Here is a 57671-nt window from a genome sequence, read left to right on the forward strand (position 1 = left end):
TCGAGCGCACACGGGAGCGCCCGCTGGCGACCGGTGCGGTCAGCGGTCGTGAGGCGCTGCTGGTGTTCGCGGCGCTGATGCTGGTGGCGTTCGGCCTGGTGCTGACGATGAACCGCCTGACGGTGTGGTTGAGCGTGATTGGGCTGTTGCTGGCGGCCAGCTATCCGTACCTGAAGCGCTACACCTATCTGCCACAGGTGTATCTGGGCCTCGCGTTCGGCTGGGGCATCCCGATGGCGTTCGCAGCGATCCAGGGCGCGGTGCCGCCGGTGGCGTGGGTGCTGTACGGGGCCAACATCCTGTGGGCGACCGCCTACGACACCTGGTACGCGATGGTGGACCGCGAGGACGACATCCGGGCCGGTTCAAAATCGACGGCGATCCTGTTCGGCGACCTGGACCTCGTGATCCAGGGCGTGCTCTACGCGCTGGTGCTGCTGGCGCTGGGCCTCGTCGGTCGCCAGGCCGGCTTGGGTCTCTATTACTGGGGTGCGCTGGGCGTGTCGGCGCTGTTGATCGGCTGGCAATTCAGGCTCGCCTGGCACCGGGAACGTGCAGGCTGCTTCAAGGCCTTCCTGCACAACAACTGGGTGGGATTGGTGGTGTTTGCAGGTCTCTGGCTCGACCTGGCGCGCTGAACGCAATTACGGCACACGGGCGATGACCCAGGCATCGACCCGGGTGACGCCGGCTGCAAGCAAGGTGCGGGCGGCGGCGTGCAGGGTCGCGCCGGTCGTCATCACGTCATCCAGCAGGGCGACATGCGCCGGCAGCGGACCCGCGCCGGCGATGCCGAATGCGCGGGCGACATTGCGCTCGCGTGCGTCCGCCTGCAGTTCCGATTGCGGCGCGGTCGCGCGAAACCGTACCAGGCGGTCGGCTAGCAGCGGAGTCGACAACGACCGGGCGAGCGGAAGTGCGAGCTCCAAGGCTTGGTCGTAACCTCGCTCGCGCAGGCGGCCTGCATGCAGCGGAATGGGGACCAGCGCATCCGGCCGGGGCGCACGGCCCAAGGTGCCGGTGGCTAGGTCGGCGAGCAGGCGACCCGCTGCCAGGTCCTGGTGGAACTTGAACCGGGGCACCAGCCGATCCACTGGGAACCCGTAAACGAAGACAGCGGTGGTCTTCACAAGCGGCGGGGAATCAACCAGGCAGGCCCCGCATTCGCCCGGGAAGGGTAACGGCAGCGCGCAGCGTGCACAGGCAGCACGATTCCAAGGCAACGATTGCGTGCAGTTGCCGCATAGATCGAGACCGTAGGCGCCCGATTCGCGGCAGATCAGGCATCTCGGGGGCAGCAACCAGCGCGCCGCTTTGCGCCATCCGTCAACTGAACCGACATCCATGCGGTTGACAGCCTCTTCCCTGGTTTCCAGACTTCCGCGACTGTAAATCCCCGAGTCCGCGATGTCTGTGCACATTTCCAGCCCCCTTCCCACACTGCGTCACGACTGGCGGCGCGACGAGTTGCTGGCCCTGTTCGACCTGCCGCTGCCGGACCTGCTCCATAAGGCCGCCAGCGTGCACCGGGCCCATTTCGATCCGGCCGAAGTGCAGGTATCCACGCTGCTGTCGGTGAAGACCGGCGGCTGCCCGGAGGACTGCGCCTACTGCCCGCAAGCGCAGCGCTACGACACCGGCGTGGCCGCGCAGAAACTGATGGAGACCGAACAGGTGTTGGCGAAGGCCGCGCAGGCCAAGGCCGCGGGCGCGTCGCGCTTCTGCATGGGCGCGGCCTGGCGCTCGCCGAAGGACCGCGACATCCCGAAGGTCGCCGAGATGATCCGCGGGGTGAAGGCACTGGGCCTTGAGACCTGCGCGACGCTGGGCATGTTGAGCGGCGACCAGGCGCATGCGTTGAAGGACGCCGGCCTGGACTACTACAACCACAACCTGGATACGGCGCCGGAGTTCTACGGCGACATCATCCACACCCGCGAATACCAGGACCGGCTGGACACGCTGGCCCACGTGCGCGACGCCGGCATGAAGACCTGCTGCGGCGGCATCGTCGGCATGGGCGAGTCGCGCGACCAGCGCGCCGGCCTGCTGCAGGCGCTGGCGAACCTGCCCGCGCATCCGGATTCCGTGCCGATCAACCAGCTGGTGCAGGTGGCGGGCACGCCGCTGCACGGCACGCAGGCGCTGGACCCGTTCGAGTTCGTCCGCACGATCGCGGTCGCGCGCATCACGATGCCGGCCTCGATGGTGCGCCTGTCGGCCGGTCGCGAGGCCATGAGCGACGAGTTGCAGGCGCTGTGCTTCCTGGCAGGCGCCAACTCCATCTTCTACGGCGAGAAGCTGCTGACCACCGGCAACCCCGACACCGAGCGCGACCAGGCCCTGTTCGCCCGGCTGGGCTTGCGGCCGATGGCGGTGCAGGTGGAAAACGTGCACGACCATCACAGAATGGATGCCGCCGGCAGCGGTACGGTGCATGCCGACATCACCCGTCCTGCGCCGTCCTGCGGCCAGGCGGCATAGTCGGGGCGCAACAGGGGGCAGGACGAAGGCCATCACGCCGGCGCGGATATCGCGTCCCGGCGCGTCGGCGTCGCCGCGCCCCGGGCGCGTCCATCGACGCGATCCCCAGCATCCGGTGCCGACACCATGAGCCGTCTCGACCTGCACGACCGCATCCTCGCCCAGCGCCAGCAGCGTGTCGCCCTGGCGCGCCAGCGCACGCGCCGCACCATCCATCGGCGCGACGGCGTGCGGGTCGAAGTCGATGGACGTTGGCTGACCGAGTTCAGTAGCAACGACTATCTCGGACTGGCCCAGCAGTTCGAAGTCACCACGGCCCTGCAGGACGCGGCGGGGCGCGATGGCGCGGGCGCGGGCGCATCGCATCTGGTCAGCGGCCACCACGCCGCACACGAAGGCCTGGAGCGCGACATTGCGGACTGGCTGGGTTATCCGCGCGCGCTGCTGTTCGGCAGTGGTTTCCTCGCAAACCTGGCCGTGCAGCAGGCGTTGCTGGAGGACGGCGACGTCTGCGTGCAGGACCGGTTGAACCACGCCAGTCTGCTCGATGCGACACGCCTGGCGGGCGCGAAGCTGCGGCGCTATCCGCATCTCGATCCGGAAGGCGCGCTTCGGCAGCTCAAGCTGCAACCGGAAGGTGCGGCGATGCTTGTGACGGACGGTGTCTTCAGCATGGATGGCGACACCGCACCGCTGCGCGCGCTGAGCCTGGTCGCGCGCATGCAGCAGGCGCTGTTCTTCGTCGATGACGCCCACGGCGTCGGTGTGCGTGGCCCCGATGGCCGCGGCAGCGTGGCCGAAGCGCGGATGGGCGTGGCCGATGTGCCGCTGCAGCTGGTCACCCTCGGCAAGGCGCTGGGGGGCTACGGCGCGGTGGTCGTGGGCGAAGAGACGCTCGTCCAGCACCTGGCGGAAACCGCGCGGCCCTACATCTACACGACGGCCATGCCACCCGCGCTGGCCGCGGCCACGCGCATTGCGGTGAAGCACGCGCGCAAGGACCACTGGCGCCGCGAGAAGCTGCAGATGCTGGTCGACCGGTTCCGCGTCGGTGCGCAACGTGCCGGCCTGCAGTTGATGGCGTCCGAATCGCCGATCCAGCCCGTGTTGTGCGGAAGCGATGGCAACGCGCTGGCGTTGGCCGCGGCGCTGGATAGCGCCGGCTACCTGGTGCCGGCGATCCGGCCGCCCACCGTTCCGGATGGGAAGGCGCGCCTGCGTGTCACCCTCTCGGCGCTGCATTCGCCGCAGGACGTCGACGCCCTCGTCGCCACGCTGGCGCGCTCGTGGGATGCCGTGCAGCGCGTGCACGGCGCCGTCGCCTGACACGCGCTTTCCTGCGCATGGATGCACTCCGCCGCGCCTGATCGGCGACAATACGCGCATGCATATCGAAACCACCGGCAGCGGCCCTTCCCTGGTGCTGCTGCACGGCTGGGCCCTGCATGGCGGCGTGTTCGCGCCGCTCGTGCAGCGCCTGTCCGACCGCTACACGCTGCACCTGGTCGACCTGCCGGGGCACGGCCATAGTCGCGACAGCGACATTCCGCTCTCGCTCGATGCCACCGTCGACGCATTGCTCGCACGCACGCCGCCGGCCGCGTGGCTCGCGTGGTCGCTGGGCGGCCTGTTCGCACTCCACGCCGCCGCGCGTTCGTCGCAGGTGCGCGGATTGGCGATGATGGCGTCCACGCCGCGTTTCGTGCGTTCCGAAGATTGGCCGTATGCGGTGGACGCACAGGTGTTCGGGCAGTTCGGCGACGATCTGCGGAACGACTATGCAGGCACGCTGGAGCGATTCCTGGCGCTGGACACCATGGGTTCGGAGCACGCGCGCAGCGAGCTGCGTACGTTGAAGCGCGATGTGTACGCGCGCGGCGAACCGACGCCGTCCGCACTGCAGGAGGGCTTGCGCCTGCTGGAGCAGAGCGACTTGCGCGCCGCGTTGCCGGATATTCGCGTGCCAAGCCTGTGGATTGCCGGCCGTCGCGATCTGCTGGTGCCTGCCAAGGCCATGCGCGCCGCCTCGGAGTCCGCGTTCGACGGGCGTTATGTCGAGATTTCCGGTGGCGGTCATGCGCCGTTCCTCGGCCATGCGGATCTCGTCGTCGATGCGCTGGATGCCTTCCTGCCGACGTTGGAGGCAGCGCAATGAACACGTTCGACCAACGCCATATCCGCCGCGCGTTCTCGCGTTCGGCCGCCGGCTACGATGCGGCTGCGGCGCTCCAGCACGAAGTCGAAAAGCGCTTGATGGAGTCGCTGGACTACTTCGCGCTGCGCACCGGAAGCGATGGCGCCGAGCCTGGCGTGATACTCGATGTCGGCTGCGGACCGGCACATGCGGCCGCTGCCATGCGCAAGCGCTGGCCAAAGGCGAGGGTGATCGCACTCGACCTGGCCATGCCGATGCTGCGCGAAGCGAAGAAGCAGGCGGGCTGGTGGAAGCCGTTCTCGCGCGTCTGTGCCGACCTGCGCGCGCTGCCGATCGCCGATGGCAGCGTCGACGTGCTGTTCTCCAACCTGAGCCTGCAGTGGGTGGACGATCTGCCGGCGGCCTTCGCCAACTTCCGCCGGGTGATGAAGCCCGGCGGCCTGCTGGTGTGTTCGACATTCGGGCCGGAGACGTTGCAGGAACTCCGCGATGCCTTCGCGCAGGGCGATGCGGCGCCGCACGTCAGCCCGTTCCCGCCCATCGCCCAGTTCGGCGATGCGCTGGTGATGGCGGGGTTCCGCGATCCCGTGCTGGACCGCGATCGCTTCACCCTGACCTACGACGACCTGCCCAGCCTGATGCGCGAACTGCGTGCGATGGGCGCGACGAATGCCCTGCATCGACGGCGGCATACGCTGACCGGAAGAGCGCGCTTCTCCGCTGCAGCCGCTGCATACGAACCGCTACGGCGCGACGACGGCAAGCTGCCAAGCACCTGGGAAGTACTTTATGCCCACGCGTGGGCGCCGCCGCCGGGCGCGCCGATCCGCGGACAGGGCGAGGACATCGCGGCGGTGCCGCTGTCACGCATTCCCATCCGCCGCCGGGGCGAATGACGCGCGCGGTCAGCGCGAAACCTGCGCGATCCAGTCCTGCAGGTTGTAGTAGTTGGTGACGCGGGCGATCCGATCGTCGCGGATATCGAAGAACGCGCCACCCGGCAGCACGTAAGTTTGCCCGTTCGCGTCCGGCAGACCTTCGTCGGTGTGCAGGTATTCGCCGTGCACCACGTACTCGGCGGCGGCGTGGTTCCCATCCTGCGTCGCCAGCACCACGATGTTGCGCAGCTGTTCGCGGTAACTCGCATTCATCCGCCCAAGGAACGCGGCGAACGCCTCCTTGCCGACTTCGCGCGCACCCTGGTTGAGGTCGTGCACGACGTCGTCGGTCAGCATGGCCAGCATGCCTTCCCAGTCTCCCCGGTTGAACGCGGCGTAGTAGGTCAGCACCAGTTCGGTGGCGCGGTCCTGCTTACGCGTGCCGTCGATCTTCATGGGCGATTCCGTGGGCGTGGGGCGAACGCGGCCATCATACGCCACGCATTCAGCGCGGCAGGCGGTCGCGGTGGAAGAAGTAGACTTCCTGCAGCAGGAAGCGCCAGCGCGTTGCGAACGTACGGAAGCGGCTGGTTGGCGTCGGCGAGCCCACTGCCTGGATGCCGATGTCCTTGCTGATCCGCAGTGCGCGCGCCATGTGCAGCGGGTCGCTGACGATGATCGCCTTGCGCAGGTTGTGTTGCTGCATCACCAACGAAGCTTGTCGGAGGTTGTCGTGCGTGTTGCGCGACAGCGATTCGATCAGGATCGCCTTGTCCGGTACGCCCTGGCGCAAGGCGTACCGACGCGCGACCTGCGACTCCGAGAATCGCGCGCCCGTGCCACCGTAGCCGCCGGTGAAGATCAGCCTCGGCGCGAGGCCGCGCTTGTAAAGGTCGATGCCGTGCCGAATGCGCTCCTCGAACACCGGCGACGGCTTCGCGTCGTAGGCGGCTGCGCCCAGCACGATGATCGCGTCGGCGGGTGCGGCATCGTCGCGCTGTCCCACCCAGATGATGTACGCGGCAACGCCGACCAACCACAGCAGCGCCATCACCAGCAGGCGCCACGTCCAGCCGAGGAAACCACGCTGCGATTGCTTGCGTCGTGCGCTCATGCCGCCTGCTCCCACGGCAGGGCGTCGAGGTCTACGTTGCCGCCCGACAGCACCACGCCGACATCATGGCCTGCGAATGCGTCGCGATGGCGCAGGATCGCGGCCAGCGCGATGGCGGAGGAAGGCTCGACCAGCAGTTTCAGGCATTGCCAGATCAGCCGCATCGCCGCGAGCGTCTCGTCGTCGGGCACGGTGTGCACCTCGACAGCGTGTGCCTGCAGCAGCGCGAAATTGGGTTCGCCGAGCGTTCCACGCAATCCGTCGCATACCGTGTCGGGGACGAAGTCCAGCTCGCGCTTGCCGGCGGCCAGGGATGCGGCAGTGTCGGCGGCACCCACCGGCTCGGCGCCGTGGACGCGGCAGCCCGGCGTGGTCGCAGCAGCGGCGATCGCCGTGCCTGAGAGCAGACCGCCTCCCCCGACCGGCGCCACGACCGTGTCGATGTAGCGGTGGGCGTTGAGCAGCTCCAGCGCCGCCGTCCCCTGGCCCGCGATCACGTGCGGATGGGTGTAGGGGTGGATGAGGATGGCCCCGGTTTCGGCCTGCACGCGGTCGGCCATCGTCTCGCGTGCGGCGATCGTGGCGGCGCAGAGGTGGATCTGGGCGCCGTAGCGGGTGATGTTGGCCAGCTTCGCTGCGTTGGCGCCTTCCGGCACTACCACGTGGCAGGGAATACCGCGCGTGCGGGCAGCGAGTGCGAGCGCAGCGCCGTGGTTGCCGGAGGAATGGGTGACGACGCCCCGCGCGGCTTCGGCATCCTCCAGCGCCCAGACCGCATTACAGGCGCCGCGGAACTTGAATGCCCCCCCGCGCTGCAGCGGCTCGGCCTTGAAATACAGCCGACAACCTGCGAACGCGTCTAGGGTGCTGGAGCGCAGCACCGGCGTGGCGTGGGCGTGGGGGGCGATGCGGGCGGCGGCGGCGAGAATGTCGCCGAAGGTGGGCAGGGGCAGCGGCATAGGGAAAGGTTAACGCATCGGGGCGGTAGCGCAGCCCCGGCACCGGTCGCTCAGGCTTTCCGCGCGCTGAGTCCCGGAGGGCACGACAGGCAGGGTTAAGCACGGATTCAAAGCGACAGGCCGATGCTGCGAATACAGAGTAACGGGGGTTCCGCCATGAAGCGTATCTATCTGACCGCGATCGCATTCGCCAGCCTGGCGCTGGGTGGTTGCGCAACTTACGACTACGTGGGTGACGCCGCGCCGGGCGGCTACTACTACGGGCGTCCCAGCACCCAGTACTACGACCCTTACGGCGGCTACTACGGGGGCGTCGGCGTTTACGGCAGCTACGGTTATTACGGGCCGTACCGTTACTCCAGTTACCCGTACTACGGCTACTACGGCCCGTACTACCCTTATTACCCACACCATCCGCGGCCGCCGCGTCCGGGCGACAACACGCCAAACCCCCCCACGAGCGGTGGTGGCAATCGTCCGCCGCCTTGGCGGGACCCGACGGGTCGTTGGCGCGAAGGCGGTTCCCAGCCCATGATCCCTAACCGCCCTAACCAAGTTGCACCGGCGCCGAACCAGCCGCGCTTAGGCGAAGGCGATTATCGGCCGCCCCGGGTGTCGGCGCCTCCGTCTGCACCCCGGACAGCCGAGCGACCCCAGCGTATGGAAAGGTCGGCGCCCTCCAGGGCGGAGCGCCCAGCCCCGGTATCGCGTCCGTCGAATCGCTCGGACAACGCCATCCGTCAGCAGGAGCAGTGATCCGGCCGGCTTTGGCCGGCTCTTCCGTTGCTTTCCCACACAGGTCGTCGCAGGCTGCGAACAAAGGTTGACCGGTTGCGTCGCTTTCTGACGTAAGCGGCAATAAAGGTTCAATGTCGACGTCCGGTAGGGAAATCTGGATCCCCCCTGTTCCGGCCCTGCCGGGCGTCGGCGCCTAACAAAAAGCCCGGCTTTTGCCGGGCTTTTTTCTTGCTCTGGTATCCTGCGCGCATAAAAAAGGGGCCGGTAGTCCCCCGACTACCGGCCCCCGGCATCCCCGGCGTGCGCATTGCTGGCCCCTGTTCCATTACCAGCTTGGCGCCCCTGGTCGCTTGCCACGACGGGTGCAAGGGTATACAGCAGGAAGCGTGCCAACTTCGCCCCGCACCCCAACGCTTTTGCCTGAACCCCTACCCGCCTGTGCGCGGGCCCGGAATCCACGATGAGCCCCAGTTTCCATCAGTACGACGTCATCATCATCGGCGGCGGCCACGCCGGCACCGAGGCGGCGCTCGCGTCCGCGCGCACAGGCGCCCGCACGCTGCTGCTGACCCACAACGTGGAAACGGTGGGTGCCATGAGCTGCAATCCCGCCATCGGCGGCATCGGCAAAGGCCATCTGGTGAAGGAGATCGATGCGCTCGGCGGAGTGATGGCTTGGGCGGCCGACCGCGCCGGCATCCAGTGGCGCACGCTCAACGCATCCAAAGGACCGGCCGTGCGCGCGACGCGTTGCCAGGCCGATCGCGCGCTCTACCGCAGCGCGATCCGGCGCGCGGTGGAAGCGCAGCCGAACCTGACGCTGTTCCAGGCGGCCGTGGATGACGTGGTCATCGAGAACAACACCGTCCGCGGCGCGATCACGCAGACCGGCCTGCGCTTCGATGCTGCGGCCGTCGTGCTGACGGCGGGCACCTTCCTGGCCGGCAAGATCCATGTCGGCGAAACCCAGTACGCGGCCGGTCGCGCAGGCGACCCACCGGCCACCGCGCTGGCGCAGCGGCTGCGCGAAGGCGCCTTCGTCGTGGATCGTCTGAAGACGGGCACGCCGCCGCGCATTGACGGGCGCTCGCTCGACTATTCGGTGATGGAGGAGCAGCCTGGCGACGATCCGTTGCCGGTAATGTCGTTCATGGGCGAGGTGTCCGACCATCCGCGCCAGGTCTCGTGCTGGATCACGCATACCAGCGAACAGACGCACGAGATCATCCGCGGGGCGCTGCATCGCTCGCCGATGTACTCCGGCCAGATCGAAGGCATCGGGCCGCGCTACTGCCCATCGATCGAAGACAAGGTGGTACGTTTCGCCGAGAAGGCCAGCCACCAGATCTTCGTCGAACCGGAAGGGCTCGATGTCGCGGAGATCTATCCCAACGGTATCTCGACGTCATTGCCGTTCGACGTACAGCTCGCGCTCGTGCGCAGCATCCGTGGTATGGAGAACGCGCACATCACGCGCCCGGGCTACGCCATCGAGTACGACTTCTTCGATCCGCGCGGATTGAAGGCGTCGCTGGAGACCAAGGCGGTCGCCGGCCTGTTCTTCGCCGGCCAGATCAACGGCACCACCGGATACGAGGAAGCCGCCGCGCAAGGCCTGCTCGCCGGCCTCAACGCCGCGCGCTTCGCGCAGCAGAAAGAGGCGTGGTCGCCACGTCGCGACGAGGCCTATCTCGGCGTGCTGGTCGACGACCTGATCACGCACGGCACCAAGGAGCCGTATCGCATGTTCACCAGCCGCGCCGAGTACCGGTTGCAGCTGCGCGAGGACAACGCCGACCTGCGCCTGACCGAAACCGGCCGTGCGCTGGGCTTGGTGGATGACGTCCGCTGGAAGCGCTTCGACGCCAAGCGCGACGCTATTGCACAGGAAACCGGCCGCCTGCGCGCGCTGTGGGCCACGCCCGGCAATGCCCTGGGCCGCGAAGTGGCCGATACCCTCGGCGTGCAGGTCAGCCGGGAGACCAACGTGCTCGACCTGATCAAGCGTCCGGAACTGGACTACGCCAAGCTGGTCGCCGTGCCGTCGATCGGTCCCGGCGTGGACGATGCACAGGTCGCCGAGCAGGTGGAGATCGGCGTGAAGTACGCCGGTTATCTGGACCGCCAGCGCGACGAGATCGAGCGCCAGCAGCGCAACGAATCCACGCCGATCCCGGCCGGCTTCGACTTCGCCAGCGTGCGCGGCCTGTCGGCCGAAGTGCAGCAGAAGCTCGATCGCGTGCAACCGGAGACCATCGGCCAGGCGCAACGTATCCCCGGCATGACGCCTGCCGCGATCTCGCTGCTGCTGGTGCACCTGGAGCGTGCGCGGCGCATGCGCGTGGCGTAAGCCGCCATCCTCTGAAGCGCGCGTGATCCGTCGCGTCAGGGGCGCGATGAGCGTTACGTCGCCGGGTCTGTTACCGATCGTTGACGGGTAAGGCGAGCCTGCGACGACGGCACTCTCGGGCCATCTCGCTGTCGATGGCGGGCGACGCCTTTGAGCCGCCCACCCACGCCTCGCAGGCTTGGTAAAAGCGTCCTGCGGAACCGAACGCGCCATCCTGCTCGGCCCAGGTACCCAGCGAGTGAAGGGACGCTCCGGCGGCGGCCCGCAACAGACTGGCGTCCGGACGCTTCAGTGAGTGCAGCACCACCGTGGTCATCGTGTGTCTGGCGTCCGTTGGCCGGCGCTGCGACCACAGGTAGTCGCCATAGTCCACGTCAAGGTTGATGGCGTAGCGACGATCCTCGCCGAAGCACGCGCGCATCTGCTGTCGCGCATGTGCGAACAAGGGCGTCAACTGGCTTCCCGGCGATCCGGCCAGTACCCGGGCCTGCACATAACCGGCCTCGACCAGCGGCATGGGCACGCCACGATGCCGGCCATCGGCCAACACCTGTTCATACATCGCGATGGCTTGGCGAATGTTCGCGGGTTCGTTGCGGTAGTAGCCGACATACGTCAACGCCAGTCCGTACGCATGCTTGGCGCGCCAGGTCAGCGAATGGAAGCGGCCGTGCGCTCGCTCGAGCAGTTCGGCCGCCTGGCGGTACGTTTCCAGCCGGCGAGGATCCAGCGGATCGGGCCACGCGTATCCGATGAGCAGCAGGCTTTCGGCGTACGCGTCGCTGGCACCGAGCCCGTTCGTGTCCAGGATACGGCGGGCGCGCTGCGCCAGATGGAGGACGCGCACGGCGTGGCCATCGGCGAATTCGCTCTGGGCAAGCATCACCATCGCGCGCGCGGTCTCCGGGTGTTGCGGGCCGTATAGTCGAAGCGTATCCAGGTGCACGCGCTGGGCCAGAGTCCGCGCGGCATCCAATTCGTCGCGGATCAGCAGCACCCGGATGAGGTCGCGACGCGCTTCGTCGCGCAGATCGGCGTGCGCGTCGCCGGCAAGCGCGATCGCTCTTCTCAAATCGGCGCCCGCCTCAGCGATTCGGTACAGCTCGGTCAGGGCCCGACCTCGCTGGATCAACAAAGGCACCAGCGCCGCATCCGCCGACAGTCCGCCCCGCTCGGAATGCGCCAGTTGCAGGTTGAGCAACGCCAACCCTTCCTTCTGGTCACCGAGGTTCCAGCGCGTAAGCGCATACTCGGCCTGCAGCAGGATCTGTTCGGGATCCCCTTCCGCGCGTCGGGACCGGGTCAGTGCATCCCGAAGCAGTGCGTCGGCCCGGGAAAAGTGTCCCTGTGTATTCAGCAGGGAAGCGATCAGCCGCACATTCTCCGTGCTGCCCTTTTCTGCAACCGGTGTAAGCACGAGCGCTTGCTCGGCGAAGCCGGTTGCCGCCTGCAGGTCGCCAAGCGCGGCGCGCGAGCGAGCCAGCAACCGCAGGCCGCGTGCGCGCACGACAACACTCCGGCCGATCGCGGGATCCTGGCGTATCGCAGCTTCAAGCCCGCGCAGAGCGCTCTCGGGCGAGAGTGCGGAACTACGGACGGCGAGCGTCGCTCGACTGCCGTTCCATTGCTCGACATGCTGCAGCAGGGCCGCGTTTGCAGCCGCTTCGCGACCCGCGGCAACGCGCTCCCGATGAGCGAACCATGCGCCGGTCGCGGAGAGCATGAAGAGCAACGCGGCCGACGCCAGCGCCGCGCGCCGATTCCTGCGGAAGAATTGGACGACGCGATGGCGGATCCCGGGTAGGGTGGATACGGGACGCTTGCGCAACCAGGCCTTCAGATCGGCGTGTAAAGCGTCCATGTCGACATAGCGCCGGTCAGGATCCGGGTGCATGCATCGGGCGACGATCGAGCGCAGCGCCCGGTCCTCGCGTGACTTGCTTGCAGGCTCCTTCGGGTCCTGCAGTTCTGTGATCGAAGCGATCACGGCGCCCATGGCATACAGATCGGACTCGGCCGAGACGCTCAGTCCTCGCTGGATCTCCGGCGCGGCGAATGGCAGCGAATAAGCCTGGGGGCGTGCCGGCAGTCCGTCCCATTGCGCTTGCGAGGCGACACCGAAGTCGATCAGGCGCAGATGGCCATGCAGCGACACCAGTAGGTTGGAAGGCGTCACGTCGCCATGGATCACGCCCTGCCGGTGCGCATGGGCCAGCGCACCCGCGGCTTGCAGCAGGAGATCGATCTTCATTTCGAGTGTGCACTGACGGCGCGCGCACCACTCGTGGAGCGCTTCGCCATCGACATATTCCATGGCGAACCAGGGCGCGCCCTCCGCGTCGATGCCGCCATCCAGCACCCGTGCGATGCCAGGGTGATCCAAGCCGGCGAGAATCGCGCGCTCCCGCACCAGCGCCGCCGCGTTCCGGTCAGCGTGCTCGCCGCGGAGCGCCCGCTTGATCGCGGCACGCTGTCGATAGACGTCATCCGCGCGTTCCGCCAGGAAAACGCTGCCCATCCCGCCGCGCGCCAGCAGGCGGACGATACGCCATGCGCCCAATGTATCTTCCGTCGAAGCGCACGCCGTCTCGAAGGATTCGGGAGCCTGCGGGGTCGCCGGGATCGAGGCCGATGGCGCGGGCAGCGCGTCCAACCAGCGGGTGTCCGCGTGCAGCCATGTGGACACCTGCGCGTGCCGATGCGGCCATAGGACGCGGAGGATGCCCAGATGCGCCGTACGCAGGCAGGCAGGCAGCGCCAGGTGGAACCGAAGCGAATGCAGCGCCCGCTTCCGCCCCGCGATGTCGGGCTCAGCCAACCTCACTGGCCAGCCGCTGCATCAGGAAGTGTCGCGCCGCCTGCCAGTCCCTCCTTACCGTCCGGTCGGTCACACCAAGCAGGCCAGCGATCTCCATCTCCGTGTAACCCCCGAAGTATCGCCACTCCACCACTTTCGCCAGGCGCGGATGAAGTTGATCGAGTTCTTCCAGCGACGCATCGAGCGCGATCAGCAGTTCGGCCCCTTCTCTCCAGGCAAGGTCTTCGGCTTCGTCCAGCTCGACGGTCTCGCCTTTGCCGCCTCGCTTCTCGCTCCATCGGCGCCTCAAGCCATCGATCAACGTGCATCGCATGGCTTTAGCCATGATCGAGAAGAGCTGCGCCCGATTGACGGCCTGCAGGCTGTCTTCTTGCAGACGTAGCCATGTCTCATGAACGAGTACGGTGGGCGAGTACGTGATGCCGCGATCCCGCCAGGTGTAGCGACGTGCCTGGCCACGTAGATCCTGGTACAGCAAGGTGTACACGTCGCGCCACGCCGTCCTGTCGCCTTGCTTCATCTGACCCAGCAAACGGGTGACTTCGCCTTGCACCTGGCTCTGGCGGGCGACATCCAAGGACTCCGTTTCATCCTGCATCGATCATGGCCTGGTCGGTCGCCCGCCGCGAACGCGGAAAGCACACGCCGTTGAGCGCGCGTATATGTGATTCGGCATGTGGGAAGCCGAGGGGACACCACTCGAGGAAATCCGCTTTTTGCGGACTGTGTCCGGATCCGGAAATGGTTTACGTCCTTTCGCTGTTCCCGATTTCTAGGACACGCCAAGCCCGGAAAAATATTTGACGTCCGTCACGTCCGGACTGTGCCGCGCCTCGCGACCAAGTACATACATATACGCAAAGAGGCGAACGTCAGGATCCGGATCGGAATGTGTGACACAGGGGGCGGCCCGACGGCCGTAACGCAAGCCGGGAGTACAGGGCGCCGCTTAGGTAGGTAGCTCCGCTTCCAGTACGCAGGGTTTCGATCGCCTTGCAGTGCCCAATCGAGCATAGCGTCTCGAGATCGCCATGCCTGGCTGCCGCCGGCATGGCGATCCATGTGTCTCCGTCGACAAGGGTTGCTGGCGTTCGCGGCGTGCCAACCGCGAAGGCTGACAGTGGACAAGACCAAACGTTCTTACATCAGAAAAACCGCGCTGAACCTCGCTGTCACCGCCGCGCTGTTACTGCCGGTGGCGCAGGCTGCCGTTGCGGCGGAGCGCATCGGTGCGCGCGAGCCGGCAGGCCTATCGCAAGCGCAACCGGATGGGCGGCTAGTGCTGGAGGTGGATCGCGACAGCGCGCCGGCCGACGGTCAAAGCCACGTCAAGGTCAGGGTGCGTTTTCCAGGCGCCCCGCATCAATCCGCCGATGAAACGGTAGTCGTGACCCTGGAGGCCACCGCGGGTATATGGCAGCTCCCGGGCGCATCCAGTGACGAGGCTGGTCTCGCTCCGCGCGATGCGGACCGCGTCATGCCCGGCATACAGGTTGCTCTAGTCAATGGTGAAGCCGAAGCATGGCTGCTGGCACCCATCGACCCCCAGGTCGTGACGGTACAAGCGGTCGGGGGCGGCTCCGTCGCGCGTGGCGAGGTCAGCTTCATTCCCGAGCTGCGCGAGATGATCGCACTCGGCGTCGTGGACGGCGTTTTTCGGTTCGACCGTAAGAACCCGCTGGCACTCGACCAGGCCCGGCCCGACGACGGCTTCGAAGAGCAGATCAACAGCTGGTCGCGCGAAAGTGGGGACGGAAAACGGAGCGCGGCCTTGCGCAGCGCGTTCTTCCTGAAAGGCAAGGTCCGCGGTGATGCGCTGCTCACCATGGCGTATGACAGCGACAAGCCGGGACATGACCGGCTGTTTCGCGACATCGACCCCGAGCGCTGGTATCCGGTGTATGGCGACGCCTCCATCGTGGGCTTTGAGGCGCGCAGCAGCAGTCGCCTCTACCTGCGCTTGGACAAGGGCCGGCATTACCTGATGTATGGCGACATCGCCACCGGCGATGGCTTCAGCCAGCGTCACGGCCAAGGCGATGTGGCGAGCACCCAGGTGCGCGACCTCGGTCAGTACAACCGCGCGATGACGGGCGTGCGAGGCCACCTGGAGAACGACAAGGGAGCGCTGGATGTCTTCGCGGCGCGCGACACCCTTCGTCAGGTTGTCGAAGAATTCCCAGGTCGCGGACTCTCCGGCCCCTACACGGTGAGCAACAGCGAGAATGCCGTGCTCGGTACGGAGCGCGTCGAGATCATCACGCGCGATCGCTATGCGCCCTCCCGCATCGTCGATGTGCGAACGCTCTCACGCTTTGCCGACTATACGTTCGAGCCCTTCAGCGGGCGGATTGTCTTCGTCACGCCCGTGTCGTCGATGGACTCCGCACTGAATCCAGTGTCCGTGCGCATCACCTACGAAGTGGACCAAGGAGGCGAGAGCTACTGGGTGTATGGCGTCAATGGGCAGTTCCGGCCCATCGAGCGCTTGGAGATCGGCGGTAGCTACGTCAAGGACGAGAATCCGCTCGCCCCGTTTGAGTTGGGGAGCGCGAACGCGACCTTCAGCCTCGGACAGAACACCTGGGTACGCGGTGAGTATGCGCGTACGCGCAGCCTCGCGGGATCCGTTGGTGGGAATCTGGCCGGCATCACGGCCACGCCTGGCGAAGCGCTGCAAGGCGACGCCTGGCGAGCGGAGTTCGGCCATCGCGGTGAACGCGCTAGCCTGCTCGCCTGGTTTGGCCGGAGCGACGCGGAATTCGAAAATCCTGCGTCTTCGTATCTTGGCGGGCGTCGCCAGGCCGGCGTCGACGGAACATTGACATTGGTGGCGGGAGACCCCGAGCCGCGCTGGGCGCTGTACACCCAAGCCAATTACGTGGAGGACGAGCAAAGCGAGGCGGAGCGTACGCAAGCTCAACTGGGCGTGCGCTTCACACCCACGCCGGCTTTCACGCTCGAAGTGGGCGCCAATCACGTCAGCGAGCATGCGGGTACAAGTGGAAGCAATGGCCTGGTCGTTCCCCGGGGCCTAGGTTCTTCCTACGGAGTGGCATCCGTTTCCAGCAGTACCGCGGTCGGTCTGGGCAGTGGGCAGACGCTCTACAACACTGGAGCGGGCTACAGCAGCGGTTTTGGCAGCTGGGTAGGCAACGGACTGGCAGGCGTGCCCGTGGAGTACACGGCACTGCGGATCGCCTCGCGGTACCGCATCGGTGAGCGCTTCGACCTGACGGGGGAGGTCGAACAGGACCTCAACCATGCCGATCATCGTCGCGCGTCACTCGGCGCGGAGTGGCAGGTGCACGACCAGACGCGTCTTTTCGGTCGCTACGAATGGAACACGGGCCTCAGCACCGTGGCCACGTCAGAAGGTGTCACCAACCCGCTGACGGGAGTAGTGACGCCGAGTCCTTACGAGACGAACGCATTCGTGTTCGGCCTGGACACGGAGTACATGGAAGGCGGCTCGTTGTTCAACGAGTACCGCATGTACGACAGCTTCGGTGCGCGCCAGATGCAGTGGGCGAGCGGCCTGCGCAACCTGTGGCACGTCACCGACAGCCTCACGTTGCAGACAGGATTCGAGCGGCTTGAGATCCTGGACGGCGACGGCCAGAAATCGACGGCCGCTACGCTCGCCGCCGAGTGGCGGCCGTCCGAGTTGTGGCTGGTGAACGGTCGCTTGGAGTGGCGCAAGGTGGGGGTTGCTGCCTACGGCAACGACAATGGAAGTCCCATCGCGACGGACGCGAGCTACGACAGTTGGATGTCCACGGTGACGGTCGCGCGCAAGATCGATCGCGACTGGACACTGCTCGTCCGCAATTACTACCTGCGCAACGAGTACCGGGACGAGCGCGACCCCAGCTACGAGGACAGGTTCCAGCTCGGTTTCGCCTACCGCGATACCGACACCAACCGGATCAACGTGCTGGGCAAGTACGAATTCTGGACGCGCAGGGATAACAGCCTGTTGGCGTCGGGCCTGCCCGAGGATGATCTGCTGCCTCGCGCGAACGGCTACGACAAGCATGTCGTCAGTCTGCACGCGGATTGGCACCCGAACCGGGTGTGGTGGCTCACGGGCCGGCTGGCTGGAAAACGGCAGACCGATATCTATGCCGACGAAAAGAGTCGTTACACCGCCTACCTGGCGGGCGGCCGCGTGACCTATGGACTGAGCGAGCGCTGGGATGTCAGCGCAATGGCCTACCGGATGTGGAGTCCGGGTGGGGGCGCGCAGTACGCGCTTGGTGCGGAAGTCGGCTACCTGCTGACGTCGAACCTGTGGCTTTCGGCGGGCTTCAACGAGCGCGGATTCCGCGACGACGACATGACCGGTGCCGAGTACACCAACCAGGGCGCATTCCTGAGATTGCGATTCAAGTTCGATGAAGACCTGTTCCGCGGCAACGACCCCGCCACCAATCGCGCGCTGCCGCGCTGAGGAGACCACCATGTCCAATACCCCGTATGCAAAGCGCGCCACTCTGATCACCGTCAGCCTGCTGACGGCAGCCATCATTGGCCTGATCGCCTTCCGCCAGGCATCCGCGCAGGAGCCCATGCTGGCTCCGGCAGGGGCACGCATCGCGGATGCCCCCATCCATGCGGATCACGACACGTATACCGCCACGCAAGCGCGCATCAAGGCGTTGAACGACAAGGGCATCCGCGTCGACAACTACCATCTGGCCAAAGCGCAATGCTGGCTCGATACGAGCTTCCACGAATACACCCGCAATGATCGAGGCGGTTACCCGCAGGCAGCTCTGGACCAGTCCGCCGCGCTGATCAGCGCACTGGAGCGCGGCCAGGATCCGGGATGGGAAACACCTCTCGTCAACGGTGCGCAAAAGCTGCGCCCGGACCTATGGGCCAAGTATGACCAGTTGAAGAAGATGGACGGCTTCACTTGCGCCGCACAGGCCACCGCCTGCGCGGAAGTGGAATTGGTACATGCCGGCAACGAGATACATGATGGCGGTTGGCGGCACGCGAAACCCTATATCCAGATCGCGGAAGACCTCACGGCCAAGGCAGAGCACCGTGAAGCCGAATGCAGGCAGCCGGAGCAGGCTCCCACGCCGCAGACCGAGCAGTTCGATCTATCGGCCGATGCCTTGTTCAAGTTCGATCGCGGCGACCTGGCGGGCATGTTGCCGGAAGGCAAGCTCAAGCTCGATGAGCTTGTCGCGCACCTGTCTGCCGTCTATACGCAAGTGGACCGGATTCGTCTGGTGGGCCACACCGATCGCTTGGGCAGCGAGGCGTACAACCAACCGCTCTCCGAACGCCGCGCATGGACCGTCAAACAGTATCTGCAAGAGCGTGGCGTCTCTGCGCCCGTGCAAGCGGAAGGCCGTGGCGAAAGCCAGCCGACCGGCGCCACGTCGCAGTGCCGGGGCGAACGCGCCGATCACGCACTGACGCAGTGCCTGCAACCTGATCGCCGCGTCAGCGTCGAGATCGTCGGCATCCGCCGCCCGGCACAGTGAGTCCAGCCGATCGCGCCTCCGCGGCACGATCGGTCTGGGTCGCAACGCGCACGCATCTGAAAGAACACGCACAGAGACACACTTCATGCACGCAATCTGCAAATTCTTCGGTCGCGGTTCCTCCGGCCGCATGTCCCGTGGAGCGCCGCCTACGTGGGCATGCGCAGCAACGGGGCGCTGGCGCGTGCCGTTGCTGGCGCTGCTCCTGGTGCTCGCGCCCGGCGCGCACGCGGCGGTGACCAGTGCCATCGTCGGTACCGGAACCACGCAGGCGCCGACCGGCTCCACGCCGCTCTGCTCGCTGGATCCGGCCGCGGCCGACCTGAATGTGTGCACCAACGACACGATGATCTACAACATCGAGTACTCCACCAATGGTGGTGATTCGGCGCTGACCATCGTGTCTACTTTGCCAACCTGCACGGCGGCCACGCCGGGTTGCCCCGCCAACGGAATCATGGCGGTCTGGGAATCCGTGCCGCCCCAATGCGCCATGCCGGGCAGCAGCATCAGCCCCAACGGTCTGACCTTGACCTGCGTGCGTACCGGTCCGATCAATGCGGGTACGGCACGCATCCTGCCCATCGTGCGCATTCTCGGCACGACACCCAATGGCGCAAGCATCCCTACGCCCATCACCACGGTGACAACCCCGGAAACTGCTGTTCCGGTACCGGCGGTCCCTACGTCAGGTCCCGTGACAGTTCGCGCGCAGCCGGCTTTCGACCTCTACAAAGGTCGTGGACGGATGACGTACAGCAAGGGTCCGGATGGCGTGACGGATGGCTGGATCCTGCCTTTTGACGCCGGCATCCTGGTGCCCAGTGGAGCGCGCGGCATCGAGAACCTGGACGCGAACGGCATCAGCTGGGACGACGTGCTGGCCAATCTCACCGTCACCGGCACCAATGCCAACGGCATTGCCGGCGCTCCGGCCGTTCAGGCGGCGCTGCGGGCGAGCGCCGTGCTGTACCCGGTCAATACTTCGTCGGGTCTGAACGCTTGCTGGGACAACGGCATTGAGGCCAGCACACTGCGAGACGGCGCCATGCCGGGCGGTCGTGGAGGACCCTCGATCAATCGACTGCAGACGAGCGGAACATGCGCCGTCTCGCAATCCGGCGGCGCGGGCGGCGCATTGAGTGCGCGTATCGCGGGCGCACTCTGGACCAATACCGTCTATCCACCTCGATCCGTCGACAACGTCCCGCTGCCGGCGGGCACCAATTTCGTGGCCGCCAAGCAGATCGGTATCTGGTTCCCGGCCACGGTGTTCAGCGCCAACTTATCGGACAACGCGACCATCAACATTAGCAACACCTATACCAACGTGCAGGGCACCAGCATCAGCGGCCAGCCGGTGGTTCAGCCGAATGTCGCCAACGACACGACAGTCGTCCCTTACACGTACCTTGCAGGTTCCGCAGGCGTCATCAAATTCTGGGTCAGCTACAACACGGCCAATAACCTGCGCGTCAGTGGAAACCATACGCAGGATGGCGTGGTAGTGGACGGCATGCCCGTCTTCGCGCGCTCGCATATGTCCAACAGCGGATCGGCGCCCTTAATCGGCTCGGTGATCTGCGAAAAGATCGACAACAGCAAGTATCACGTGTTCGAGAACGGCACCGTAGCCGCCGACGGAGGCCATCTGCTGGCCGCCGGCGAGTACGTCATCGAGTACGGCACGGGCGGCATCAATGGCGTAGGCGAAGGCTGGGCCAATAATACGGACTATGCCTTGGGGACATGCGCCGACGATCAATCGCCGGCCTGGTATGCCAACCGTTCGGCGGTGCCGGGCGGCGACGTCGCGATCACCAAGGTGCGTTTGCGCGCCCTGATCCCCCAACAGCCGAGCGACAACTGGATATTGCTGCAAGGCGTCCGCATGACGGCCACCTCGCCGGTGAATGCCATGGGGGTTGCGGCGGGCTACCAATGGCCGATCGGAACCCGCGTCAACAACTGGAATGCCTACACGTTCGATGGCGGCTATGCCAGCGTGAGCTCGCGCATCGTGACCGATTCGACCGGTCATAACTGGTTGACCGGTGGTCCAAGCGGTTACACCGGAGAGGGCAAGACCGCATATCAGCAGGGCGACACGGTCACCCTGGTCGGCGCGCGCGCGGAGGTGACCAAGGAAACGGTGGTTCCCGACAACGCTGCGACCCAGGCGGTGGGCGGGCAGCCGATCACCTATGTCCTCAATCCGATTCTGTCGGCAGCGATTGCGACGCCTCAGACGTCCACCATGACGGTGAAGGACGTGCTGCCGCCTGGCCTGAGCTACGTGACCGGTTCGGCATCGCTCACGCCGGTCGTCCAGAACAATACGCCGTCCACTGGCTACACGACGCTTACGTGGACGCTGAACAACGTGGCCGTCGGACAGCCCATCACGCCCATCACCTTCCAGGCGATGGTTGACGTGACCTTGGCCAACGGCACCTACATTCCCAACTTCACCGTGGTCAGTTCGCCACTGGACACGCGTACCTGCCAGGCTTCCGGAGGGGCTTACGACGGTATTCTCGATACCGGCTACACGGTCGACGGCAGCAACGGAAACGTGACGGGCAACCTGTGCGTGCATGCCGCGCGCAAGGACCTGCGTGTGTCCAATCCCGGTGGCTTCCAGGTCAACAAGACCGCCATCGCGCCGCAGATCGAGCCCGGCCAACTGGCGCGCTATCAGCTCAGCTGGATCAGCGCCGGCAACGACCTCAACAGCTCCGACCTCATCGACGTGCTGCCCTACAGCGGCGATGCGCGCGGCAGTACGTTCAGCGGAACCGCGCGGTTGGCAGGAGCCTTGGGGCCGGTCGCGAATGACGGAACTCCGGCGTCGATCATCTATTACACCAGCGCCAGTCCTGCCAGCATCAGCCAGGATCCGAACGATCCGAGCAATGCGCTGTCGGGCGGCTCCACGGTCTGGTGCACCGCCGCGCAGATCGGCAGTGCTGGGTGCCCCGCGGGCTACGCGCAGGTCACGGCGATCCGCGTGGCGAGCAGCGGGCTCCAGCCGGACAACACCCAGCGGACGCTGACGGTTCCGCTGGCGACCATCGGCAATGTCGGCGGCAATCTCTATCGCAACGCGTTCACTATCCGTGGCGTTGCAGGAGGCGTGCCCCTCACGGCGGCCGTCACCTCGCCGATCGCGCAGGTCCAAGTGGTTACGGGAAGCCTGAGCGGTACCGTGTTCGAGGACCTGGATGACGATGGGCTGCAGGACGCGGGCGAAGACGGTATCCCGGGTGTGGATGTCACCCTCGACGGATGCTCGTCCGGTGCGGACGGCGTGCTGCAGACAACAACGCTTGCGGGCACCGGGTCGCCTGTGTGCGCGGGCGATGACCAGCCTGTTACGGTCACGGTGCAGACGCTGGCCGATGGTACGTACAGTTTCAGTGGTCTGGTCAGCGGACGCTATCGCATCACGGAAGCGCAGCCCATCGACTACGCCGATGGCGAACGCGCGGTGGGCACGCTCGGCGGAACGGCGAACGCGCGCGGCACCATTCCGAGTGTCGTGACCGACATCGTAGTGCCGGCCGGCGCGACGGGTACGGATTACGATTTCGGCGAAATCCTGTCGCCTCCGGCCGCGCTCCCCCTGCTGACCTTGATGAAGCAGGTCACCAACGATCATGGCGGCACGGCAACGGCGTCGCAGTTCACTCTGACGGCGAACGGTCCCACGACCATCAGTGGCGTCACGGGCGACGCGGCCATCACGGGTGCAGCGGTGCTGGCGGGCACCTACGCGCTGGCAGAAACCAACCTGCCGGGCTACGCCGCGGGCACTTACAGCTGCACGCTCAACGGTGGCGCTGCGGTGAGTAGCAACAGTCTGGTGCTGCAGGACGGCGACATTGCCGTCTGCACCGTGATCAATGATGACCAGCCCGCAACCCTCACGCTGGTGAAGCGCGTCATCAACGATAACGGTGGTGTCGCCGCCACAGGCGACTTCATGCTGACCGCCAATGGGCCCACCCCGCTTTCAGGCGTAACGGGATCGACCCAGGTCACCTCGGCCACGGTCGCCGCGGGCGCGTATGCCTTGGGCGAAACCAATCTGCCTGGCTACACGGCGAGCGCCTACAGCTGTGTCGTCAACGGCGGGGCCGCAGTGTCGGGGAACGGAATCTCGCTGGCGAACGGTGACGTGGCCGTGTGCACGATCACCAACGACGACCAGGGCGCCACGCTGACCCTCGTCAAGACCGTCACCAATGACAATGGGGGTGCCGCACAGCCGGCAGATTTCTTGTTGACGGCAAGCGGCCCGTCATCGATCTCCGGCGCCGTGGGAAGCCCGGGCGTCACATCGGCCATTGTGCAACCGGGCGTCTATGCGCTGGCCGAGCAGAACCTGCCCGGGTATGCCGCGACGCCATACAGCTGTGTGGTGAACGGGGCTGCGCCGGTGATCGGCAACACGGTGACGCTCCAGGCAGGCGATGCAGCGGTCTGCACTATTCATAACGACGACCAGGTACAGCGCGCACCGGCTGCACAGTTGACCCTGGTCAAGCGCGTCAACAACGATGATGGCGGCACCGCGGTGCCCACCGACTTCATCCTGACTGCGACCGGTCCCTCTCAGGTCGCAGGCGCCACGGGGGCGGCCGCCGTGACGGCGGCGAGCGTATCGCCTGGGCAGTACGAGCTCTCGGAAATCAATCTTCCGGGTTACGGCGCAGGCCTGTACGCCTGCGTGGTGAACGGAGTAACGCTGGCACCGTCGAACACGGTGACCCTCGCCGACTTCGATGTCGCCACGTGCACCATCACCAATGATGATCAGGGCGCCTTGCTGACCCTGGTAAAGGAAGTGGTCAACGACAATGGCGGCACGGCGGCACCGTCCGACTTCACCTTGATGGCAACCGGCCCCGAAACGGTCTCGGGTGTGACCGGCGAAGCCGGCATTACGGCAGTCGCAGTGCCGGCCGGGAGCTACGTATTGTCGGAAGTCAATCTTCCGGGCTATGTGGCAAGCGACTTCAGCTGCGTGGTCAATGGGACTGCGGCTGTTGCGGGCAACACGCTGGCACTTTCCAATGGCGACACGGCGACCTGCATCGTGATCAACGATGACCAGGGCGCGACGCTGACACTGGTCAAGCAGGTCATCAATGATGACGGCGGCACGGCGGTCGCGACCGACTTCGTGCTGACCGCGTCGGGACCGGCGAACCTACTCGGCAGCACGGGCGACGCAGCCATCACGGGCGTGCAGCTGTCCGCCGGAACGTACGTACTCGGCGAACGCGGGTTGCCGGGTTATGCCGCGGCGGGCTGGACGTGCACCGCCGGCACTGTGGCGGGCGACCAGTTGACGTTGGCCAATGGTGACAATGCGGTGTGCACACTGGTGAACAACGACGAACCTGCCGTGCTGGAGATGACCAAGGACCTCGTCGGTACCGTGGTCCCGGTGGCAGGCTCGGCGGATCGCTTCGTGGTCCGTTATGCCATCACCGTCCGCCACGTATCCGGCAGCGCGGGTACCTATACCCTCACGGATACGCCGTTGTTCGACAGTGACGCCCGCATCCAGTCGGCGCGCTATGTACGCGGCACCGAATCCGGGCAGGCGCTGCAGCCGGTCGCCGGGCCGTGGACCCTGGCCAGCGAACGCGTGCTGGCCATCGGTGCCAGTGAGACCTACCAGGTCGAAGTACACGTGCAGGTGGCCGCGGGCAGCGACACCACCAATGATCGGTGTGGCGCAGGTGCGGGCCACGGCCTGTTCAACCGCGCGGTACTGACGGCAGGCGCGACGACACTCGAGGATGATGCATGTGCGGACACCCCCGTGCCCAACACCTCCGCCCAGTTGACTGTGCAGAAGCTGGGTTCCGTGCGCCAGGCAGAATTGGGCGATGTGGTCAGCTACACACTCCGCATCCGCAATACCGGCAATGGCATCGCCGTGCGTCCGGTGATCGTGGATCGCCTGCCCGCGGGTTTCCGACTGGCCGACGCGCAAGTACGCGCCCGGGGTGCGACGCTGGTATCGCTGGAAGGTGCCCCCGGTCCCGTGCTGCTAATGACGCTGGACCGCATCGATCCGGGCGCCGAGGTGATCCTCGCCTACCGGGTGCGGATCGGCGTGGGCGCGCTGGAGGGTGATGGCATCAACCGTGCTCATGCGGAATGCCGGCCGTTCATCTCGTCGACGTCGACCCAGACCTGCTCCAATGAAGATCAATGGGAGGTGGATGTGACCGCCGGCGTGTTCTCGGACGAAGGCGGCATCCTTGGCCAGATATTCGTCGACTGCAATCTCAATGCAGTGAAGGACAGGGAGGAAATCGGGATTCCTGGCGTACGGCTCTACCTCGAGGACGGCACGTACCTGGTGAGCGACGTGGAAGGCAAGTACAGCTACTGGGGCTTGCGTCCCACCACGCACGTACTCAAAGTGGATGCCCGCACGCTCCCCACGCGTAGCCGGTTGGTCACCAGCAGCCCGCAGAATGCCGGCGATGCGCAGAGCCTCTTCATCGATCTGAAGAAGGGCGAGCTGCACCGCGCCGATTTCATCGAAGGCTCGTGCAATAACGAGGTTATAGAACAGGTCAAGGCCCGCCGCGCGCAGGGAGAGATCCGTTCGGTGCAGACCGAGACGGGTCAGCCTGGATTGAAGCTGGAATCGAAGCCGCATCCGCAGGGCAATCCACCGCAGCAAGGCACGGATGCAGCAAACCAGCCCATCGAACGCGTGCGCCATCAGCCTTGAATCGACGAGCCCGCCACCCCTGATGGGGTGGCGGTATCCTTAGGCCTCGCCGTGGTGCCTGGCCTTCCAGTCCGCCAACTGCTGCCGATAGTGCTGCAACTGCTCCGCATAGAGGTCATGCACGCAAATAGGGCAACCGCTGTTGCAGCAATCGCTGGGTAGCGGCGGTTCGGGTTCGACCGGGCGCGGGTCGTTATCGGGGACGATGTGCATCACGGCGCTTTCGGTCGGCGTCGACGCCACGGTAGCGGCAGGCCGAGCGCGAACAGGCCGAGAACGGCCGCGCGCTGCGACCACGAATCGGTGTGCGCCGACGCGGGCTCGCCACCGTCTTCGGATTCCAACGCCAACGCGCCCTCCGAGAGCCGCGCAACCAGCACGCGCGCCTCGTCGGCCTGATCGTGACGGACGCGCAGCTTCACGCCGCCCAGTGCCTGCCGCATGTACCAGTCATTGATCGCCTGGTGCTCGTCGGCCAAGTAGGCGTCGAAACCTTCGGCGACCAACCGCCCATGCACGATGCGGGCTTCAAGCGGATCGAGAAAACTGACGACGGTGACGAACATGGTCAGCGCGTAGCACCCATTTCCTTCAGCAGGTGCGGCGCCGGATAGACCTTGCCCATCAGCCAGCGCAGGTAGCGCATGTCCACGTGCACCGCGCGCTTGTAGCGAGGGTCGAACATCCAGCTGGCACTGACGGATTCCCAGTTGCTGTCGAAGTTCAGGCCGATCAGTTCACCGCGCGCATTGAGCACGGGAGAACCGGAGTTGCCGCCGGTCGTGTCCAGGTTGGTGAGGAAGTTGACCGTCTGCGTCTTCAGCGCGGGATCCTCGGTGCCGGCGAAATCGCCTTTGGCGATGGCATCGAGCAGCGGCTTCGGCGCGTCGAACGGCACCTGGCCGGTGTTCTTCTCGACGATGCCGGCCACCGTCGTCACCGGCGTGTACTGCACGCCGTCGCGCGGCGAGAAGCCGTCGACCTTGCCGAAGCTGACCCGAAGCGTACCGTTGGCGTCCGGATAAAGGGCGCGCCCCTGCTGCTTGCGCCATGCGAACAGCACGCGCATGTAGGCCGGGCGCAGCCGCAATTGTTCGCCTTCACGTGTCTTGCGCTCTTGCTCCAGCGCCAACTGCACGGGTACCAGCGCCGCCGCCAGGTCGATCAGGGGATCGGCAGCCAGCGGTTTGCCCTCGCGCGCCGCCGCGAAGCGCGACAGGCGCTCGGCCTCGTCGCCGAGCTCCGTTCCCGCATACAGCACATCCAATGCCTTCTTGAGCGAAGCGGGCGTGCGACCGAAGGCCGCATCGAAGCCCGGCAGGCGCTGCGCGTCCGGCAACTGCTGGTAGCGCGTCAGCAGGACCGTCAGCAGCGCTTTCTCCACGTCAGGGGAATAACGGCGCTGCACCTGCTTCAAGACACCTTCGATCAACGCATGGTCGCGCGTCTGGTAGCCGCTCTCGCGCTCGGCGTCCGGCTTGGCCGATTCCAGCCGCAAGCGTTCCAGCGTGATCGCGCTGCGCATCAGTTGCGACTGCGAACCGAACAGCGACAGCAGCAGCTCGCGTTCGCGCACCGCCGATCCGCCGGCGATCGAGGCAGCGAGTGCATCGATGTCCGCCCGTTCCTTCGCTGCCGCGTCGGTCGCCAGCATGCCGCGCTCGTCCTCGGCACGGACGCGCACGGCATCGCTGCGGCGCAGGCCTTCCAATTCGCCAGCAGCACGCTTGCGGTTGTTCTTCAGCGATTGCAGCTGCGCCGCATAGCGCGTCTTCGCGTCGGCATCCTGCTTGCCGGCCGCTTCGATCACGTCGATGAGCTGGTCGAACACCGCCACGCGCGCGGGCAGCGTCCAGTTGATCTGTTCATCGAACTCGGCCGCCGTGCGGTGCCGGTAGGTGACGCCCGGATAGCCGGCGAGCATGGCGTAGTCGCCCGCCTTCGGTCCGTCCTTCGCCAGCGCCAGGTGCGCCGGCGCGCGGTAGGGCACGTTGTCGGCGCTATAGGCGGCGGGTTTTCCGTCCTTGCCCACGTAGGCGCGCAGCAGGGTGAAGTCGCCGGTGTGGCGCGGCCACATGAAGTTGTCGATCTCGTCGCCGTAGTTGCCGATCGCGCGGGGTGGCGCATACACCAGACGGATGTCGCGCAACTCGAGCTGCTTGATGCGGTAGAAATCCGTGCCGTAGTACATGTTCGCCACGCTGCAGCGGACGCCGGATTCCCGTTCGCAGTCGGCGACGATCGCCTTGCTGGCGCGGTCGATGGCATCGAAGTAGGCGCGTCCGGTCTTGCCGCTCGCGTCCTTCAGCACCGCGTCGGTCACCTTGTCGTAGCCCACCGTGACCAGCACGCGGAAATCCGGATTGGCAGGCAGCTCGGCGCCGCGATCGGCCGCAATGAAGCCGTCATCGATCAGGTTGCGCTCCGGCTTGCTGTTGTACTGGATCACGCCGTACGCCACGTGGTGGTTCGTGAGCACCAATCCATCCGGCGAGACGAATGCGCCGGTGCCACCGCCGGCACGTACGACGGCACTCAAGGGCGCGGCGGTGACGTCCGCCAGCGTCTTCGGGTCGCCCTTGAAACCGGCCTCGCGTAGCGGTTTGGCCAGTTGCGGCAGCTGCGACGGCATCCACATGCCTTCATCGGCATGCGCGGGCAGGGCGAGGGCGACGCCCAGGGCGAGGGCGGAAGTCGAAAGTCGGCGGCGCATCGGCAGGGTCCACGGAAACAGGTCGTGACGATAACGATCCATCCGTGGCGCGGCAAATGCCGCGTCGCAGGTCAGGACAGGAGCGGTGTCGGCACGCCGAGGAAGCGGCCCAGCCGCGCGGCGGCCTTCGCGATCCCGGCGAGCTCCTTGTCCTGCAAGGCCCGGAACGGCGAAAGCCGGAGGCCACCGCGCGCGTCGGCTTCGCGCCTCCACGTGCCAACGACTCTGCCCTCCACGATGATGGTGGGGCTGACCAGGCCATTGATGCCGATCACGCGGCGCAAGTACGCGTTGTCCACGACGGGCGCGCGATCGCGATAGCCGATGACGTACTCGTCGAATGCCGGCAACAGGCGGATCGCGTGCGCGCTGCGCGTCGCGGGCAATGCAGGTGCATGCCACAGCGTGTCGTCGTCGTTCGGCTCGCGCTGGAGCTGCGAAGCCGCCACATCCAGTGCCCGCTTCGCATCCTTCTGGGTCAGGCCAGACCACCATGCGAGATCCGCCGCCGTCGCGGGCGCATGGCCTTGCAGATAGCGCAGGGCGAGGCGTTGCAGGGCTTCGTCGCGGTCCAGCGATGCGGCGGCGGGAATCCAGGCGTCGAGCCAGACGAATGTCGGTTGCCGTCCTTCACGGGGCCCTTGGCAGATCAACCCTTCCTGCGCCATCCAGCCCAGGACGTGCAAGCCACGCTGGCCGCCGCTGTCCACGCCGATCGCATCCAGGCGCGCGTACAGATCGCCGCGTTTGACGGGTCGGCCGTGCGACAGCGTCGCTTCTAGTGCGCGTCTGCAGCGTCCGAGCGTTTCGGCATCGAGTCCATGGTCGCGGGCGATGCGCGCGGCATTGGCGGCCTGCACGCGCGGTGCCATCAGCGCCACCATCCAGCGCACGTCCTCACGCGCGAGCCAGTGAAGGGTGCCGCGCATTGGCCACGTGCGTACGATCTCGCCGCGTGCGATCGCCGCTTCTACCGTCGCCAGCGTCGCGCCCGCGGTGCGCAGACCGATCGCCCACAGCGAGGCGGCGTAGTCCTGTGCCTGCATGGCGCCGAGATGGCCGACCGCGGCAGCAACCGTGTCGGCGATCGGCGTGGCGATGCCCTGCCGCTGCAAACGATGCCGGCGCAGCGCCGCGGTCATCGGGATGCGCGGCCGTGGCGCACTATTTTTCCTTGCGCCAGTTGACCGAGCCACGCGTCTCGGTGGTGCTGGATTCGATTTCCACGTCGAAGCCTTTGCGCAGCAGGTACTTCAGCGTGACCGCGGAGCCGGAGCCGATCATCGATACGCCGTAACTCACGTACAGCTTGGGCGAGAGGTACTTGCCCACGCCGAACACGGAGCCGCCCAGTGTGCGCGATTCCAGCACGCCGGCATCGTCCAGGCCGATCTTCGCGCCGAGCTGCGAGGCCAGCAGGCCCGCGCCCGCGCCCAGTGCAGAAGACGCCGCATTGATGCGCTGGCTTTCGTCGCTGCTCGCCGTGTTGAGCGAGCGGCCGAGCACCAGGTAGGCGAGCGCTTCGGATTCGGACATCGCGGGGTTGGACCACACGCGCGCACGTGGCTGGCTGGCGCGGCCGGTCACGTCGATGCCGGCGGTGACGCTGGCGCTGACGACCTCGCGCTCGGCGCGGATGTTGATGCGCGGGTCCGAGACCGCGTTGTTGCTCCAGGTCAGTTCGCCGCGGGTGATGCGCAGCTTCTGTCCATACGCTTCGTAGCGGCCGTCCACGTCGAGGCGACCGGTGGCGAGCATTTCGCGGCCGGGCTGCGAACGCACGTGCAGCGTGCCGGCGAGCGTGCCCTCCAGTCCGTATCCCTTGAGGTTGACCTCCGGGCCGACCTTGAGCGCGAGGTCCAGATCCAGGCGCGAACTCGGCGCGCGTTCGGGATCGGCCGGGTCCAGCACGACGACGTCTTCGGAAGCGGACACGCCGTCGTCCAGTTTCTCCACGTCGATCGTGGCGGACGGCACGCCGACCTCGCCGCGTACCTGGATGGTGTTGTCGGCGAAGCCCACCTGCAGGTTGGGCGAGGCGACCGCGCGCAGGTCCGTGGTGTCGGCGACCAGTACGTTCTCGCCACGCACCTGGAACTGCAGCGGCGTGGTGTCGTTGTTCCAGCCCAGCGTGCCGGCGACGTTCAACACGCCCCCGGTGCCGGTACCGCCGGTGGACGACACGGTCTTCATGCTGCCTTCGATGCGCGCGCTGCCATCGGACAGGGCGACCATGTCGGCGCTGCCGTCGGTAAGCGAGACGCCCAGCGCCGGCAGTTCGCCGGTGAATTCGGTAAGCGTGGCTTCGCCGCTCAGCAGCGGATGTCCGCGTGCGCCGGCCACGCCGATATGGCCGGCCAGCTTGCCGCGCGGCCGCACCAGATCCGGCGAGAACAGTTCCATCCAGAACAGGCGCGAGTTGTGGAAGTAGAGATCGCCCTTCAGCGGCGCGAACGCATCCCAGCCGGTGTTGAACGTCGCATCGACGTAACCATCACCCTTGAAGCCGGTGCCCAGGCGGCCCTGGATGCGCTGCGGGGTGAACTCCGCGTCGAAGGTGAAGTTGTCGTAGCGGATGATCTCGCCGCGCGCGCTGGTGCCCATCTTCAGGCCGCCATCGAGCGAGGCCAGGTGCACTTCGCCCTGCCACGCGTTGCCAGCGGGGCGCAGCGATGCATCGAGAGTGAACTCGCCGCGCAGCGTCAACGGACGGCCGTTGTTCGGCGGCAGCCACGGCTGCACGAGCGCCAGCGACAGCGCTTCGCCACGCACTTTCAGGCCCTCACGCGGCCAGTTGGCGATGGCGCACAGCGCGCCGCCGATATCGGAGCCCAGGCAGCTCTCGGACAGCGTCCACGCAGCACCGTTCTGCGCGAAACGCGCGGGCTGCCGCAGCGTCCAGGGATTGCCCTTAGATGGCGCGATGCGCAGCGCATCCAGCGTGCCCTGCCAGTTGGCGCCGCGCTTCTGCGCACTGCCGGCCAGCGCCACCGCGCCCATCGCGTTGCGTGCATCGCCGTCGAAGCGCAGGTCTTCCACCGCACCGCGCGCATGGAGTTGCACGCTGTCCAGCACGGTACCCACATCCACGGCGCTGCCTTGCAGGGCGAGTTCGCCATTGCCGTTGCGCCAGGGCAGCCGGCCGCGCAGGCTGACCTGTCCTGCGCTCCAGTCGTTCCAGCGCAGATTCTCGCCGCCGAGGTCGGCGTCGATGTTCGGTGCGGCCCGCGCACCCGTCAGTTTCAGCGTGCCGGCCAGCGTGCCGCTGGCTTCAGGCAGCAGGTCCGCGAGGTTGAGCGGACGGAACGTCGCATCGACGTCCACCGTATCGCTGACTTTGCCCTTCGCGGCGACGCGGCTGCCGCCGAGCGACAGGTCCAGTTCGCCCTGGCCCGCGTTGCCGTCGAGGGCGAACTTGCCGCGCGCATCGAGCGCACGATCGCGCAGGCGGCCGCCCAGCTTCGGGACGTCCAGCGTGCCCTGGAACTGACCATCCTCGCGCTGCCGTCCTTTCGAGGCGAGCTGGCCGGAAACGTTGCCGTTCCAACCCGCCGCGAAATATCCAGGATCGAACCCGGCCAGCGTGGCCTGCACGTCCCAGTCGAGCGCGGGCGCCCAGCCGACGGTGCCGGTGGCATCGAGCGTGCCGGTCGGCATGGTGGCCCGCAGCTTTTCCAGTTGCACGCGCTCCGCGTTGCCACGGCCGTCGAACTCCAGCACGGCGCTGTCGTCGCCGCGCGTCAGCGTGGCCTTGCCGATCGCGGCCCAGGCCTCGAGCTTGCCCGCCAGACCGAAGTCGCCCTCAGCGCCGATCGTGCTGTCCGCGTCGGTGCCCCAGCGCAGGCCGCGTGCATTCACCGCGAACCGGAACTCGGGGTTCTCCGGCACGGTGAAATCCGCGCGTCCGCGCAGCGCGGCGTAGCCGTCGAACGCACGGATCGCGAGCGGTTCGACCGTGAGTACTTCGCCATCGATGCGTGCGTGCGACGGTTCGATCACCACCGCGATGTCGCCCTGCTGCACCGTACCCTGCAGGTCCGCGGCGCCACCGGCACCCTTGGCGACCAGGTCGAAGGCCACCGGCGTGCCGTCGTCCATCACGCCCAGCAGCGACAGGTCGAGCGCTTCGGTTTTCGCGGCGAAGTTCCAGGTCGGTTTCGTCTCGCCACGCAGCGTGAGCGTCGCGCGCACCGGCGCGGGCGCGGCGCCGGCCAGGCCGACGTTCATGCGCGCACGATTGCCGCGCGCCACCAGTCCGAGGCGTGCGGGCGTGCGGCCGGCCGCAGCGGGAAACACGCCGCTGGCGGTCAGGTCGGTCTCGTAGTTGTCGCGCGGCGCGTAGGCGCCATGCACGCCGAACGCGCCACGGTCGCTGGCGATGGCCAGCTTCTCCGCATGCACGTAGCCGTTGCCGATGTCGATGCCACCTGTGGCGCGCGCGATGTCGATGACGGGTTGGCCGCTTTGCCGGATCAGGAAGCGGTCGATCTCCAGTCGGTCGGCCTGGATCGCGAGCGGCATCTCGATCTGCGGCAGCAGGTCGGGCCAGTGCGGCAGTTCGAAAGGCTCTTCGCTCTCGGGGATGTCGAGCATCGCGCCGCGCACGCGCAGCACGTCCAGGCGCAAACGCTTGCCGAGCAGGGGCCGCAGGTCCGGTTCGAGGTAGACCTCGTCGGCGGTGAAGCGGATCGTGTCCCAGCGGAAGTCGACGCCCCGCAGCGTCAACGGGCCGGCGATGGGGCCGTCCACTTCCTTGTAGGTCAGCGATGCGTCCGCCGGCAGGCGCGCCTGGATCTGCGCAAGCAACACATCGCGGCCGGCCACCGTCTGCAGCAGCCAGTACAGGCCGATGCACAGCAGCACCAGCAATACGCCGCTGCCGATCGCGCTGCGGATCGCCAGCGTGCGCATGCGGGCCCTGCGGCGCGCGCGCAGTTCGGCGATGCGCGCGTCGCGCTCTTCGGGCGTGAGGTTATCGGGGACGCGCGGCTTCCTCACAGGTCCGTCCCGATGTTGAGGTAGATCTGGAAGCTGGAATCCGGGTCATCCAGGCCGTGCGCGATGTCGAGCCGCACCGGTCCCACCGGCGAGCGCCAGCGCAGGCCGATGCCCACGCCGGTGCTGAGCTGCGGGCGGGTGCCGTCGAACGCACTGCCGGTATCCACGAACACGGCACCGCCGTAAGGGCCGCCCTTCGGATAGAACTCGTACTCCACGCTGCTGGTGAGCACGTTCTTCGCGCCCAACGCGTAGTCGCCGCGGCGGGGGCCGACTTCACGAAACGCGTAGCCGCGGATGCTGCGGTCGCCGCCGGCGAAGAAGCGCAGCGACGGCGGCATCGCCACCAGCGAGCTGGTGAAGGTGTGGCCGTACTCGCCGCGCACGATCAGCGCGCTGTTGGTCTTGTACTGCTGCGACCAGCGCGCGCGCATGTGGAATTGCAGGAAGTTGGCGTCGGAGCCCGCGCCTTCCACGCCGCCACGCAACAGGATGGAGCCAGCGAGCTGGTCGGGCCGGTTCGAGCCGACCGGCGAATTGGTGTAGTCCGCGCGCAACGAGGGGTAGGTGAACGTCGCGTACTCCACGGTGGTGTCGGGCAGGCCGGTGACGGGATCGTCCTCGACATAGCGCCAGCGTTCGCGCAAGGCGTGCAGCGACGCGACCGCAGTCCAGTCCTCGCTGACTTGGCCGCTGCGGCTGCCGGTGAACTCGACATGACGCAGGTCGATGTAATCGGTCTGTTCGTCGCTGGCTTGCACGCCAACGGTGAACCAGCCGTCGAGCCACTTGAACGCGGGGATGCGGTACTGCGTCAGCAGCGTCTTGCGCTTCTGCGCGTAGTCCAGGTGCGTCGACAACTTGTGGCCGCGCGAATTGACGTAGCGGCGGTCGAGGCCCAGGCGGATACCGGGGCCACTCTCGGTGCCGTAGCTGACGCCGGCGGTGTAGATGTCGCGCTTGGCCAGTTCGAGGTTGACGTCGATCGGCACGCGCCCGTCTTCGGCCTTGTCCGGGTTTGCCTGAATGTCGATGCTGGAGAAGTAGTCCAGCCCCACCAGCGATTCGCGCAGGCGGTCCAGCTTGCCCTGGTGGAAATAACTGCCTTCTTCCCAGTACACGAGCTTGTCGAGCAGGCCCTGGTCGAACTTGTTCTGGTGGAACGTGGTGGGGCCCATGTCGTAGCGGATGCCGCTGACCCAACCCAGCGCGATGTCGGCCGCGTGCTCCGCGCGCGTCACCTCCACCCGGCGATGGGTGAAGTCGGCGTCGAAATAGCCGCGATCGGCCAGGCGTCGCACGATGGCCAGCTTGCTGGCTTCGTAGGTGGTGTGGTCGAACACGTCGCCGACCTTCGGCGCGAACGCTTCCAGGTCTTCCTTCAGGTAGCGGTCGCCACCGCCGTCGCCTTCGATCGACAGGTCGCGCCGGCGCACGCGCACCGGCTCCCCCAGTGCCACCCGGACGGTCACGGTCAGGCGCTCGTCATCGGCGCCTTCGGTGCGGGGCGCATCGACGGTGATGTCGGGGGCGTAGTAGCCGAACGGCTCGAGCGCTTCGCGCGTTTCGGCGACGGCTTCGCCCAGCAGGTATTCCAGTCGCGATTCGCCCAGGCGGCTGCCGAGCGAGTCGTTGAGCGAGAGTGCCGCGTTGACGTTCTCGATCATCAGTTCGTCGTCGAGCCCTTCGATCCGGACCTTGTCGACGATGGCCGCAGCCCAGGCGGGGCCCGTGGCGGCAAGCATGCAGAGGACGGTGGCGAAGCGGGGGAGTCGTCGCATGCAGGCAGGATAACCGGTGCAGGTTAAACGCGGTGAACGAGCAGCGTGGCGACATCTGCGGTGCAGCCACGCCCGTTCATGTCACGCCGCCCGTGTCGCGGACGGCGTGGGCGTGGATCAGGCCGACAGGTGCTCGATGGCGGCCACCGCACGGAAGCGGTCGGCCAAGCGCTTGAGTAGCGCCAACCGGTTCGCACGCACGGCAGGATCGTCCGCGTTGACCATGACGCCGTCGAAGAACGCATCCACCTGCGGGCGCAGGCGCGCGAGGTGGGCCAGCACGGTGACGTAGTCATGGTGGTGAAGCGCTTCGTCGGTCTCGCCCAGCACGGCTTCCACGGCTTCGGCGAGCGCGCTCTCGGCAGGATCGTTGAGGAGCGCGCGGTCCACGCCATGCGGGATGGCGATGTCGGCCTTCTTCAGGATGTTGCCGATGCGCTTGTTCGCCGCGGCCAACGCTTCGGCTTCCGGAAGGGTGGCGAAGGTTCCGATCGCATCCAGGCGTGTGTCGAAGTCGTACAGCGACGCTGGCTTCAGTTCCGCCACCGCGGTGAAGTGCGTGGCGGGCACGCCCTTGTCGGCGTAGTAGCTGCGCAGGCGATCGAGGATGAAGTCGTAGAGTTCGCCCGCATCCGCCGTGGCGGTCGCGTTGTCCTTGCCGGTGGGCAACGGGCCGATCGCATCGATGGCTTTCGCGATCAGGTCCTTGATCGAAATGTTGAAGCCACTCTCGATCACCGTACGGGCCAAGCCGAGCGCATTGCGGCGCAGCGCGAAGGGATCCTTGTTGCCCGTCGGCTTCAGGCCTGCGGCGAACCCGCCGGCCAGCGTGTCCAGGCGTTCGGCGATGGCGAGCACCTTGCCCAGCGGCGACAGGGCGATGTCGTCGCCGGCGAAACGCGGCTGGTAGGCCTCGTCGATGGCCAGCGCGATCTCCTTCGGCTCGCCGGCGGCGAGGGCGTAGTGGCGGCCGGCGATGCCCTGCAGCTCGGGGAATTCGTTGACCATGCGCGACTGCAGATCGTTCTTCGCCAGCATTGCGGCACGGCGCGCCAGCGCGGCATCCGCACCGACCATCGGCGCGATCGCCTCCGCCAGCGTGGCGACGCGCTCCGCCTTGTCGGCGACGCTGCCCAGCTTGGCCTGGTAAGTGACGGTCTTCAGGCCATCGCCCATCGACACGAGGCCCTGCTTGAGGTCTTCGTCAAAGAAGAACTTCGCGTCGGCGAAGCGCGGGCGGATCACGCGCTCGTAGCCCTTGCGGACCTCGGCGACGTCCTGCGACTCGATGTTGGCGATGCCGATGAAGTGCTCGGTCAGCTTGCCGCCGTCGCTGAGCACCGGGAAGAACTTCTGGTTGATTTCCATGGTCTCGATCAACGCTTCCTGCGGCACGGCGAGGAACGCGGATTCGAAACTGCACAGCACCGCCGCCGGCCACTCGGTCAGGCAGACCACTTGCTCGAGGTTGTCGTCGGTGACGCGCGCGCTGCCGCCGGCCTGTGCGGCGGCCTTGTCGACTTCGGCGACGATGCGCGCGCGCCGCGCGTCGGCATCGACCAACACCTTCGCGCCCTGCAGCGCCATCACGTAGTCGCCCGGATCGTTGATCCAGACCGGCTTGTCGTGTTCGAAGCGATGGCCGCGGCTCATCCGGTCGGAGCTCACGCCCAGCACCTCGGCCGGCACCACGTCCTTGCCCAGCAGCAGCACCAGCCAATGCACCGGACGCGCGAACGCGTATTCGTGCGCGCCCCAGCGCATCGGCTTGGGGATCGGCATGCCGGCGATGGCCTCGCGCACGACGTCGGCCAGCAGCTCGGCGGTCTTCGCGCCGGGCTTCACCGCGCGGTGGACGAAACGCTCGCCCTTGCCGTCGGTGGTGCGCTCCAGCGCGGTCCAGTCGATGCCGGCCTTGGCGGCGAAGCCTTCCAGCGCCTTGGTGGGAGCGCCGTTCGTGTCGAGTGCGATGTTGAGGTACGGACCGAGCACTTCGGACTTCTGTTCGGGCTGCTCCACGTCCACCGCCGGCAACAGCACGGCCAGGCGGCGCGGCGTGTACAGCGGCTTGGCATCGCCACGCTCGAAGCCGATGCCGCGCTTCTCCAGCGCGGCGATGACGCCGTCGAAGAAGGCCTGCGCCAGGCCAGGCAGCGCCTTGACCGGAAGTTCCTCGGTACCGAGTTCGATCAGCAGGGGTTGCTTGCTCATATCACGTCCTTACGCGTCGCCAGCAGATCGGGGCGACCGGTTGCATCGAGTCGGGAAGGTTGCGCGTGCCGCTTCGCGTTCAACCACAACAGCACCAGGCCCGCGACGGGCGGCAGGATCAGTCCGAAGAGGAACCACAGCAGCGCGCTGCGTTGGGTCGTCTGCGCCCAGTACGCGGTGAAGATCGCGAACAGGAAAGGCGCGAACGTCACCGTCACCACGGTATCGGGCGACATGGCTCAGGTTCCGCCGGATGCGTTCTTCAGCCCGGGGAAGCCCAGCTTCTCGCGCTGCGCGTGGTACGCCTCGGCCACCGCCTGCGCCAGCTTGCGCACGCGCAGGATGTAGCGCTGGCGCTCGGTGACGGAGATGGCGCGGCGCGCATCCAGCAGGTTGAAGCTGTGGCTGGCCTTAGTGACTTGCTCGTACGCGGGCAGCGGCAGGCCGGCTTCGACGAGCTTCAGGGCTTCCTTCTCGCAGGCGTCGAAGCGGTGGAACAGCTCGGCGACGTCGGCGTGCTCGAAGTTGTAGGTGCTCTGCTCGACTTCATTCTGGTGGTACACGTCGCCGTAGGTCACCACGCCTTGCGGGCCGGTGGTCCAGACGAGGTCGTAGACGTTGTCGACGTTCTGCAGGTACATGCAGAGGCGTTCCAGGCCGTAGGTGATCTCGCCCAGCACCGGGCGGCATTCCAGGCCACCGGCCTGCTGGAAGTAGGTGAACTGGGTGACTTCCATGCCGTTGAGCCACACCTCCCAGCCCAGGCCCCAGGCGCCGAGCGTCGGCGATTCCCAGTTGTCCTCGACGAAGCGCAGGTCGTGCACGCGCGGATCGATGCCCAGCGCCTTCAGCGAGCCCAGGTAGAGCTCCTGCAGGTTGTCGGGGTTGGGCTTCATCACCACCTGGTACTGGTAGTAACGCTGCAGGCGGTTGGGGTTCTCGCCGTAGCGGCCGTCGGTGGGGCGGCGGCTGGGCTGCACGTAGGCGGCATTCCACGGCTCCGGGCCGAGCGCGCGCAGGAAGGTGGCCGGATGGAATGTACCGGCGCCGACTTCCAGGTCCAGCGGCTGGATCAGGACGCAGCCCTGTTCGGCCCAATACTGGTTCAGCGTCTGGATCAGGCCCTGGAAGGTTACCGGTGAAATTGTGTGTCCGGCCATGGCGTTATCGTGCACTGCGGAAAAGCGGGCTAGTATACGGGCAAGCCCTTGTCCTGCCGTTGCTTTGCCGTCGTGGATGCCCCCGTGAAAGCCCCTTTCCTCATCGTCGAAACCGGCCAGCCGGTGCGCTCGATGCGGCGCTATGGCGGCTTCCCGCACTGGATCCGCGTGGCGGCCGGACTTGAAGCGGACGAAACCGTGGTGGCGAACGTCGAGCGCGGTGATGCGCTGCCGGGGCGGGAAGGGTTCGCGGGCGTGATCGTCAGCGGCTCCGCCGCGATGGTCACCGACCGTGCGGACTGGAGCGAGCGCAGCGCCGAGTGGCTGCGCGACGCGGCCCATGAAGGCCTGCCGCTGCTGGGCATCTGCTACGGCCACCAGCTGCTGGCGCATGCGCTCGGCGGCGAAGTGGCGTACAACCCAGCCGGGCGCGAATCCGGCACCGTCCACATCGACCTGCATCCGCAGGCCCAGGACGATCCGCTGTTCGGCGCGCTGCCGCTGAAGTTCACCGCCCACGCCACCCACGTACAGACGGTGGCCCGGCCGCCAGAGGGCGCCACCGTGCTGGCGCGCTCGGCCCAGGACGATTGCCATGCCTTCCGCTGGCGCGATCGCGCCTGGGGCGTCCAGTTCCACCCCGAGTTCGCCACCCACCACATGCGCGGCTACGTGCATGCCCGGGCCGAGCACCTGCGCAGCGAGGGCCGCTGCCCCGGCACCATCGCCCGTGGCGTGACGGCGGCGCCGCAAGCCCGCAAACTATTGCGGCGGTTCGTCCGCCATGCGCGCGGACTGCACGCGCGCTGATCCATCGCCGCACCCCCTCCAGAGAACCCTGATGTCGACGATCAACAAGGTGCCGGCCAGTGCCGGCGCAGAATGGCTGCTGGCGGGCTTCGCCCTGCTTAAGCGCGCGCCGGTGCCGCTGGCAACGCTGGCCGTGCTGTGGGGACTGCTCTCGATGGCCGTAATGTTGGTGGCGGTGACGTTGCCGGCCATGACACTGGCGATGCAGTTCCTGCTCGTTCTTGCGGGCCCGCTGTTCTTCGCGGGCATGCTCTGGGCCGTGCGAGAGGTGGATGAAGGACGCCACGCAACGCCGTCCAACCTGCTGCAGCCGGTGCGCGACGGCCATGCGCCTGCGCTGTTGGCCACGCTGCTGCCGCAACTGCTGGCGGCGCTGGTAATGGGTGCACTGCTTTTCGTCATGGTGGGCACCGAACAGCTGCAGCACCTGGCGGATGTGTATCAGCAGATGCAGGCCATCGCGGCGGCTGGCGGACAGCCGGATCCATCGCTGGTGGAAGGTCTGCCCGCTGGACGCCTGCTACTGTGGCTGCTGCTGGTCGCCGTGGTATTCGTTGCGGTGAAGTGGATGACCTTCATCGCCTCGCCGCAGATCCTGTTCTCGAACACGCACGTGGTCGATGCCATGCGCAACAGCTTGCGCGCGTGTGCCCACAATTGGACCGCGATGCTGGTGTTCTACCTGCTGGCGGGCATCGCGATCTTCGCCGTCGGCATGGGCTCGTTGCTGGTGGCGTCGCTGCTGGCGCTGGTGCTGGGCCCGACGCTCGCGATAGGCCTTTGGCAGTTCGTGCTGATGGCAGTCGTGATGCCGGTGCTGGCCGGTGCAGCGTATGCGGCGTGGCGACAGATGCTGGGGAATCAGGCGCCGACTGCGGCTTCGCCAGCGCCCAGCCATATCGAAGTCTGAGCTGCGTCAGTCGCAAGTCGGGACGGCATCGGTACGAAAGCGCGATGGTTCAGCACCCGGACGCGCTGCGGCGCGCTCGGCGCCATGGTTGCTCAGGCGCTATCGGGGCGCGGGCGCGGCTTCAGCCAGCCCGCGGCCACGATACCCAGCTCGTATAGCAGGCACATCGGGATCGCGAGCATCAGCTGCGACACCACGTCCGGCGGCGTGATCAGCGCGGCGACGACGAACACACCCACGATGGCGTAGCCGCGACCTTCGCGCAGCTGCTGCGGCGTGACCCAGCCCAGCAACACCATGATCACCAGCGCCACCGGCAGCTCGAAGCTCACGCCGAAGGCCAGGAAGATCACCATGACGAAGTCGAGGTACTTCGCCGGGTCCGGCGCCAACGTCACGATGTCCGGCGTGAACACGGTCAGCGCATGGAAGACGCTCGGCAGCACCAGGAAATAGGCGAACGCGCAGCCGGCGTAGAACAGCAGGATCGCCGAGACCAGCAACGGCATCGCCAACCGCTTCTCATGCTTGTAAAGGCCGGGTGCGACGAAGCTCCATGCTTGGAACAGCAGCCAGGGCGACGATAGGAACAGCGCCAGGAAAAACGCCAGCTTGATGGGTGCGAAGAAGCCCGAGGTGGGGTCGCTGGCGATCATCTGCGTCGCCTGGCCGGCGGGCAGCTGGGAGATCAGCGGGCGGGCGAGATGGTCGTACAGCTGGCGGACGAACGGCAGCAGCGCCAGCAGGATGAGGCCGGTGCCTGCGAGTCCGCGTACCAACCGCGTGCGCAGCTCCAGCAAATGTTCCATCAGGCTGCTTTCGGCCTCCTGGCCCGACGATTCGCGGTTCATCGCGCTTCCTTCGGCGGGAACAGGTCGGGCGTGGTACCGACATCCGGCGCCGGTGCATCGTCGGCGGGCACGTCTTCATGCACGTCGGTGGTCGAGGCGAGGCGACCTTCCTCCTCGATCATCGGCTCGGGATCGGCCGGCGGCTTGGCGAGTGCGGGGGGCGTGATCGCGGATTCGACGTCGTCGCGCAGCGCCTTCGCATCGTCGCGCGCTGCCTGGCGCACTTCCTCGAACTGGCGTTCGGTCTCGCGCGCGCCGTCGCGGATGCGTTGCTCGGTGTCGCGCAGGGCGTCCTGGGCGTCCTTGAGGTTGCGCTTGAGTTCTTCGGACGCGAGCTCGCGCTCCAGTTCGTCCTTCACCGAGTACCACTGCGCGCGCGCGCGGCGGACCCATAGCCCGGCAAACCGCGCCGCCTTCGGCAGGCGTTCGGGGCCGAGCACGATCAACGCGACGACCGCGATGACCAGCAGTTCACTGAAACCGATGTCGAACATGGTCGCGGCGGAGATTCCGCCGGATCAGCTGGCGTCGCGGTCGCGCTCTTTGGAGGCGCTGGTTTCGTCGCTGCGGGACTGGTCGCCCAGCTGGCCAGCCGGCTTGTCGTCGCGCATGCCTTCCTTGAAGCCCTTCACGGCCTCGCCCAGGTCCTTGCCGGCGCTACGCAGGCGCTTGGTGCCGAAGACCAGCAGCACGACCACCAGCACGATGATCCAATGCCAGATGCTCAAACCGCCCATGGTGTGCTCGCAGAAAAGTAGGGACGCTCAGGATAGCGCAGCCCGGGGGTGCGGATGTTGATCCACACCCCATGACTTCCGTCAGGGCGTGCCGTCCAGCGGCTCGGTGCGGACTTCGCCTTCCTGAACCGGCTGGAAGCCCTGTGTCTGCGTCGGTGCGGGCGCTTCGACCACGACCGGCGCGACCGCGGGGGCCGGCGTCGCGGCGCGTGCCACGGAACCGCTGGTGCCGCGGTTGCCGCGGGCGAGCTCGGTGACTTCCTCGAGCTCATCGCGGAAACCGACCACCGCATCGGACGGCTGCCCGGCACGGCTCTCGAAGATGGCGCGCGGCGTGGCGGCGCTTCCGTAGACCGCGGTGTTGGCTTCGTCGTCGATCTGCAGCACGGCGCCGTCGAGCGCCACGCCCGCGAAGAGACCACGTGCGCGTGACCACGACCAGATCTCGGCCTTCAGCTGGCCATCGGTCGAAGCGGAGGCATTGCGGCCGACCGGGCCGGCGGCCACGCCCGCATCGGCGCCGAGGGTGAACTTGCCGTTGACGATGGAGTCCAGCGAGCGGTCGTTGCGGAACACCAGCACCACGTCCGATGACTGCACGCCGGCCTGGAAACCGATGCTGCCACCGGTGAGCTTGATGAAGACCGGCTGCGACCAGCTGCCGTCCGGGTTCTTCACCGACATCAGGCCATGGCCACGACGGCCGCCGATGACCAAGCCGGCTTTCAGGGTGTCCGGTATGACGACGATCGCCTTGCCTTCGTCCAACAGCTTGTCGGGAATCCCGTTCTCGGGAATGCGCTGGATTTCGTTGAGCACGCGGACCGCATTGGTCGCACGCTCGTCTTCCTTCGGGCCGGCGATGGCTTGGCCTGCGAACAAGGCGGCGGCCAGCGCGAGGGCGGTGGGCGGCAGCAAGCGGCGGGAGGTGCGGTTCATGGCGGACTCCGGAGAAGGACTCGCAGCAGAATGCTGCAACTGATTGAAAGTAGGCGTGAGCGCATGAATATGTGCTGACGCGTGCGGGCGCTCTGACACAATAGCGCTCATGACCGACACGCCTTCCACCGCCCTGCTCGTCGTCAACCTCGGCACGCCCGAAGCGCCTACCGCGCCGGCCGTTCGCCGCTACCTGGGGGAATTCCTCAGCGATCGCCGCGTCGTGCAGATCCCGCGTATCGCGTGGCTGCCGCTGCTGCACGGCCTGATCCTGCCGTTGCGCGGTCCCAAGGCCGCGGCCAAGTACGCCAGCATCTGGTTGCCGGAGGGTTCGCCGCTGGCGGTCTATACGCGTCGCCTGAGCGAAGTCCTGCAGACCAGGTTGCCGCACTGGCGGGTGATGGACGCCATGCGGTACGGCGCGCCGTCGCTGGCGGCCCGCCTGCGTGCGCTGCGAGAAGAAGGCGTGCAGCGTGTCGTGGTGCTGCCGCTGTATCCGCAGTACTCCACGACGACCACCGAGTCGGTGCGCGACGTGGTGGTACGCGAGGCGGCCGGGCTGCAGGTGCACTTCATCGAAGACTACGCCGTCGATCCTGGCTGGTTGGGCGCCGTCGTCGATTCGGTCCGCACCTGGCGCGCCACCCATGGCGCAGGCGAGCACCTGCTGTTCTCGTACCACGGGCTGCCGCAGCGCTTGGCGCGCGCGGGCGATCCGTATCCGCAGCAATGCGAAGCGAGCACGCGCGCGATTGTCCAGGCGCTGGGCCTGCGCGATGACGAGTGGACGCTGACCTATCAATCGCGCTTCGGCAAGGAGCGATGGCTGGAGCCGGCCACCGACCTCACCCTGCGCGCACTGGCCGCCCGCGGGGTGCGCAAGGTGGATGTCGTGTGCCCGGGCTTCGCCGTCGATTGCCTGGAGACGCTGGAGGAGGTGGGCATCGGGCTTGCGGAAGAATTCGCGCATGCCGGAGGCGAACTGCGCTACCTGCCGTGCCTCAACAACGGCGCGGGCCACGCGGATGCGCTGGCGGCCCTCGCTCGCCAGGCGGCAGGCGACGTCGCCGCATGACGCTGCGCGACTTCGAGCTGCAGATCCCGCTGGGCCGCATTGCCGGCCTGCGCAACGACGGCGACGTCGCTGACGCGAGGGTGATCGCGCTGCATGGCTGGCTGGACAATGCGGCGAGCTTCGTCCCGCTGGCGCCACGCCTGCCCGGCATACACTTGGTCGCGCCCGACCTGCCAGGGCATGGCGGGAGCGCGCATCTTGCGCCGGGGGCGGAGTACACCAGCGGCGTGGCGGTGAACGCGGTGCTGGATATCGCCGATGCGCTGGGCTGGCAGACGTTCTCGCTACTGGGGCACTCGATGGGTGCCGGCATCGCGAGCCTGGTGGCGGCCTCGGCACCGGAGCGCGTCCAGCGATTGGTCGTGATCGAGGCGCTCGGCGGCTTGGCGGAGACGGTCGAGCGCACCGCCGACCGTTGGCGCGAGGCCATTGCGGCGGCGCGCGCGCTGCCGGGCAAGAAGCTGCGGGTGTTCTCCGACCTCGCGACGCCGATGCGCGCGCGCATGCAGGCGAACCAGTTGAGCGAACCGGCGGCGCGCCTGCTGGTCGAGCGGGGCGTCCGGGCAGTCGAAGGCGGTTACGTCTGGAGCAGCGATCAGCGGCTGACGCTGCCCACACCGCAGCGGCTGAGCGAGCCGCAGCTCGCGCGCCTGGTCGCCGGCATCACGTGTCCCACGACGGTGGTCTATGCGGATCCGCCGCAGGTCTATTTCCCCGAGCCTCTGCGGACCCAGCGCGCCCAGCTACTGCCGGATGGCCGGTTGCATGTCATCGCCGGCACGCACCACTTGCACATGGAAGACCCCATGGCGGTCGCCGACGTGATCGGCGATTTCCTGCGCGGCTGATCAACCCAACTTCGCGCGCCGCAGGTCCAGGGCCAGGCGGATATCGCTTTTGCGGATAGGGGCTTGGTTGCGCCACCAGGCGTTGGTGACGACCTCCAGCTCCGGGTCTTCGCTGGAGAGCCGGCGTAGCAGCGCAATGTCCTCGGCCGTGGCGGGCAGTTCGTCCGGCAAGTAGAACGCATCGAGCGGTGAGCGTGCAGGTGTCCGTGTCACCCGGGCCAGCAGCGCCACCAGTGCGATCGCGAGCAGGCCATAGCCGGCCAACAGCATGATTTGCGACGACAGCGCGCTGCCACGCCACGCCAGTGCGCCGCCGCAAGTGCTGACGACGAGGAACAGCCACGCCGCGCGATCCATGCGACGCATCTTGCCGGCTTCGCGCCGGCGCTCGCGTGCGCGGCTTGCCGCCTCTTCGACGGTCACGCCCTTGCGGCTCATCAGCGCGCGTCGCGTATGGATCGTCGCGCTGGTTTCCGATGCCGGCAGGGCGTACAGCGAGAAGCGCGAGAGTGCAGGCACCTCGTCGCTGCGGCCTGCATCGAGGTCGGCATCGAGAGCGGACGGAGTACGCGAAGCGGTAAAGGACATGAAGGTGACCGGACGAAGGAATTGGCGCCGGGAGCGTGGCTCCGTTCCCTGTGAGCCACTGGGCTCCCGGCCCCTTCTCATTCGCGAGGTGCATGCCGCGCAGGACACGGCAGCCCGACGCGCCGATCAGTCGCCGGACAGCAGTCGATGCAGGCGGGATTTGAGACGGCGACCTTCGGCGTGGAAATACGCGCGCTCATCGCGCCAATCCGGGAATCGCGCTTCCACCTCTTGCCAGAACGCGGGGGAATGATTGGCCTGCAGCAAATGGCAGAGTTCGTGGACCAGGACGTACTCGAAGGCTGAGGGTCGTCCGAGGACCAAGGCCAGGTCCAGGGTTAGCGTACCGTCGGGTGCGAGCGAACCCCATTGCGAAGACATCACCTTCAGGCGGATCTGGCGGGGCGCGCGTGGCAGGCCGGCCAGGTAGGCCGGCAGCCATCGGCCGATGTCCGCGCGCGCTTCGGCCTCGTAGAACGCACGCAAGGTACGTCTCAGGGTGGCATCGCTGGTGCGCGAGGACAGATCGATGTGGATCCCGTCATCCTGCTTCGTGATGCGGGTGAAGCGCCCTTCGTGCCAGTGCAGCGGGAAATCTTCTCCGCGTAGCGGCAGGAAGCCGGTGACGCCGGGCGTCAGCACGATGGCGTCGTCGTCCGGCGTGTATCGCGAAAGCTGATCGGTGAGCCAGTCCCGATGCTGCTGCAGGAAGCGATCGCCAGAGACGAGGCTGGCGCGCCAGGGCAGCGTAAGTCGCACACCGCGCTCGTCGACGCTCAGCTTCAAGCGTTTGGCGCGCGGGTCGCGGACGCGCTGAACGTCCAGCCGGCGACCGTCCTGCAATTCGAGCGCCACCGTGTCGCGTTCGACGCTGCGGGGCGTGCGGGCAATCAGGCGGCGTAGAGGCAGGAGCATGGCCCCGCATTGTAAAGCGGCCGTCACGCGCCTGCCCCCAGGCAAGCGCGTGGCGGTGGGCTTAGCGGGCGCCGCTCAGATCGCCATAGCTCTGGAACAGCGGGGCTTGGCGGAAGAACGCGACCGTGTCATACGGGAGGTTGGCCTGCTCCGTGGGGGCCGCCGTGTAGACCGCCTCGACGCGCGGATTGGCGCGATGGGCGATACGCTGGTTTGCCTGGCGCTGCCAGCGGGCCAGCAGGCGTTCACAACGCAGGGCGAGAGCTTCCGGATCCCGATGATCCGCGAAAGCCGTATCGGAGCACTGGCGTGCGAACTTCTGACCGGCTTCGGTCATGGTGCCTGGGACGGTCAGCGTCCGGGCGTCCGGCTGGGCGAGTACCGGAGTGGAAAACAGGAGGGCGGAGAACACGACGGATAGTGAAATCAGTTTCATGGAGGCTCCTGGATGAATGGATGCAAACGCTGCTTGCGGGGCGAGCGTTCCAATCAGATACGACGAAGGGGCACGAAGTGTCGCGGCCCCCTGAGTCAGAACGAGCGCTACCGCGCCGCTGCGTTAGGCGGTGGCGGATAGATCGCAATGCCTCGGGGGGCGCCAAACTGCACTTTGCCGGCAGAGGGCTGCTGCGAGCGACCCGCTGCTTCCACACGCCATTGGGCAAGCAGGCGGGCACAGCGCTCGGCACGATGGCGGGGATCGGCTGCCTCGGCGAAGGCCCTGTCGTCGCACTTTGCCAGGAAGGTCTTGCCGGACGAGGTGAGCGTGCCCGGCAACTCCAGGACCGGTGCCGTGTTTCCTGCAGCGTGTGCGGAGGCCGCGCTGAGCGCGGTGGCGAGGGCTACTGCAACAAGCGACATCGACTTCATCGAGCGTCTCCTTGTGGTAGGTCACTCGCTCAACGTACTCCGCATTACGGCGCGGAGCAATCGAGCCGCGCTGTCAGTCCGCCTTGCTGAGCTTCAGTGCGTGCTCGAGCACCAGGAACAGCCGCTTCAGCTCGCCCGCCATCAACGCGAAGCGCGCATCGAGCTCGGCGCGCAGGTCGTCGTGCTCGGTGTTCTCCAACTGGTCGACCGCGCCATCGAGGAACTTCAGCTTGCGCACGATCAGGTCCTCGCCGAGGACGAACGACACGTGGTCGTCCAGCACCAGCGCGAGCTTGGTGACCTGTTTGCCGGCTTCCAGGTGCTTGGCGATCTCGTCGCTCTGGAGTTCCTGGTTCTGGCACTTCACCACCGCGCCGCCTTCCATCGCGTCCTTGAGCTCGCATTCCTCGCCCAGCGACAGACCTTCCGGCAGCGGTTCGCCGGCGATCCAGCCGGTAAGCACGCTGCGCGGCGCGACTTCCGCGTTGAGGGGCAGGGCGGGGAAGCTGCCGAGCGCGCGACGCACTTCGGAGACCACGTTCTCGCCGGTCTTGCGCGAAGATGCGTCGACGGCGATGAAGCCGTGCTCCAGGTCGATCAGCGCGTCGGTGCGCGAGGGTTTCACGAACGCCCGCGGCAACAGTTCGTGCAGCAGGTCGTCCTTCAGGCGCTTGCGGGTCTTGCCGCCCGGCTTGCGCCCTTCTTTCTCTTCGATTTCCAGCAGCTTCTTCTGCAGCAGGTCGTTGACCACCGCGCCCGGAAGGATCTTGTCCTCGCCACCGACGCTCAACCAGATCGCGTCGTTGATGCGATGGGACAGCGCTTCTTCGCCACGGCCGAACGGCGAGATGAACCCGCGCGAAGACAGCTCGAGCGGGCCGACGGGCTTGAGCGCGGCTTCGGGGAGTAGTTCGTCGAGCTGGGAGAAATCGAGGGAGGTCGGGAAGCGGAACAACGTGAGATTGCGAAAGAACATCGACTATCCAGGAAGGAGAAAGATCACTCCGCCCGCCGAGATGCGGGTGGATCGGAACGGATGGGTTACAGCGGTGCTTCGCCGTCGGCGTTCGGCTCGCCCGCCAGCCAGGCATGCGCGTCCGGCAGTGCGGCGCCATCGCGATGGCCCAGCGACAGGAAATCGAACAGCTTCGGATCGGAGAGCTGCGAGGGGCGGATATCGCCCAGCGCGCGCGCGATGGTCTCGATGCGGCCGGGCGTCTCGCGCTCCCAGGCGTCCATCATCTTCTTGACCTGCTTGCGCTGCAGGTTCTCCTGGCTGCCGCACAGGTTGCAGGGGATGATCGGGAACGCCTTGGCCTCGGCGTACGCGGCGATGTCGTCCTCGCGGACATAGGCCAACGGACGGATCACCACGTGCTTGCCGTTGTCCGACAGCAGCTTGGGCGGCATGCCCGACAACTTGGCGTGGAAGAACATGTTGAGGAAGAACGTCGCCACCAGGTCGTCGCGGTGGTGGCCCAGCGCGATCTTGGTGAAGCCGTTTTCCTCGGCGTAGCTGTACAGCGAGCCGCGGCGCAGGCGCGAGCACAGCGAGCACATGGTCTTGCCTTCCGGAATCACCCGGCTGACGACCGAATAAGTGTCCTGCTCGATGATGTGGAAGGGCACGCCGACGCGTTCCAGGTACTCCGGCAGCACGTGCTCCGGGAACCCGGGCTGTTTCTGGTCCAGGTTCACCGCCACCAGCTCGAAGCGCACCGGCGCCTTCTTCTGGAGCTGCAGCAGGATGTCCAGCATCGTGTAGCTGTCCTTGCCGCCGGACAGGCACACCATCACCTTGTCGCCGTCCTCGATCATGCCGAAGTCGGCGATCGCCTGGCCGACCTGGCGGCGCAGGCGCTTGGCCAGCTTGCCCTGCTCGTGCACGGCGCGGCGCGGATCGGCGGCCGGACGGCGCAGGACGGGGTCGGGAAGGGGCAGGACGGTGCTCATGGCGTCATTGTACCGGGGCGCGGTGACGGCCTCGGCGCGGGCGGTGTACGCTCGCCGGGTGGACGCCAGCAACCCCTCCGACATCGCCCATAAGATCGCCGAACTCCGCGTGGAGCACCGGGACCTCGACGACGCCATCGCGCGCCTGGTCGACGATACCGAGTCCGACGAGGTGGCCATCAAGCGACTCAAGAAGCGCAAGCTCTGGCTCAAGGACTGCATCGCGCGGCTCGAAAGCGCGCTGATCCCGGACGAGCCCGCCTGACCCTGCAAGCGGCCCCATCGCTGGCCGAATCTGACGTGGCGCGTCACCCGAAGACGGTCCGATGCCCGCCTCTCCGGCGCCCCACTCGCGCCAAGTGACTGAAAAGCCGGACGCGACCGCCGTTGCGCCGCTGCCGAGGCGCGTTGCCGCATAGTTGGCCCGATGCTTGCTTCAGTCATGGATGTGGGGGTTTTCCCTACGACCACGACCGTATGCCGTCCTGCCGGCGCCACGGTTCCCAACGACGAGCCATGCGCGCCCCACGCGCCGTGGCGAGGGAGCGGCATGGAGCAGGACAAACCTTTCAGTCACCGCGTGGATCCGCGCCTGCGCGACACGCTGGCGGTGGCCGGCTCCGCGGAGGAAGCGACGGCGGGACTGGGCCTGCGGGTGCGGCGCATTCCGCCGGGTGACCCATTGGGCGATGTCCCGCGCCTGCGTCGCGAGGTGTACTTCCACGAACAAGGCCAGGCCGGCGACCGTAGCAAGCGCGTCACCGACGGGCTCGACATCTGCGGTACGACGTTGTCGGTGGAGAAGGGCGCGCATGCCATCGCTACCCTGCGACTGCACGACTTCTCGCCGCTCGCCGTCCAGGTGGAGTACGGCAGCCTGTTCCAGATCGACGCGTTTGCACGGACCTGGCCGCTGGCGCAGGTCGCCGTCGGCACGCGCTTCGCCGTGCAGGCCGACCAGCGCAGCAAGGCGGTGGTGGACCGGTTGATGGAGGACGCCTACCGATGGGCGCAGGAGGCGCGCATCCAGTTCTGCCTGCTGGCCTGCGAGCCGTTCCTGCATGACGTGTTCGAGCACTACGGATTCCGCGAATACCTGCCGCCGGCGATCCTCCCGGGCGGCGTGGACCTGCTGCGCATGGTGCTGGTGCTGGACGACGAACCGCACCTGTCCGAGTGCGGCTCGCCCCTGCATCGTCTGGTCCGGGACCCCGCGCGCGCGCTGCCCGCGAAGGCGTGGCTCGCGCGCAGTTTCAACCTCGGCGACTGAGGGGCTTCAGTCCTGCGTGGGCGCCGGTTCGGCCGGACGCGCGGCCTCGGGGCTGACCTTCTCGATGGTGTGGCGCAGTTCGCGGCCCAGGATCGCCTTGGCGTCGCGCGCCCAGGCATCCAGGCGTTCGTCGAACAGCAGCTTGCTGTTCTCGTCCGGCCACACCAGCTTCAGCTCGCGCAGTTTCTGGATGAAGCTGCGGAACAGGCTCTTGTCGAAGAATTCGGGCGCCGCCGGTGCGTACAGCAGGCTGAGGCGTTGCGCCGCCTGCTGGCACAGGCTCTCCAGTTCGGCTGCGCCCAGCGTGCCCGGACCGTTCTTCACCAGCACCGAGATGGCGATGTAGTAGCGCTCGAACGCCTGCTGCAGCGAATGCCCGATCGCACGCAGGCGGAACACCTCGTCGGTCTGGCCGGCGCTACGGGCGAGGATGCCGCCATCGTCCTCGTTGACTTGTTGCAACAGCCCCTCGCGGATGAACACCTCGATCGTGCGCTCCATGCGCTCGGCGAATTCGTCCTCCGTCCACGGCAGGAACAGTTCCTCCTGCAGGAACGGATACAGCGTGCGGCCCAGGCGGAGCACGCCGGCGCGGCTCATGCGACGGTTGTTCTGGAAGCAGCACGCGATCCACGATGACGCCGTGAACAGGTGGATCACGTTGTTGCGGTAATAGCTGAGCAGCACGGCGGTGTCGCCGTCCACGCTCAACACGTCGCCCAGCGGATGCTTGATCCGCTGCAGCATGTTGATTTCCTCGGCGTGCGCGATGATCCGTTCCGGCGAGTGCGGCGTAACGGTCACGCGATCCGAGTAGGGCAGTTCGGCCAGCAACGTCTTCGACAGTTCGATCTGCGCGATCAGGTCGGTCTCGCCCATCGCATGCTTCGGCGTGGACAGCAGCGCCAGCGCGAGCAGGTTGATGGGGTTCACGTCCGCGGCGCGGTTGATGTTGACGTGGATCTGCTGGGCCAGGGCATCGACGGTGTCGGACAGCCAGGCCGGCTTCTCTTCTTCGCCGACCGGTTGCCCGTCCCACGCCGGCGCGTGCGTGGCGAGCGCGTCGTTGAGCAGGATCGGCTCGCCGAAGTTCACCACCACCTGGCCGTAGTTCTGCCGCAGCACCTTGGGGATGCCCCACAGCACGGCCCAGATGGATTCCTTTTCCTTCGGCCGGCCGCTCAACTCGTCCAGGTAGCTGGTGCCTTCCAACAGCTTCTCGTAGCCGATGTAGACCGGCTGGAACAGCACCGGCTTACGCGGCTGGCGCAGGAAGGCGCGCACCGTCATCGAGATCATCCCGCCCTTCGGCGCCAGCAGGCGGCCGGTGCGCGAGCGTCCGCCTTCGATGAAGTACTCCAGCGAGTAGCCGCCTGAAACGAGCTGCGCGACGTACTCGGTGAATACCGCCGAATACAGCGGGTTGCCACGGAAGCTGCGGCGCATGAAGAACGCGCCGCCCTTGCGCAGCAGCGTGCCCACCACCGGCAGGTTGAGGTTGATGCCGGCCGCGATGTGCGGCGGCACGATGCCGCGTTCGTACAGCAGGTACGACAGCAGCAGGTAGTCCATGTGGCTGCGGTGGCAGGGCACGTAGACCACTTCATGGCCGGGCGCAGCCTGCTTGAACTTGTCCAGGTGGTGGACCAGCACGCCGTCGTAGATCTGGTTCCAGACGTGGCTCAGCAGGAAGCTGGCCGAGCGCACCACCGGATTGGAATAGTCGGCGGCGATTTCCCACGCGTACGCGTGCGCCTTCTTCCACGCGTCCTCGGGCTTGGACTTGTCGCGCTTGGCCTGTTCGGCGATGGCTTCCTTCACCGGATCGGACGCGAGCACCTGATCCACCAGCAGGCGGCGGGTGGACAGGTCGGGGCCGATGATGGCTTCGCGGATGCGGTGGAAGTGCGTGCGCAGGACGCGCGACAGCTTGCGCACCGTGCGTTCGGGTTCCAGGCCTTCATCCACCGTGCCCCGCAACGACACCGGCGGCGCGAAACGCACGATGGTGCCGCGGCCGTTGAGCAGGATCGCCAGCAGGCGGCGGAAGCGGCCGACGATGGCCCAGTTCTCCGAGAACAACACCGAGAACCAGCCGCTCTGCTTGTCCGGCGCGCGGCCGACGAAGATCGAGACCGGCACCAGCTGCACGTCCAGTCCCGGGTTGGCGCGATGCGCCTGCAGGAGCTTGGCGAGCGAGCCCGAATGGGTCTTGGCGCTGACCTGGTCGGGGATCAACGTACTGGCGTTGCGGCGCGACAGCGCCACGTAGGCACGCTTGCGACCCAGCGGATTGCCGGGGACCGGTAGCGGCAGCAGCGGCGAGGGCAGGCCGGCGTCGCGACAGGCCCGGTCGAGGATCAGGGCGTTGGAAAGACCGTAGTCCTCCAGTACGTAGCAGATCGGGCGCGTGTCCAGCAGGTCGCCGGGCGTCGCCGGTTCGATCGACAGCGCCAGCCAGGGATCGGCCAGGCGGCTCAGCAGTCGTGCCCACAGCGGGCGCTTGGCCTGGCGTGTCGGCGCCGGCGGTGTCATCGGCGCGCCGGCTGTCAGCGGTGCATCGCCATCGGCATGGGTTCCGGAGCCAGGCGCGGCATCGGCCGCCGGCTTCTTGTCCAGGGGCGTCGGCGCCGAGGCGTCCGGGAACGGCAGGGGATTCTGTTCAGGCATCGGCCGCATTATGGCGCACGCCCATGGGCGGCTGGAAAGCGGTTACAGGTGCCAACGGGCGCCGATCATCTGCTGGCGATCCTCACCCGCATGTCGGGCCGCCCCTGCAAGCTATTGATATTAAAGGAGTGAGTGGCTCGGCGCCCCTGCGGACGCTCATCTTGTCGATGTGTTGCCGTTCTCGGCGGGCTCGGGCGGGGTCACGGGTGGGGACGCCTCGGGTGCTGCGTCGGCCTGGACGGCCGCCAGTGCATCTTCGGCATGCCGCAGGTAGTCGGTCAGGTACCAGTGCTTCCCCCGGCGCTCCAGGCTGACCACGGTGTCGATCTCCCGCTCGCCAAGCGGGTAGTGGATGCGGACCGTCGCAGTGTCGCCCTGTTGCTGGACCAGGCCGGTGCGCAGGTCGGCGAAGGTGGTGTCCAGCGGCAGCCCGTAGCGGGCGAAGGTCGCCTTGGTCTCGATGAAGAGCGGTGTCAGCCGCTGCAGGCTGCCCTGCATGCCGGCTTTGGAGAGGGCCTCGTTTGACGCCAGGCCGCTGCGCCGGGCCGCCGGGGCGAGCTTCGTCAGCGTCGCACGGGCCAACGCGGGATCGCCCAACGGCGCCTGCTGCGCCCAGTCGCTGAGGGCAGCGATGACCTGCGCGTAGTGATCGCGCTCTTCCTGGGTGTAGTCGCCCTCGTTCTTCACGTACTGGACGCCGAACAGGCCCAGCGTGCGCGCGGCTTCGCGCAGATCACGGTCCTGGCGCGCGAACTGACGGTCGAAGCTGCGTTGCAGAGTGCGTTCGGCGTCCTTCGCCGACAGCGCGGCCAGCGTCGGCACCAGCTTGTCCTCCAGCGGTAGTTCGCTGAGCGGCCACCGGGCCTCGCCCCGGCGCCAGGCCGTCTCCAGCCGGGCGTGCATGTCCGGCGGCACGGCATCGCGGGCGAAGGCGACCAGGTCGTTGCGCTGCAGGTGCGAGGCGAGTTGGCGCACGGCGGCCGCGGGCTCGCTGGCGGCGCCGGCGAGCTCATCGGGTTCGCGTTTCTTGCAGCCGGCCAGCAGGACGAGCGACAGCCCGAGGGCTGCCAGCACGCGCAGGACGGACGCGGACGGCTTCGGCTTCATGCAGTGACTCCCCAGTCGCCCCGCATCTTCGCGGGCGGCGCCGGGAGCGGCAAGCATGGCCGTCGCAAGTCGGCGGTCGTCGGGCAATAAAAAAGGGGACCCGGTGTCTTGCGACGCCGCGGGTCCCCTGAAATCCGGCCGAAACCGGAGGACGAAGTGTTGTGGCACATCTCCGGCCCGAAGGCCGGATGCGCACAGCCTACCTGCGCCCGAATGCTAAGGCAATACCTGAAATAACTTTGTATAAGTTATTGATTTTAATTGATAGCGCCTGCGATCTCGGTCTGGATCGCCTCGGCCGCGGCCTTCGGATCGGCCGCCTTGCTGATCGGCCGGCCCACCACGATGGCGTCGGCGCCCAGCGCGAAGGCCTCGGCCACGCCCACCGTGCGCTTCTGGTCGTCGCCCACTGGGCCGCCCGGGCGGATGCCGGGACAGACGATGGAGAAGCCCGTGCCCGTGGCGGCGCGGATCATGCCGGCCTCCTGGCCTGAGCAGATAACGCCGTCGATCCCCGCAGCCTGTGCGGCAAGCGCGCGTTGAACGACGATGTCGGCCGGTTCGCCGCCATTGATGCCCATGGCGCGCAGATCGCCGCCATCCATCGAGGTCAGCACGGTCACCGCGAGCAGGCGCAGGTCGCCCTCGCGCGCGGTGGCGGCCGCTTCCATCATCCCCGCATGCCAGCCGTGGATGGTCGCGTAGGTCACCGGCCAACGAGACAGCCCGCGGATCACCCCGGCCACGGTGGCGGGAATGTCGAAGAACTTCAGGTCGACGAACACCCGCTTGTCGCGGCGGGCGAGCTCGTCCAGCACGGTGAAGTAGTCGCCGCTGGCGAGCAGCTCCATGCCGATCTTGTAGAACTGCACGGCGTCGCCCAGCCGGTCGACCCACGCCAGCGCGTCGGCACCGGACGGCGCGTCCAGCGCGAAGATCAGGCGCTCGCGCGCTGTCAGGGCGACCGGGTGCCGGCTCACGGTGCGTAGTCCAGCGCGTCGCGCTTGGCCTGGGTGCGTGCGGCGGCCGGCTGGTCCCAGGCGTTGTTGAACAGCGCGGGTTCCCACGAACCGTAGGTCGGGTTGGGCAGCATCCACCAGCGCTCGCCGAACCAGTCGTCGTATTCGTCGAACAGCGCCTGGCGTCCGTCACGCGTGTTGGCTTCCACCTGGACGAAGTCGCCGATCTGGTCGCCGAACTGCATCAGCACGCGGTACTGCTGCCCTGCCAGGCGGCGGCGGCAGTTCTTCTCGGAGCCGTTCTGCTCGCAGCCGTCCAGCACCGTGCCCAAGCCGAGGAACACGCTCTCGTCCGCCACCGGCAGGCCGGCTTCGCGCAGGTTGGCCAGCGTCGCTTCCTTCAGGTGCACGGCGCGGTTGGAGATGTACAGGATGGTGACGCCCTTCGCAGCGGCGGCCTTGGCGAAATCCACCACGCCCGGCAGCGGCTTGGCCTTCTTCTCGGCCACCCACTGGTCCCAGCTGATTTCGTCGTATTCCTTGCCATCGCGGATCAGGCGCGCCTGGTAAGGCGAGTTGTCCAGTACGGTTTCGTCGACATCCATCACCACCGCGGGCTTCAGGCCCGTGGCGGCGTTGCCGCGTTCGGCGGGGACCAGCGCGTCCCAGTTCTTTTCCTTCAGCGCCACGTCGAGGTGGTCGGCGGCGGCACGGAAGGTCTGGGTGGTGATCGCGCGGTACTCGACCGACGTCTGCACCCACGCCACGGCATTGAGGTTGTCGTGCGTGCCGGTCGGCTTGGTGGCGGTCGGCGTCGCGGGCGCGGCGGCATCGGCCGGTGCGGCGGCGGGCTCGGTGCGCTTGCACGCGGACAGGGTCAGCAACGAAGCCGCCAGGCCGGCGGCGAGCAGGGAAACGCGCATGGGAGATCCGGTCTTCAAAGTGCAGGAATTCTAGCCGACCGGTGTTACACGCGTCGTTCGGCGGCATGGCGTGCGCGGGTTATCCTGCCGGCCCCTGCCAGATGCCACCGCTCCCATGGACGACACGACCATCGTGCTGAACGCCGCCGAGGCCCGCCTGCTGGGCTGCCTGATCGAGAAGGAAGCCACCACGCCGGAGACCTATCCGCTGACGATCAACGCCGCGCAGTCGGCCGCCAACCAGAAGACGGCGCGCGAGCCGGTGATGGCGCTGGACCCGGGCGCGGTGAACCACGCGCTGCGCCAGCTGGAGCAGAAGGGTTTGGCGAAGCAGGTGTTCTCCTCGCGCGCTGAGCGTTACGAGCACCGCACGGCGGCGTGCTTCGGCATTCCGCAACAGCAAGCGGTCTTGCTGGGACTGCTGCTGCTGCGCGGCGCGCAGACGGTGCATGAGTTGCTCGCGCGCAGCGAGCGCTTGTTCAAGTTCGCAGATGCCGATGACGTGCGCCATCACCTCGATCGCCTGATCCAGCGCGAGCCCGCGCTTGCCTTGCAGATCCCGCGTGGTCCCGGCCAGCGCGAGGACCGTTACGTACACCTGTTGAGCGGTCCCGTGGATGTGGCCGCCATCGCGGCGCGGCTGCCTGCCTCGCCGGGAGGCGAGCCGGTCAACGCGGAACTCGAAGCGCGCGTCGCCGCACTGGAAACCGAGATGGCCTTGCTGCGTGGGCAGGTGGAACAGTTGCTAAGCGATCGTGTCGGCTGAGCATGGGCATAGGCATGGACTGGATGCTCGCGGTGGACAACCCGCAGGCGTTGGCCGCGTTTCCCGCCGGTGTCGGCGTGCTGCCGGTGGACCTGCACGAAGTGATGCTGCATCGCGATGGTCCCAGCGCGCGCCTGCGCTTCGACCTGGCCGTCGTGCCCGACCCGTTGCCGCCGCGTTGGGATAAGGAGGCCAATCGTACGCAGGTGCGCCTGGCCTGTTTCGGCGTCCGGGATTTCGCACTGACGGGCTTCGACACGCTGATCGCAGGGCAACTCACCGCGCGACGCGTGGACGATGCATGGGAGGTCACGTTCATCGCCACCGGTGTCGTGCTGCGCATGCAGGCCTTGTTGCTGCGGGTGGAATCCTTGTCCGGCTACCTGCGTTCCGGCGAAGACGACTGAGCGCGTCAGCGCTTCTCTTCCATCAATCCGACGAGATTGCCATCCGGATCGCGCAGGAAACCGGTCCACAGTGCATGGTCCGGCATGCGCGCGGCGAGCTGGGGCGCGCGTTCCTCGGTGGCGCCGCGAGCGACGAGCGCGGCCTGTGTGGCCTCGATGTCCTGCACGCTGAAGTAGAGGATCGAGTTGGCGCCCACCGCGCCTGCGCCCTGCGGCGTGGTCAGCATCACGCGGATGCCGCCGGCGTCCAGGAATGCCAGCGTCGGCGCGGGTTGGAACAGGAAGGCCAAACCGAGGGCATCACGGTAGAAGGTCAGCGCGGCGTCGACGTCGCTCACGGTGATGGCGATCTGACGGATGGTGGAGAGCATCGTGGTCATCGCGGAACCTCCGGCAGGATCAGGTCGGTCGACGGCTGCTGCGCAGCAGGAACAGGCTGCCGATCAG

General features: G+C 67.1%; 49 protein-coding genes (2 of these 49 only partly in view). 18 read left to right on the forward strand and 31 right to left on the reverse strand.

Annotated elements, in window-relative coordinates:
• Window positions 1–638, forward strand: the 3' portion of a protein-coding gene (gene ubiA / locus BM365_RS11205) for a 4-hydroxybenzoate octaprenyltransferase (RefSeq protein WP_093489200.1). The gene continues 256 nt to the left of window position 1, outside the view; 638 of the gene's 894 nt are visible here — the last part of the coding sequence; its start codon lies beyond the left edge, outside the window; it ends in the stop codon at window positions 636–638.
• Window positions 639–644: 6 nt separating this feature from the next.
• Here ubiA and BM365_RS11210 read toward each other — a convergent pair whose 3' ends face one another.
• Entirely contained in the window at window positions 645–1346 is a 702-nt protein-coding gene (locus BM365_RS11210; RefSeq protein WP_093489202.1) for a ComF family protein, read from the reverse strand.
• Between the two features lie 61 nt (window positions 1347–1407).
• On the opposite strand from BM365_RS11210, the gene bioB reads away from it, so the two are divergent.
• The 4 genes from bioB (at window position 1408) to bioC (ending at window position 5535) form a co-directional block, all read left to right on the forward strand.
• Window positions 1408–2484 (forward strand): biotin synthase BioB, encoded by a 1077-nt coding sequence (gene bioB, locus BM365_RS11215; protein WP_093489204.1) that lies wholly within the window; start codon window positions 1408–1410, stop codon window positions 2482–2484.
• Window positions 2485–2610: 126 nt separating this feature from the next.
• Window positions 2611–3810, forward strand: a complete 1200-nt coding sequence (gene bioF / locus BM365_RS11220; RefSeq protein WP_093489206.1) for an 8-amino-7-oxononanoate synthase — start codon at window positions 2611–2613, stop codon at window positions 3808–3810.
• A 58-nt stretch (window positions 3811–3868) separates the two neighbouring features.
• Window positions 3869–4639 (forward strand): pimeloyl-ACP methyl ester esterase BioH, encoded by a 771-nt coding sequence (gene bioH, locus BM365_RS11225; RefSeq protein ID WP_093489208.1) that lies wholly within the window; start codon window positions 3869–3871, stop codon window positions 4637–4639.
• Window positions 4636–5535 carry a malonyl-ACP O-methyltransferase BioC gene (gene bioC, locus BM365_RS11230; RefSeq protein ID WP_093489210.1) on the forward strand — a complete coding sequence of 300 codons (900 nt, stop codon included), beginning with the start codon at window positions 4636–4638 and terminating at the stop codon, window positions 5533–5535. Before bioH ends, bioC begins: the two co-directional genes overlap by 4 nt.
• Before the next feature lie 9 nt (window positions 5536–5544).
• On the opposite strand, the gene BM365_RS11235 is transcribed toward bioC, so the two are convergent.
• The 3 genes from BM365_RS11235 to BM365_RS11245 are packed head-to-tail and all read right to left on the reverse strand — an operon-like array spanning window position 5545 to window position 7590.
• The gene (locus BM365_RS11235; RefSeq protein ID WP_093489212.1) at window positions 5545–5973 is read right to left on the reverse strand and encodes a ketosteroid isomerase-related protein; all 429 of its coding nucleotides are present in this window, start codon (window positions 5971–5973) and stop codon (window positions 5545–5547) included.
• 49 nt (window positions 5974–6022) lie between these two features.
• Complete coding sequence (locus BM365_RS11240; RefSeq protein WP_093489214.1) at window positions 6023–6631, reverse strand: YdcF family protein; 609 nt, start codon at window positions 6629–6631, stop codon at window positions 6023–6025.
• Window positions 6628–7590 carry a pyridoxal-phosphate dependent enzyme gene (locus BM365_RS11245; protein ID WP_093489216.1) on the reverse strand — a complete coding sequence of 321 codons (963 nt, stop codon included), beginning with the start codon at window positions 7588–7590 and terminating at the stop codon, window positions 6628–6630. Before BM365_RS11245 ends, BM365_RS11240 begins: the two co-directional genes overlap by 4 nt.
• A 156-nt stretch (window positions 7591–7746) precedes the next feature.
• Here BM365_RS11245 and BM365_RS18175 point away from each other — a divergent pair, with 156 nt between their 5' ends.
• Both BM365_RS18175 and mnmG read left to right on the forward strand, forming a co-directional pair.
• Entirely contained in the window at window positions 7747–8346 is a 600-nt protein-coding gene (locus tag BM365_RS18175; RefSeq protein ID WP_093489218.1) for a hypothetical protein, read from the forward strand.
• 442 nt (window positions 8347–8788) lie between these two features.
• Window positions 8789–10678 carry a tRNA uridine-5-carboxymethylaminomethyl(34) synthesis enzyme MnmG gene (gene mnmG, locus BM365_RS11255; protein ID WP_093489220.1) on the forward strand — a complete coding sequence of 630 codons (1890 nt, stop codon included), beginning with the start codon at window positions 8789–8791 and terminating at the stop codon, window positions 10676–10678.
• A gap of 70 nt (window positions 10679–10748) precedes the next feature.
• On the opposite strand, the gene BM365_RS11260 is transcribed toward mnmG, so the two are convergent.
• Together BM365_RS11260 and BM365_RS11265 are read right to left on the reverse strand one after the other, a co-directional pair.
• The gene (locus BM365_RS11260; protein ID WP_093489222.1) at window positions 10749–13496 is read right to left on the reverse strand and encodes a serine/threonine-protein kinase; all 2748 of its coding nucleotides are present in this window, start codon (window positions 13494–13496) and stop codon (window positions 10749–10751) included.
• A complete protein-coding gene (locus tag BM365_RS11265; RefSeq protein WP_093489224.1) occupies window positions 13489–14094 on the reverse strand; it encodes an ECF-type sigma factor in 606 nt (201 codons plus the stop codon). The genes BM365_RS11260 and BM365_RS11265 overlap by 8 nt, the downstream gene beginning before the upstream one ends.
• A gap of 522 nt (window positions 14095–14616) precedes the next feature.
• Here BM365_RS11265 and BM365_RS11270 point away from each other — a divergent pair.
• From BM365_RS11270 to BM365_RS11280, 3 genes are all read left to right on the forward strand, one after another.
• The gene (locus BM365_RS11270) at window positions 14617–17949 is read left to right on the forward strand and encodes a TonB-dependent receptor (protein ID WP_233210934.1); all 3333 of its coding nucleotides are present in this window, start codon (window positions 14617–14619) and stop codon (window positions 17947–17949) included.
• Window positions 17894–19000: an OmpA family protein gene (locus BM365_RS11275; protein ID WP_093489227.1), complete on the forward strand. Its 1107-nt coding sequence runs from the start codon at window positions 17894–17896 to the stop codon at window positions 18998–19000. Before BM365_RS11270 ends, BM365_RS11275 begins: the two co-directional genes overlap by 56 nt.
• A gap of 190 nt (window positions 19001–19190) precedes the next feature.
• Window positions 19191–25763 carry an SdrD B-like domain-containing protein gene (locus BM365_RS11280; protein ID WP_158253550.1) on the forward strand — a complete coding sequence of 2191 codons (6573 nt, stop codon included), beginning with the start codon at window positions 19191–19193 and terminating at the stop codon, window positions 25761–25763.
• Window positions 25764–25802: 39 nt separating this feature from the next.
• On the opposite strand, the gene BM365_RS11285 is transcribed toward BM365_RS11280, so the two are convergent.
• The 9 genes from BM365_RS11285 to glyQ all read right to left on the reverse strand — a co-directional run bounded on the left by BM365_RS11285 (window position 25803) and on the right by glyQ (window position 38626).
• A complete protein-coding gene (locus tag BM365_RS11285) occupies window positions 25803–25976 on the reverse strand; it encodes an oxidoreductase-like domain-containing protein (RefSeq protein ID WP_093489231.1) in 174 nt (57 codons plus the stop codon).
• A complete protein-coding gene (locus tag BM365_RS11290) occupies window positions 25976–26329 on the reverse strand; it encodes a putative signal transducing protein (RefSeq protein ID WP_093489233.1) in 354 nt (117 codons plus the stop codon). The genes BM365_RS11285 and BM365_RS11290 overlap by 1 nt, the downstream gene beginning before the upstream one ends.
• 2 nt (window positions 26330–26331) lie before the next feature.
• Complete coding sequence (locus tag BM365_RS11295; RefSeq protein WP_093489695.1) at window positions 26332–28482, reverse strand: S46 family peptidase; 2151 nt, start codon at window positions 28480–28482, stop codon at window positions 26332–26334.
• Window positions 28483–28547: 65 nt separating this feature from the next.
• Window positions 28548–29618: a winged helix DNA-binding domain-containing protein gene (locus BM365_RS11300; RefSeq protein ID WP_093489235.1), complete on the reverse strand. Its 1071-nt coding sequence runs from the start codon at window positions 29616–29618 to the stop codon at window positions 28548–28550.
• Window positions 29619–29640: 22 nt separating this feature from the next.
• On the reverse strand, window positions 29641–33474 hold the full coding sequence (locus BM365_RS11305) for a translocation/assembly module TamB domain-containing protein (RefSeq protein ID WP_233210935.1): 3834 nt from the start codon (window positions 33472–33474) through the stop codon (window positions 29641–29643).
• Window positions 33471–35255: an autotransporter assembly complex protein TamA gene (locus BM365_RS11310; protein WP_093489237.1), complete on the reverse strand. Its 1785-nt coding sequence runs from the start codon at window positions 35253–35255 to the stop codon at window positions 33471–33473. Before BM365_RS11310 ends, BM365_RS11305 begins: the two co-directional genes overlap by 4 nt.
• Window positions 35256–35372: 117 nt before the next feature.
• The gene (glyS, locus tag BM365_RS11315; RefSeq protein ID WP_093489239.1) at window positions 35373–37466 is read right to left on the reverse strand and encodes a glycine--tRNA ligase subunit beta; all 2094 of its coding nucleotides are present in this window, start codon (window positions 37464–37466) and stop codon (window positions 35373–35375) included.
• On the reverse strand, window positions 37463–37702 hold the full coding sequence (locus BM365_RS11320; RefSeq protein ID WP_093489241.1) for a hypothetical protein: 240 nt from the start codon (window positions 37700–37702) through the stop codon (window positions 37463–37465). The genes glyS and BM365_RS11320 overlap by 4 nt, the downstream gene beginning before the upstream one ends.
• Window positions 37703–37705: 3 nt before the next feature.
• Window positions 37706–38626 (reverse strand): glycine--tRNA ligase subunit alpha, encoded by a 921-nt coding sequence (glyQ, locus tag BM365_RS11325; RefSeq protein WP_093489243.1) that lies wholly within the window; start codon window positions 38624–38626, stop codon window positions 37706–37708.
• Between the two features lie 84 nt (window positions 38627–38710).
• Here glyQ and BM365_RS11330 point away from each other — a divergent pair, with 84 nt between their 5' ends.
• Both BM365_RS11330 and BM365_RS11335 read left to right on the forward strand, forming a co-directional pair.
• Complete coding sequence (locus BM365_RS11330) at window positions 38711–39436, forward strand: glutamine amidotransferase (RefSeq protein WP_255412355.1); 726 nt, start codon at window positions 38711–38713, stop codon at window positions 39434–39436.
• A gap of 31 nt (window positions 39437–39467) precedes the next feature.
• On the forward strand, window positions 39468–40346 hold the full coding sequence (locus BM365_RS11335) for a BPSS1780 family membrane protein (protein WP_093489245.1): 879 nt from the start codon (window positions 39468–39470) through the stop codon (window positions 40344–40346).
• Window positions 40347–40438: 92 nt separating this feature from the next.
• Here BM365_RS11335 and tatC read toward each other — a convergent pair whose 3' ends face one another.
• The 4 genes from tatC to BM365_RS11355 form a co-directional block, all read right to left on the reverse strand.
• Window positions 40439–41197, reverse strand: coding sequence for a twin-arginine translocase subunit TatC (gene tatC, locus BM365_RS11340; RefSeq protein ID WP_093489247.1), 759 nt, complete (start codon window positions 41195–41197; stop codon window positions 40439–40441).
• Complete coding sequence (gene tatB, locus BM365_RS11345; protein ID WP_093489249.1) at window positions 41194–41691, reverse strand: Sec-independent protein translocase protein TatB; 498 nt, start codon at window positions 41689–41691, stop codon at window positions 41194–41196. The genes tatC and tatB overlap by 4 nt, the downstream gene beginning before the upstream one ends.
• A 24-nt stretch (window positions 41692–41715) precedes the next feature.
• On the reverse strand, window positions 41716–41934 hold the full coding sequence (gene tatA, locus BM365_RS11350; protein ID WP_056881531.1) for a Sec-independent protein translocase subunit TatA: 219 nt from the start codon (window positions 41932–41934) through the stop codon (window positions 41716–41718).
• Window positions 41935–42015: 81 nt separating this feature from the next.
• Window positions 42016–42873: a lipid-binding SYLF domain-containing protein gene (locus tag BM365_RS11355; RefSeq protein ID WP_233210936.1), complete on the reverse strand. Its 858-nt coding sequence runs from the start codon at window positions 42871–42873 to the stop codon at window positions 42016–42018.
• 109 nt (window positions 42874–42982) lie between these two features.
• Between BM365_RS11355 and hemH the strand changes: the two genes are divergently transcribed.
• The gene (hemH, locus tag BM365_RS11360; RefSeq protein WP_093489253.1) at window positions 42983–43948 is read left to right on the forward strand and encodes a ferrochelatase; all 966 of its coding nucleotides are present in this window, start codon (window positions 42983–42985) and stop codon (window positions 43946–43948) included.
• A complete protein-coding gene (locus BM365_RS11365) occupies window positions 43945–44796 on the forward strand; it encodes an alpha/beta fold hydrolase (RefSeq protein ID WP_093489255.1) in 852 nt (283 codons plus the stop codon). The genes hemH and BM365_RS11365 overlap by 4 nt, the downstream gene beginning before the upstream one ends.
• Here the strand turns inward: BM365_RS11365 and BM365_RS11370 are convergent, their stop codons facing one another.
• The 6 genes from BM365_RS11370 to ttcA all read right to left on the reverse strand — a co-directional run bounded on the left by BM365_RS11370 (window position 44797) and on the right by ttcA (window position 49122).
• Window positions 44797–45384 carry a hypothetical protein gene (locus BM365_RS11370; protein WP_093489257.1) on the reverse strand — a complete coding sequence of 196 codons (588 nt, stop codon included), beginning with the start codon at window positions 45382–45384 and terminating at the stop codon, window positions 44797–44799.
• Window positions 45385–45510: 126 nt separating this feature from the next.
• Window positions 45511–46299 carry a M48 family metallopeptidase gene (locus BM365_RS11375; protein ID WP_093489259.1) on the reverse strand — a complete coding sequence of 263 codons (789 nt, stop codon included), beginning with the start codon at window positions 46297–46299 and terminating at the stop codon, window positions 45511–45513.
• A 61-nt stretch (window positions 46300–46360) separates the two neighbouring features.
• Window positions 46361–46735 carry a hypothetical protein gene (locus BM365_RS11380; RefSeq protein ID WP_093489261.1) on the reverse strand — a complete coding sequence of 125 codons (375 nt, stop codon included), beginning with the start codon at window positions 46733–46735 and terminating at the stop codon, window positions 46361–46363.
• A gap of 107 nt (window positions 46736–46842) precedes the next feature.
• Window positions 46843–47169, reverse strand: a complete 327-nt coding sequence (locus tag BM365_RS17825) for a hypothetical protein (protein WP_139227405.1) — start codon at window positions 47167–47169, stop codon at window positions 46843–46845.
• Between the two features lie 73 nt (window positions 47170–47242).
• Complete coding sequence (locus tag BM365_RS11385; RefSeq protein WP_093489263.1) at window positions 47243–48145, reverse strand: recombination-associated protein RdgC; 903 nt, start codon at window positions 48143–48145, stop codon at window positions 47243–47245.
• Window positions 48146–48210: 65 nt separating this feature from the next.
• Complete coding sequence (gene ttcA, locus BM365_RS11390; protein ID WP_093489265.1) at window positions 48211–49122, reverse strand: tRNA 2-thiocytidine(32) synthetase TtcA; 912 nt, start codon at window positions 49120–49122, stop codon at window positions 48211–48213.
• Between the two features lie 58 nt (window positions 49123–49180).
• Here ttcA and BM365_RS11395 point away from each other — a divergent pair, with 58 nt between their 5' ends.
• Entirely contained in the window at window positions 49181–49387 is a 207-nt protein-coding gene (locus tag BM365_RS11395) for a YdcH family protein (RefSeq protein WP_233210950.1), read from the forward strand.
• Window positions 49388–49672: 285 nt separating this feature from the next.
• Window positions 49673–50392, forward strand: coding sequence for an N-acyl amino acid synthase FeeM domain-containing protein (locus BM365_RS11400; protein WP_093489269.1), 720 nt, complete (start codon window positions 49673–49675; stop codon window positions 50390–50392).
• Between the two features lie 6 nt (window positions 50393–50398).
• Here the strand turns inward: BM365_RS11400 and plsB are convergent, their stop codons facing one another.
• The 4 genes from plsB to BM365_RS11420 form a co-directional block, all read right to left on the reverse strand.
• Window positions 50399–53071 carry a glycerol-3-phosphate 1-O-acyltransferase PlsB gene (plsB, locus tag BM365_RS11405; RefSeq protein WP_093489271.1) on the reverse strand — a complete coding sequence of 891 codons (2673 nt, stop codon included), beginning with the start codon at window positions 53069–53071 and terminating at the stop codon, window positions 50399–50401.
• Between the two features lie 147 nt (window positions 53072–53218).
• Window positions 53219–54169: a hypothetical protein gene (locus BM365_RS11410; protein ID WP_093489273.1), complete on the reverse strand. Its 951-nt coding sequence runs from the start codon at window positions 54167–54169 to the stop codon at window positions 53219–53221.
• A 257-nt stretch (window positions 54170–54426) separates the two neighbouring features.
• The gene (gene pyrF, locus BM365_RS11415) at window positions 54427–55149 is read right to left on the reverse strand and encodes an orotidine-5'-phosphate decarboxylase (protein WP_093489275.1); all 723 of its coding nucleotides are present in this window, start codon (window positions 55147–55149) and stop codon (window positions 54427–54429) included.
• Window positions 55146–56051: a 5'-nucleotidase, lipoprotein e(P4) family gene (locus BM365_RS11420; RefSeq protein WP_093489277.1), complete on the reverse strand. Its 906-nt coding sequence runs from the start codon at window positions 56049–56051 to the stop codon at window positions 55146–55148. Before BM365_RS11420 ends, pyrF begins: the two co-directional genes overlap by 4 nt.
• A 115-nt stretch (window positions 56052–56166) precedes the next feature.
• Between BM365_RS11420 and BM365_RS11425 the strand changes: the two genes are divergently transcribed.
• Together BM365_RS11425 and BM365_RS11430 are read left to right on the forward strand one after the other, a co-directional pair.
• A complete protein-coding gene (locus BM365_RS11425; RefSeq protein WP_093489279.1) occupies window positions 56167–56817 on the forward strand; it encodes a YceH family protein in 651 nt (216 codons plus the stop codon).
• Between the two features lie 14 nt (window positions 56818–56831).
• Window positions 56832–57224: an Imm50 family immunity protein gene (locus BM365_RS11430; RefSeq protein WP_158253551.1), complete on the forward strand. Its 393-nt coding sequence runs from the start codon at window positions 56832–56834 to the stop codon at window positions 57222–57224.
• Window positions 57225–57229: 5 nt separating this feature from the next.
• Here BM365_RS11430 and BM365_RS11435 read toward each other — a convergent pair whose 3' ends face one another.
• Both BM365_RS11435 and BM365_RS11440 read right to left on the reverse strand, forming a co-directional pair.
• Window positions 57230–57604: a VOC family protein gene (locus BM365_RS11435; protein ID WP_093489283.1), complete on the reverse strand. Its 375-nt coding sequence runs from the start codon at window positions 57602–57604 to the stop codon at window positions 57230–57232.
• A gap of 19 nt (window positions 57605–57623) precedes the next feature.
• A protein-coding gene (locus BM365_RS11440) for a hypothetical protein (RefSeq protein ID WP_093489285.1) crosses the window boundary here: on the reverse strand, window positions 57624–57671 show its final stretch. The gene runs 333 nt beyond the window's last position; the window shows 48 of its 381 coding nt (coding positions 334–381); its start codon lies beyond the right edge, outside the window; its stop codon occupies window positions 57624–57626.

The organism is Pseudoxanthomonas sp. YR558 (genome assembly GCF_900116385.1).
GTDB lineage: Bacteria > Pseudomonadota > Gammaproteobacteria > Xanthomonadales > Xanthomonadaceae > Pseudoxanthomonas_A.

Excerpts from the sequence above, each read along its gene's own strand:
- BM365_RS11320 (WP_093489241.1), bottom strand. The coding sequence starts at position 37,702 with ATGTCGCCCGATACCGTGGTGACGGTGACGTTCGCGCCTTTCCTGTTC.
- tatA (WP_056881531.1), bottom strand. The coding sequence starts at position 41,934 with ATGGGCGGTTTGAGCATCTGGCATTGGATCATCGTGCTGGTGGTCGTG.
- BM365_RS11290 (WP_093489233.1), bottom strand. The coding sequence starts at position 26,329 with ATGTTCGTCACCGTCGTCAGTTTTCTCGATCCGCTTGAAGCCCGCATC.
- BM365_RS11370 (WP_093489257.1), bottom strand. The coding sequence starts at position 45,384 with ATGTCCTTTACCGCTTCGCGTACTCCGTCCGCTCTCGATGCCGACCTC.
- bioB (WP_093489204.1), top strand. The coding sequence starts at position 1,408 with ATGTCTGTGCACATTTCCAGCCCCCTTCCCACACTGCGTCACGACTGG.
- BM365_RS11335 (WP_093489245.1), top strand. The coding sequence starts at position 39,468 with ATGTCGACGATCAACAAGGTGCCGGCCAGTGCCGGCGCAGAATGGCTG.
- BM365_RS11425 (WP_093489279.1), top strand. The coding sequence starts at position 56,167 with ATGGACGACACGACCATCGTGCTGAACGCCGCCGAGGCCCGCCTGCTG.
- bioC (WP_093489210.1), top strand. The coding sequence starts at position 4,636 with ATGAACACGTTCGACCAACGCCATATCCGCCGCGCGTTCTCGCGTTCG.
- BM365_RS18175 (WP_093489218.1), top strand. The coding sequence starts at position 7,747 with ATGAAGCGTATCTATCTGACCGCGATCGCATTCGCCAGCCTGGCGCTG.
- glyQ (WP_093489243.1), bottom strand. The coding sequence starts at position 38,626 with ATGGCCGGACACACAATTTCACCGGTAACCTTCCAGGGCCTGATCCAG.
- bioF (WP_093489206.1), top strand. The coding sequence starts at position 2,611 with ATGAGCCGTCTCGACCTGCACGACCGCATCCTCGCCCAGCGCCAGCAG.
- mnmG (WP_093489220.1), top strand. The coding sequence starts at position 8,789 with ATGAGCCCCAGTTTCCATCAGTACGACGTCATCATCATCGGCGGCGGC.
- BM365_RS11410 (WP_093489273.1), bottom strand. The coding sequence starts at position 54,169 with ATGAAGCCGAAGCCGTCCGCGTCCGTCCTGCGCGTGCTGGCAGCCCTC.
- BM365_RS11265 (WP_093489224.1), bottom strand. The coding sequence starts at position 14,094 with ATGCAGGATGAAACGGAGTCCTTGGATGTCGCCCGCCAGAGCCAGGTG.
- BM365_RS11385 (WP_093489263.1), bottom strand. The coding sequence starts at position 48,145 with ATGTTCTTTCGCAATCTCACGTTGTTCCGCTTCCCGACCTCCCTCGAT.
- BM365_RS11355 (WP_233210936.1), bottom strand. The coding sequence starts at position 42,873 with ATGAACCGCACCTCCCGCCGCTTGCTGCCGCCCACCGCCCTCGCGCTG.
- glyS (WP_093489239.1), bottom strand. The coding sequence starts at position 37,466 with ATGAGCAAGCAACCCCTGCTGATCGAACTCGGTACCGAGGAACTTCCG.
- BM365_RS11435 (WP_093489283.1), bottom strand. The coding sequence starts at position 57,604 with ATGACCACGATGCTCTCCACCATCCGTCAGATCGCCATCACCGTGAGC.
- BM365_RS11210 (WP_093489202.1), bottom strand. The coding sequence starts at position 1,346 with ATGGATGTCGGTTCAGTTGACGGATGGCGCAAAGCGGCGCGCTGGTTG.
- BM365_RS11310 (WP_093489237.1), bottom strand. The coding sequence starts at position 35,255 with ATGCGACGACTCCCCCGCTTCGCCACCGTCCTCTGCATGCTTGCCGCC.
- plsB (WP_093489271.1), bottom strand. The coding sequence starts at position 53,071 with ATGCGGCCGATGCCTGAACAGAATCCCCTGCCGTTCCCGGACGCCTCG.
- BM365_RS11240 (WP_093489214.1), bottom strand. The coding sequence starts at position 6,631 with ATGAGCGCACGACGCAAGCAATCGCAGCGTGGTTTCCTCGGCTGGACG.
- bioH (WP_093489208.1), top strand. The coding sequence starts at position 3,869 with ATGCATATCGAAACCACCGGCAGCGGCCCTTCCCTGGTGCTGCTGCAC.
- BM365_RS11285 (WP_093489231.1), bottom strand. The coding sequence starts at position 25,976 with ATGCACATCGTCCCCGATAACGACCCGCGCCCGGTCGAACCCGAACCG.
- BM365_RS11380 (WP_093489261.1), bottom strand. The coding sequence starts at position 46,735 with ATGAAACTGATTTCACTATCCGTCGTGTTCTCCGCCCTCCTGTTTTCC.
- BM365_RS11275 (WP_093489227.1), top strand. The coding sequence starts at position 17,894 with ATGAAGACCTGTTCCGCGGCAACGACCCCGCCACCAATCGCGCGCTGC.
- BM365_RS11400 (WP_093489269.1), top strand. The coding sequence starts at position 49,673 with ATGGAGCAGGACAAACCTTTCAGTCACCGCGTGGATCCGCGCCTGCGC.
- BM365_RS17825 (WP_139227405.1), bottom strand. The coding sequence starts at position 47,169 with ATGAAGTCGATGTCGCTTGTTGCAGTAGCCCTCGCCACCGCGCTCAGC.
- BM365_RS11365 (WP_093489255.1), top strand. The coding sequence starts at position 43,945 with ATGACGCTGCGCGACTTCGAGCTGCAGATCCCGCTGGGCCGCATTGCC.
- BM365_RS11430 (WP_158253551.1), top strand. The coding sequence starts at position 56,832 with ATGGACTGGATGCTCGCGGTGGACAACCCGCAGGCGTTGGCCGCGTTT.
- BM365_RS11235 (WP_093489212.1), bottom strand. The coding sequence starts at position 5,973 with ATGAAGATCGACGGCACGCGTAAGCAGGACCGCGCCACCGAACTGGTG.
- tatB (WP_093489249.1), bottom strand. The coding sequence starts at position 41,691 with ATGTTCGACATCGGTTTCAGTGAACTGCTGGTCATCGCGGTCGTCGCG.
- hemH (WP_093489253.1), top strand. The coding sequence starts at position 42,983 with ATGACCGACACGCCTTCCACCGCCCTGCTCGTCGTCAACCTCGGCACG.
- BM365_RS11300 (WP_093489235.1), bottom strand. The coding sequence starts at position 29,618 with ATGACCGCGGCGCTGCGCCGGCATCGTTTGCAGCGGCAGGGCATCGCC.
- BM365_RS11375 (WP_093489259.1), bottom strand. The coding sequence starts at position 46,299 with ATGCTCCTGCCTCTACGCCGCCTGATTGCCCGCACGCCCCGCAGCGTC.
- BM365_RS11245 (WP_093489216.1), bottom strand. The coding sequence starts at position 7,590 with ATGCCGCTGCCCCTGCCCACCTTCGGCGACATTCTCGCCGCCGCCGCC.
- ttcA (WP_093489265.1), bottom strand. The coding sequence starts at position 49,122 with ATGAGCACCGTCCTGCCCCTTCCCGACCCCGTCCTGCGCCGTCCGGCC.
- tatC (WP_093489247.1), bottom strand. The coding sequence starts at position 41,197 with ATGAACCGCGAATCGTCGGGCCAGGAGGCCGAAAGCAGCCTGATGGAA.
- BM365_RS11420 (WP_093489277.1), bottom strand. The coding sequence starts at position 56,051 with ATGCGCGTTTCCCTGCTCGCCGCCGGCCTGGCGGCTTCGTTGCTGACC.